The 54,378-nt window shown below is 60.5% G+C and carries 59 protein-coding genes and 2 pseudogenes (2 of these 61 running past the window's edge); 29 read left to right on the plus strand and 32 right to left on the minus strand.

The features are described from left to right. From FDW84_RS00280 to FDW84_RS00300, 5 genes are all read right to left on the minus strand, one after another. On the minus strand, nt 1–406 hold the 5' portion of the coding sequence (locus FDW84_RS00280; RefSeq protein ID WP_138605430.1) for a hypothetical protein. It extends 17 nt beyond the left edge of the window; only the first 406 of its 423 coding nucleotides appear in the window; it begins with the start codon at nt 404–406; its stop codon lies off the left edge, out of view. 641 nt (nt 407–1,047) lie between these two features. Then, nucleotides 1,048–2,547, minus strand: a complete 1,500-nt coding sequence (locus FDW84_RS00285) for a tyrosine-type recombinase/integrase (protein ID WP_171046577.1) — start codon at nt 2,545–2,547, stop codon at nt 1,048–1,050. A 246-nt stretch (nt 2,548–2,793) separates the two neighbouring features. Further along, nucleotides 2,794–3,288 (minus strand): hypothetical protein, encoded by a 495-nt coding sequence (locus FDW84_RS00290; protein ID WP_138605434.1) that lies wholly within the window; start codon nt 3,286–3,288, stop codon nt 2,794–2,796. A gap of 71 nt (nt 3,289–3,359) precedes the next feature. After that, entirely contained in the window at nt 3,360–4,577 is a 1,218-nt protein-coding gene (locus tag FDW84_RS00295) for a tyrosine-type recombinase/integrase (RefSeq protein ID WP_138605436.1), read from the minus strand. 145 nt (nt 4,578–4,722) lie between these two features. After that, nucleotides 4,723–6,045 (minus strand): ParB/RepB/Spo0J family partition protein, encoded by a 1,323-nt coding sequence (locus FDW84_RS00300; protein ID WP_138605438.1) that lies wholly within the window; start codon nt 6,043–6,045, stop codon nt 4,723–4,725. Between the two features lie 864 nt (nt 6,046–6,909). Between FDW84_RS00300 and FDW84_RS00305 the strand changes: the two genes are divergently transcribed. Then, nucleotides 6,910–7,122: a hypothetical protein gene (locus FDW84_RS00305; RefSeq protein WP_205754706.1), complete on the plus strand. Its 213-nt coding sequence runs from the start codon at nt 6,910–6,912 to the stop codon at nt 7,120–7,122. A 264-nt stretch (nt 7,123–7,386) separates the two neighbouring features. Here the strand turns inward: FDW84_RS00305 and FDW84_RS19120 are convergent, their stop codons facing one another. The 4 genes from FDW84_RS19120 to FDW84_RS00320 form a co-directional block, all read right to left on the minus strand. Continuing rightward, nucleotides 7,387–7,539, minus strand: coding sequence for a hypothetical protein (locus FDW84_RS19120; RefSeq protein ID WP_171046578.1), 153 nt, complete (start codon nt 7,537–7,539; stop codon nt 7,387–7,389). Between the two features lie 166 nt (nt 7,540–7,705). Next, on the minus strand, nt 7,706–8,731 hold the full coding sequence (locus FDW84_RS00310) for a DUF4192 domain-containing protein (RefSeq protein WP_138605441.1): 1,026 nt from the start codon (nt 8,729–8,731) through the stop codon (nt 7,706–7,708). 558 nt (nt 8,732–9,289) lie between these two features. After that, the gene (gene dprA / locus FDW84_RS00315; RefSeq protein WP_138605443.1) at nt 9,290–10,198 is read right to left on the minus strand and encodes a DNA-processing protein DprA; all 909 of its coding nucleotides are present in this window, start codon (nt 10,196–10,198) and stop codon (nt 9,290–9,292) included. A 379-nt stretch (nt 10,199–10,577) separates the two neighbouring features. Beyond that, a complete protein-coding gene (locus FDW84_RS00320) occupies nt 10,578–11,174 on the minus strand; it encodes a recombinase family protein (RefSeq protein WP_138605445.1) in 597 nt (198 codons plus the stop codon). Nucleotides 11,175–11,660: 486 nt separating this feature from the next. On the opposite strand from FDW84_RS00320, the gene FDW84_RS00325 reads away from it, so the two are divergent. Together FDW84_RS00325 and FDW84_RS00330 are read left to right on the plus strand one after the other, a co-directional pair. Then, nucleotides 11,661–12,065, plus strand: a complete 405-nt coding sequence (locus FDW84_RS00325) for a DUF6228 family protein (protein WP_138605448.1) — start codon at nt 11,661–11,663, stop codon at nt 12,063–12,065. Nucleotides 12,066–12,847: 782 nt separating this feature from the next. Further along, entirely contained in the window at nt 12,848–13,339 is a 492-nt protein-coding gene (locus tag FDW84_RS00330; protein ID WP_138605450.1) for a hypothetical protein, read from the plus strand. Nucleotides 13,340–13,471: 132 nt separating this feature from the next. Here the strand turns inward: FDW84_RS00330 and FDW84_RS00335 are convergent, their stop codons facing one another. Continuing rightward, nucleotides 13,472–13,870 (minus strand): winged helix-turn-helix transcriptional regulator, encoded by a 399-nt coding sequence (locus FDW84_RS00335; RefSeq protein WP_138605452.1) that lies wholly within the window; start codon nt 13,868–13,870, stop codon nt 13,472–13,474. 85 nt (nt 13,871–13,955) lie between these two features. Between FDW84_RS00335 and FDW84_RS00340 the strand changes: the two genes are divergently transcribed. The 3 genes from FDW84_RS00340 (at nt 13,956) to FDW84_RS00350 (ending at nt 16,049) form a co-directional block, all read left to right on the plus strand. Beyond that, nucleotides 13,956–14,771 (plus strand): NAD(P)H-binding protein, encoded by an 816-nt coding sequence (locus tag FDW84_RS00340; protein WP_240721310.1) that lies wholly within the window; start codon nt 13,956–13,958, stop codon nt 14,769–14,771. 48 nt (nt 14,772–14,819) lie between these two features. Further along, nucleotides 14,820–15,200: a RidA family protein gene (locus FDW84_RS00345; protein WP_138605454.1), complete on the plus strand. Its 381-nt coding sequence runs from the start codon at nt 14,820–14,822 to the stop codon at nt 15,198–15,200. A gap of 501 nt (nt 15,201–15,701) precedes the next feature. Next, entirely contained in the window at nt 15,702–16,049 is a 348-nt protein-coding gene (locus FDW84_RS00350) for a hypothetical protein (protein ID WP_138605456.1), read from the plus strand. Between the two features lie 145 nt (nt 16,050–16,194). On the opposite strand, the gene FDW84_RS00355 is transcribed toward FDW84_RS00350, so the two are convergent. The 3 genes from FDW84_RS00355 to FDW84_RS00365 are packed head-to-tail and all read right to left on the minus strand — an operon-like array spanning nt 16,195 to nt 18,109. Continuing rightward, complete coding sequence (locus FDW84_RS00355; RefSeq protein ID WP_138605458.1) at nt 16,195–16,809, minus strand: hypothetical protein; 615 nt, start codon at nt 16,807–16,809, stop codon at nt 16,195–16,197. 32 nt (nt 16,810–16,841) lie between these two features. Next, nucleotides 16,842–17,507: a hypothetical protein gene (locus tag FDW84_RS00360; RefSeq protein WP_138605460.1), complete on the minus strand. Its 666-nt coding sequence runs from the start codon at nt 17,505–17,507 to the stop codon at nt 16,842–16,844. Beyond that, on the minus strand, nt 17,504–18,109 hold the full coding sequence (locus FDW84_RS00365; RefSeq protein WP_171046579.1) for an RNA polymerase sigma factor: 606 nt from the start codon (nt 18,107–18,109) through the stop codon (nt 17,504–17,506). Before FDW84_RS00365 ends, FDW84_RS00360 begins: the two co-directional genes overlap by 4 nt. 153 nt (nt 18,110–18,262) lie before the next feature. Between FDW84_RS00365 and FDW84_RS00370 the strand changes: the two genes are divergently transcribed. After that, nucleotides 18,263–18,730, plus strand: coding sequence for a hypothetical protein (locus FDW84_RS00370; RefSeq protein WP_138605464.1), 468 nt, complete (start codon nt 18,263–18,265; stop codon nt 18,728–18,730). A 133-nt stretch (nt 18,731–18,863) separates the two neighbouring features. Here the strand turns inward: FDW84_RS00370 and FDW84_RS00375 are convergent, their stop codons facing one another. From FDW84_RS00375 to FDW84_RS19865, 4 genes are all read right to left on the minus strand, one after another. After that, on the minus strand, nt 18,864–19,142 hold the full coding sequence (locus FDW84_RS00375) for a DUF6881 domain-containing protein (RefSeq protein WP_138605466.1): 279 nt from the start codon (nt 19,140–19,142) through the stop codon (nt 18,864–18,866). Nucleotides 19,143–20,332: 1,190 nt separating this feature from the next. After that, nucleotides 20,333–20,872 carry a hypothetical protein gene (locus FDW84_RS00380; RefSeq protein WP_138605468.1) on the minus strand — a complete coding sequence of 180 codons (540 nt, stop codon included), beginning with the start codon at nt 20,870–20,872 and terminating at the stop codon, nt 20,333–20,335. Beyond that, entirely contained in the window at nt 20,869–21,480 is a 612-nt protein-coding gene (locus FDW84_RS00385; protein WP_171046580.1) for an RNA polymerase sigma factor, read from the minus strand. The genes FDW84_RS00380 and FDW84_RS00385 overlap by 4 nt, the downstream gene beginning before the upstream one ends. Nucleotides 21,481–21,628: 148 nt before the next feature. Further along, the gene (locus tag FDW84_RS19865; RefSeq protein ID WP_256371710.1) at nt 21,629–21,760 is read right to left on the minus strand and encodes a hypothetical protein; all 132 of its coding nucleotides are present in this window, start codon (nt 21,758–21,760) and stop codon (nt 21,629–21,631) included. A gap of 900 nt (nt 21,761–22,660) precedes the next feature. Here FDW84_RS19865 and FDW84_RS00390 point away from each other — a divergent pair. Continuing rightward, on the plus strand, nt 22,661–23,035 hold the full coding sequence (locus FDW84_RS00390; RefSeq protein WP_138605473.1) for a hypothetical protein: 375 nt from the start codon (nt 22,661–22,663) through the stop codon (nt 23,033–23,035). A gap of 321 nt (nt 23,036–23,356) precedes the next feature. After that, entirely contained in the window at nt 23,357–23,842 is a 486-nt protein-coding gene (locus FDW84_RS00395) for a hypothetical protein (protein WP_138605475.1), read from the plus strand. Between the two features lie 329 nt (nt 23,843–24,171). On the opposite strand, the gene FDW84_RS00400 is transcribed toward FDW84_RS00395, so the two are convergent. Then, nucleotides 24,172–25,407 carry a hypothetical protein gene (locus FDW84_RS00400; RefSeq protein ID WP_138605477.1) on the minus strand — a complete coding sequence of 412 codons (1,236 nt, stop codon included), beginning with the start codon at nt 25,405–25,407 and terminating at the stop codon, nt 24,172–24,174. A gap of 337 nt (nt 25,408–25,744) precedes the next feature. Between FDW84_RS00400 and FDW84_RS00405 the strand changes: the two genes are divergently transcribed. The 3 genes from FDW84_RS00405 to FDW84_RS00420 all read left to right on the plus strand — a co-directional run bounded on the left by FDW84_RS00405 (nt 25,745) and on the right by FDW84_RS00420 (nt 28,184). Beyond that, entirely contained in the window at nt 25,745–26,149 is a 405-nt protein-coding gene (locus tag FDW84_RS00405; RefSeq protein ID WP_171046581.1) for an SHOCT domain-containing protein, read from the plus strand. Nucleotides 26,150–27,063: 914 nt separating this feature from the next. Further along, entirely contained in the window at nt 27,064–27,678 is a 615-nt protein-coding gene (locus tag FDW84_RS00415) for a T6SS immunity protein Tdi1 domain-containing protein (RefSeq protein ID WP_138605482.1), read from the plus strand. A gap of 146 nt (nt 27,679–27,824) precedes the next feature. Continuing rightward, nucleotides 27,825–28,184 (plus strand): DUF2750 domain-containing protein, encoded by a 360-nt coding sequence (locus FDW84_RS00420; protein WP_138605484.1) that lies wholly within the window; start codon nt 27,825–27,827, stop codon nt 28,182–28,184. A gap of 160 nt (nt 28,185–28,344) precedes the next feature. Here the strand turns inward: FDW84_RS00420 and FDW84_RS00425 are convergent, their stop codons facing one another. Further along, nucleotides 28,345–28,758: a DUF6924 domain-containing protein gene (locus tag FDW84_RS00425; protein ID WP_138605486.1), complete on the minus strand. Its 414-nt coding sequence runs from the start codon at nt 28,756–28,758 to the stop codon at nt 28,345–28,347. A 492-nt stretch (nt 28,759–29,250) separates the two neighbouring features. Here FDW84_RS00425 and FDW84_RS00435 point away from each other — a divergent pair, with 492 nt between their 5' ends. Further along, nucleotides 29,251–29,715 carry a DUF6278 family protein gene (locus FDW84_RS00435; RefSeq protein WP_138605490.1) on the plus strand — a complete coding sequence of 155 codons (465 nt, stop codon included), beginning with the start codon at nt 29,251–29,253 and terminating at the stop codon, nt 29,713–29,715. A gap of 161 nt (nt 29,716–29,876) precedes the next feature. On the opposite strand, the gene FDW84_RS19125 is transcribed toward FDW84_RS00435, so the two are convergent. Both FDW84_RS19125 and FDW84_RS00440 read right to left on the minus strand, forming a co-directional pair. After that, the gene (locus FDW84_RS19125; protein WP_171046566.1) at nt 29,877–30,038 is read right to left on the minus strand and encodes a hypothetical protein; all 162 of its coding nucleotides are present in this window, start codon (nt 30,036–30,038) and stop codon (nt 29,877–29,879) included. Nucleotides 30,039–30,253: 215 nt separating this feature from the next. Beyond that, the gene (locus FDW84_RS00440; protein WP_138605737.1) at nt 30,254–31,324 is read right to left on the minus strand and encodes an IS110 family RNA-guided transposase; all 1,071 of its coding nucleotides are present in this window, start codon (nt 31,322–31,324) and stop codon (nt 30,254–30,256) included. Nucleotides 31,325–31,988: 664 nt separating this feature from the next. On the opposite strand from FDW84_RS00440, the gene FDW84_RS00445 reads away from it, so the two are divergent. After that, nucleotides 31,989–32,606, plus strand: a complete 618-nt coding sequence (locus FDW84_RS00445) for a hypothetical protein (protein ID WP_138605492.1) — start codon at nt 31,989–31,991, stop codon at nt 32,604–32,606. 12 nt (nt 32,607–32,618) lie between these two features. Here the strand turns inward: FDW84_RS00445 and FDW84_RS00450 are convergent. Then, a pseudogene (locus tag FDW84_RS00450) lies at nt 32,619–33,820 on the minus strand (IS110 family transposase). Nucleotides 33,821–34,385: 565 nt separating this feature from the next. On the opposite strand from FDW84_RS00450, the gene FDW84_RS00455 reads away from it, so the two are divergent. After that, complete coding sequence (locus tag FDW84_RS00455; RefSeq protein ID WP_138605494.1) at nt 34,386–34,745, plus strand: hypothetical protein; 360 nt, start codon at nt 34,386–34,388, stop codon at nt 34,743–34,745. Nucleotides 34,746–34,790: 45 nt separating this feature from the next. Continuing rightward, a complete protein-coding gene (locus FDW84_RS00460) occupies nt 34,791–35,243 on the plus strand; it encodes a hypothetical protein (RefSeq protein WP_138605496.1) in 453 nt (150 codons plus the stop codon). A gap of 124 nt (nt 35,244–35,367) precedes the next feature. On the opposite strand, the gene FDW84_RS19870 is transcribed toward FDW84_RS00460, so the two are convergent. Next, the gene (locus tag FDW84_RS19870) at nt 35,368–35,844 is read right to left on the minus strand and encodes an IS30 family transposase (protein WP_171046582.1); all 477 of its coding nucleotides are present in this window, start codon (nt 35,842–35,844) and stop codon (nt 35,368–35,370) included. After that, nucleotides 35,831–36,730, minus strand: coding sequence for an IS30 family transposase (locus FDW84_RS19875; protein WP_138605500.1), 900 nt, complete (start codon nt 36,728–36,730; stop codon nt 35,831–35,833). The genes FDW84_RS19870 and FDW84_RS19875 overlap by 14 nt, the downstream gene beginning before the upstream one ends. 176 nt (nt 36,731–36,906) lie before the next feature. On the opposite strand from FDW84_RS19875, the gene FDW84_RS00475 reads away from it, so the two are divergent. The 5 genes from FDW84_RS00475 to FDW84_RS00495 all read left to right on the plus strand — a co-directional run bounded on the left by FDW84_RS00475 (nt 36,907) and on the right by FDW84_RS00495 (nt 39,209). Further along, the gene (locus FDW84_RS00475; protein WP_138605502.1) at nt 36,907–37,239 is read left to right on the plus strand and encodes a hypothetical protein; all 333 of its coding nucleotides are present in this window, start codon (nt 36,907–36,909) and stop codon (nt 37,237–37,239) included. Then, nucleotides 37,220–37,546, plus strand: coding sequence for a hypothetical protein (locus FDW84_RS00480; protein WP_240721311.1), 327 nt, complete (start codon nt 37,220–37,222; stop codon nt 37,544–37,546). Before FDW84_RS00475 ends, FDW84_RS00480 begins: the two co-directional genes overlap by 20 nt. Nucleotides 37,547–37,579: 33 nt before the next feature. Continuing rightward, nucleotides 37,580–37,780, plus strand: coding sequence for a hypothetical protein (locus FDW84_RS00485; protein WP_205754707.1), 201 nt, complete (start codon nt 37,580–37,582; stop codon nt 37,778–37,780). A gap of 80 nt (nt 37,781–37,860) precedes the next feature. Then, complete coding sequence (locus FDW84_RS00490; protein ID WP_138605504.1) at nt 37,861–38,694, plus strand: hypothetical protein; 834 nt, start codon at nt 37,861–37,863, stop codon at nt 38,692–38,694. Nucleotides 38,695–38,825: 131 nt separating this feature from the next. After that, the gene (locus FDW84_RS00495) at nt 38,826–39,209 is read left to right on the plus strand and encodes a hypothetical protein (RefSeq protein WP_138605506.1); all 384 of its coding nucleotides are present in this window, start codon (nt 38,826–38,828) and stop codon (nt 39,207–39,209) included. A gap of 23 nt (nt 39,210–39,232) precedes the next feature. Here FDW84_RS00495 and FDW84_RS00500 read toward each other — a convergent pair whose 3' ends face one another. The 3 genes from FDW84_RS00500 to FDW84_RS00510 all read right to left on the minus strand — a co-directional run bounded on the left by FDW84_RS00500 (nt 39,233) and on the right by FDW84_RS00510 (nt 42,280). Next, complete coding sequence (locus FDW84_RS00500) at nt 39,233–39,541, minus strand: hypothetical protein (RefSeq protein ID WP_138605508.1); 309 nt, start codon at nt 39,539–39,541, stop codon at nt 39,233–39,235. Nucleotides 39,542–39,853: 312 nt separating this feature from the next. Continuing rightward, nucleotides 39,854–40,900: a LysM peptidoglycan-binding domain-containing protein gene (locus FDW84_RS00505; protein ID WP_171046584.1), complete on the minus strand. Its 1,047-nt coding sequence runs from the start codon at nt 40,898–40,900 to the stop codon at nt 39,854–39,856. A gap of 126 nt (nt 40,901–41,026) precedes the next feature. Continuing rightward, nucleotides 41,027–42,280 carry a tyrosine-type recombinase/integrase gene (locus FDW84_RS00510; RefSeq protein WP_138605512.1) on the minus strand — a complete coding sequence of 418 codons (1,254 nt, stop codon included), beginning with the start codon at nt 42,278–42,280 and terminating at the stop codon, nt 41,027–41,029. A gap of 490 nt (nt 42,281–42,770) precedes the next feature. Here FDW84_RS00510 and FDW84_RS00520 point away from each other — a divergent pair, with 490 nt between their 5' ends. After that, complete coding sequence (locus FDW84_RS00520; protein ID WP_171046585.1) at nt 42,771–43,352, plus strand: IS30 family transposase; 582 nt, start codon at nt 42,771–42,773, stop codon at nt 43,350–43,352. Nucleotides 43,353–43,436: 84 nt separating this feature from the next. On the opposite strand, the gene FDW84_RS00525 is transcribed toward FDW84_RS00520, so the two are convergent. The 3 genes from FDW84_RS00525 to FDW84_RS00535 all read right to left on the minus strand — a co-directional run bounded on the left by FDW84_RS00525 (nt 43,437) and on the right by FDW84_RS00535 (nt 45,435). Continuing rightward, on the minus strand, nt 43,437–43,559 hold the full coding sequence (locus tag FDW84_RS00525) for a ribosomal protein bL36 (RefSeq protein ID WP_138605518.1): 123 nt from the start codon (nt 43,557–43,559) through the stop codon (nt 43,437–43,439). After that, nucleotides 43,556–44,683 carry a GTP-binding protein gene (locus tag FDW84_RS00530; protein ID WP_138605520.1) on the minus strand — a complete coding sequence of 376 codons (1,128 nt, stop codon included), beginning with the start codon at nt 44,681–44,683 and terminating at the stop codon, nt 43,556–43,558. Before FDW84_RS00530 ends, FDW84_RS00525 begins: the two co-directional genes overlap by 4 nt. A 110-nt stretch (nt 44,684–44,793) precedes the next feature. Continuing rightward, nucleotides 44,794–45,435: a metal ABC transporter ATP-binding protein gene (locus FDW84_RS00535; RefSeq protein ID WP_138605522.1), complete on the minus strand. Its 642-nt coding sequence runs from the start codon at nt 45,433–45,435 to the stop codon at nt 44,794–44,796. 55 nt (nt 45,436–45,490) lie between these two features. Between FDW84_RS00535 and aztB the strand changes: the two genes are divergently transcribed. The 4 genes from aztB to aztD are packed head-to-tail and all read left to right on the plus strand — an operon-like array spanning nt 45,491 to nt 49,810. After that, complete coding sequence (aztB, locus tag FDW84_RS00540; RefSeq protein ID WP_138605524.1) at nt 45,491–46,378, plus strand: zinc ABC transporter permease AztB; 888 nt, start codon at nt 45,491–45,493, stop codon at nt 46,376–46,378. 2 nt (nt 46,379–46,380) lie between these two features. Further along, nucleotides 46,381–47,628 (plus strand): ABC transporter, encoded by a 1,248-nt coding sequence (locus tag FDW84_RS00545; protein WP_138605527.1) that lies wholly within the window; start codon nt 46,381–46,383, stop codon nt 47,626–47,628. Next, nucleotides 47,625–48,536, plus strand: a complete 912-nt coding sequence (gene aztC / locus FDW84_RS00550) for a zinc ABC transporter substrate-binding protein AztC (protein WP_138605529.1) — start codon at nt 47,625–47,627, stop codon at nt 48,534–48,536. Before FDW84_RS00545 ends, aztC begins: the two co-directional genes overlap by 4 nt. A gap of 38 nt (nt 48,537–48,574) precedes the next feature. Further along, nucleotides 48,575–49,810 (plus strand): zinc metallochaperone AztD, encoded by a 1,236-nt coding sequence (aztD, locus tag FDW84_RS00555; RefSeq protein ID WP_138605531.1) that lies wholly within the window; start codon nt 48,575–48,577, stop codon nt 49,808–49,810. A 244-nt stretch (nt 49,811–50,054) separates the two neighbouring features. Here the strand turns inward: aztD and FDW84_RS19555 are convergent. Continuing rightward, nucleotides 50,055–50,953, minus strand: a pseudogene (locus tag FDW84_RS19555) (transposase family protein); the annotation flags it as partial. A 416-nt stretch (nt 50,954–51,369) separates the two neighbouring features. On the opposite strand from FDW84_RS19555, the gene FDW84_RS00570 reads away from it, so the two are divergent. The 3 genes from FDW84_RS00570 (at nt 51,370) to FDW84_RS00580 (ending at nt 53,821) form a co-directional block, all read left to right on the plus strand. After that, nucleotides 51,370–51,933, plus strand: a complete 564-nt coding sequence (locus tag FDW84_RS00570) for an RNA polymerase sigma factor (RefSeq protein WP_138605534.1) — start codon at nt 51,370–51,372, stop codon at nt 51,931–51,933. Beyond that, entirely contained in the window at nt 51,930–52,751 is an 822-nt protein-coding gene (locus FDW84_RS00575; protein WP_138605536.1) for a hypothetical protein, read from the plus strand. Before FDW84_RS00570 ends, FDW84_RS00575 begins: the two co-directional genes overlap by 4 nt. Nucleotides 52,752–52,903: 152 nt before the next feature. Beyond that, the gene (locus FDW84_RS00580) at nt 52,904–53,821 is read left to right on the plus strand and encodes an aminoglycoside phosphotransferase family protein (RefSeq protein WP_138605538.1); all 918 of its coding nucleotides are present in this window, start codon (nt 52,904–52,906) and stop codon (nt 53,819–53,821) included. Between the two features lie 28 nt (nt 53,822–53,849). On the opposite strand, the gene FDW84_RS00585 is transcribed toward FDW84_RS00580, so the two are convergent. Continuing rightward, a protein-coding gene (locus tag FDW84_RS00585) for a hypothetical protein (protein ID WP_240721312.1) crosses the window boundary here: on the minus strand, nt 53,850–54,378 show its 3' portion. 143 nt of this gene lie beyond the right edge of the window; 529 of the gene's 672 nt are visible here — the last part of the coding sequence; its start codon lies off the right edge, out of view; the stop codon is at nt 53,850–53,852.

Below are 54,378 nucleotides of genomic sequence, written 5' to 3' on the forward strand. Positions count from 1 at the left end.
CCTCTGATTCGTTACCCTCGCTTTTCTTGGAGCGATTGCCGCGAATTTCCGCGCTTTGTCCCTTGAGATCGATGCACAACATGCCGTCTTTCTCGTAGGGTACCCAGCGCCGACTAACAGTCGTGTCTATGTCGTAGTACTGAGTGAAGGCCGTCGCCGACAGGATTGCCTGGCCAGAGCTTCGTTGCGACTGAGGTCGAATGCTATAGGCATGTGGCGAAGGGCCATCAGCTGGCCGGATGGCGATGATCCGTTCTTCGCGGTCGTACAAAAGCTCGACCAATTCAGCAGAACCGATCATCTCGTGCGCAACCTTGTTGATGGACAGGATGCCCCGCTTTTGGATGGTGACACTTGGTGCTTTGGAGACTGGCACCAGTCGCTTGTCGAACAACTCGAAGCCCATCTAGCTCACCAACCCCTTCTGTTTCTCAGCCTGCATGACTTGAGCGTACACGATCTGAAGTGTCCTGTCATTGCTTCCATCGTTTTTGTGAACACGTACCCGAAGTCGGCGGCATCGTTTGGGTGAAAAGTGAACATTCACTTGTCATCGGGTGCTTGCAATACCTGCCAACCGGTGCCAAACGTTCCGTGTTGCACATGCGCAAGTCTGTGCATGAAAAAGCGCTCACGTTTCACGCGCGCGCACCAAAATGAGTGCGCCACTTGTCATTGGGTGCGTGTAGTACATGCCAAACGTTCCGTGTTGCACATGCGCAAGTCTGTGCATGAAAAAGCGCCCACGTTTCACGCGCGCGCACCAAAATGAGTGCGTCACTTGTCAGTGGGTGCGTGTATTACCTGCCAACCGGCGCCAAACGTTCCGTGTTGCACATTCGCAAGTCTGTGCCTGAAAAAGCGCTAACGTTTCACGCGCGCGCACCAAAACGAGTGCGTCACGTGTCAGCGGGTGTATGCAAACCGAGCTAACTTTCCTGCAGCTCATAAGCAGGCCCTACGCATGGATGAGCGCGCTCCTGCTTCACCCGCCAACACATGAGCGCGTCCCTATGCGGCCTGCTGCTGTCCCCCGATGGAGCATCCTCAAGACTTAAACACCTCGGGCATCCCCAGTGATACCGGCCGACCCATCTGAGTCAGCTTTTCCCTCGCTGCATTCAAACTAATTTCTATACCTTCGAGCTCACCGTGCCATCCCCGTTCTTCGGCCTCAACTTTGCGGCATTCAAGGGCTTCAACAAGTTCTTCAAGGCGTGGACGTTGTGTTGGATCAGGACGCAGCATTGGGCATCGGATGCACGCATGTTCATGCACGCATCGTGTTCCGTAAGCCCTCCCGCAGCTGCCGAGTTCGACCTTCCTCTTTTTGAAGTGTTCGTGGAACTCGCTTATTTCTGCGTCCGTCGGTTCGAGATAATCGTCGGTTGGACGAAGTGACCTGCGCCTATCAAGGAAGCTGCGGAAGTTACGGAGGGTTTCCTCGTCATGGATGGCTGCATATCCCTGAGTTGTGGAGATGTTCTGATGGCCCATGAGCTTGGCGAGGATGTGTATGGGCAGCCCTGCAGATAAGGCCGACGTGGCGAAGAGCCTTCGAAAGTCGTGTGGGGTGAATTTGTAGTCGTTCCCATTCTCGTCTTTGAGGCCGGCCCTGCTGATCGCGTCCTTGATGGTGATCCTGACCCAGGCGGGTGACATGGTTCGGCGTTCGCTTCCGGTGTGTAACTGGAATAGGTGCGGTAGGGGCGGGCTGTAGACGCGCTCGGCTTCGTCATAGCGGACGGCCGGGGGAACGCGTCCGTCGGCGGTGGTAATCCGCCTCTTCACGAGGGCGAAGACATGGGCGAGTTCGGGAGAGATGAGGAGTATTCGTTCCCTGTCGGTTTTTGACGGGACGATCTGAAGAAGGGGAAGCGCCTCCCCGGTCTCGGGCAGTCGGTAAATGGAGAACGCATGAGTGGTGATCTCGACCAGTTCCTCGATCCTTACTCCTGTCTCGCTCAGTGTATTAATCAGAGCCCAACTCCAGAAGCAGTTGTCCTCGAGTTGAGTCAGGTCAAAGCGGCGTTCATAGGGGCCACCAATGACCCAGACGCGGCCTGATCCTCGCGGCGCGTTGATCGTTCGCCGCCTCAGCTCGATGCGGCGGTAGGTGATTCCTTGATGTTCGAATTCCTCTCCTTGATCAACGGCTGTTCCTGCGGCTAATAGTGCTTGAGCATCCTTGAGTTCCTGGGCGGCGCTGGTCAGCAACTTCGGCAGAATCGGACTGAGGTCTCGGATTCTTTGATGGATTCGGGCTTGATTCCGACGCTTATGTTTGGTCGCCCCGGAGGTATCTTCCCGCGTCAGGAATGAAGGGGCGGCCCATTGGGCCCAGTAGGCGTCGTCGGTGGCCCAGGATGCGATGTCCAAGTAAAGGCCTCTAACGATAAACAGCGTGCGGTGCTTGGTCGAGATGGATCCGTGCGTGAATCGGCTGAGCCACGCTCGGCCTTCTTCGAAGCTGATACGCAGGCTGTTAGCTTGGGGGTTGTGAGCTTCAATATCGAGCCAGAAGTTCTTGACGAGTTCGTAGACCATCCAGCGAAGGGTGGAGTAGTCCACCGAGGGTTCTCGAATTTGGAGGTACCGCACCAGCATGTCCCTTACCTGTTGGTTTCGGATGCCGTAGGAGTCGACCATTTCGGACACGGAGGGCCGTCGGCCGGCGACTGCCTGCAATAGTCCTGGTGTGGTGGAGCCAAAGATCCCGAGATCTTTCAGCGCGGCCCAGGCATAGGTGAGCCCGTCCGGTGTCTTGCCCCGGCCGATCTGGTAATCCCGGAATCACAGCAGATGTTCCGGTCGTAGCTCCTGCAAGTGCGCGCCGGTGTGGGCCAGTACTTTCGTCATGACCGTGAGGCCGTTTTCGATGTTTGAAGGTCTCACCTGTAGCCCTAGCCCATGTTCAGTCATCTGAGTGAAGAAGTCCGGATGCCTGTTCAAGCGAATTCGGCGGAGCCTTGGTGATCCTTCTCGAAGCCAGGTGTAACTGGGGCGGATCGCATCCAGCGCTATGAGGTCTGCGATTCCGTTCGCGGATTCGAAGGCTGCCCGGTTAAGATAGATCCCTTTCCAGGGGCTGCCGAGCCGGTCTTTCCAGTCACGGCCAGGGTCTTGGCAGCCAGCGTTTTGCCACCGTTGCTGCCATGTTTGCCCCTCGAATTCACTCAACGCTTTCAGAATGACCCTGACGCCCCGGACAGTAACCGCATCGGCGCCAGTGAGGCTTTTGGCGCGTTCAATTAGCTCGTCCTGGGCTATCGAGGAGAGGCGTGGCATACAGTCTTGCGGCTCGACTTCCGGCGTTGGAGGAGCTGTGGGGACAGGCGATGAGGGGATGTAATCGCGAACTATTGCCACTGGCTGCCTCCAAAAAGTTCGGTCATGTCTGCAGCCGAGTACGGCGATGGACGATCAGGAGGGGTCACGGGACTCCGCTTCGCTGCCGCTCGCGAGATGAAATGCTGATTCACCCGTTCGATGACTTCGTCCTCGCGGAGCCGTAAGTAGTTCTCAGTTGTGGTGATGTGGACGTGTCCGAGAACCGCCTGGATATCCGTAAGGGAGACGTTCGGATCTCGTGCCATGCGGATGGCAGCTGTGTGACGGAAGTCGTGGAGGGTCCAGTTAGCACCCAGAACAGTATTCACACGCCGAAGAATGCCTCTGGCGGCTTCGTAGTTCAGCGGCCGGTAGGGCTTTCGTAAAGTCCACCAGGCGGCGGACCCTGCCTGGATGAGATCTTCGGGCAGCGAGTCCTGGTAAAGCCGAAACCACGTGAAGGCCTCGTTAGACGCGGGGATCCGCTGGACCGCCCCGGAACCCTTGCGCACGACGGAGATGCATTGTTGCCCCACATCGACCATGCCGTTGGTTAGTCCGACAAGCTCCGAGGGTCTGGCGGCGCTGGAGACGTAAAAGGCGACCAAGGCTCTGTCCCTGTCCGTGCCGAGCCTGGTGAACAGGTCCTCGAAGGCCTGATCAGGAATGGAGCGGGGCGCCTGGACGGGAACTTTTTGGCGGTAGTCAGCTCGAGGTCCCTGTCGGTATTCCTCTTCTGGGTTGTGGTGCGCCCCAAAACGACCGTACTGTCCCGCCCGCTCCGGCACGGGATTCCGCAATGGCCCGGTCAATGCTCTTCGGTGGAAGTCATAGAACGCGAAGAGCACTGACAGGTTGTGATTGATAGTTCGTGGCGAGTATTGGGCGCTCAAATAGGGCTTGCCCGACACTTCGTTAACAGCCGGCACCGGCCGCCGTGGCCGCGCCGGCTTCTTCGTCGATGCCCGAAGCATTGCCACAAATTCCCGTATGTCATCGCGGGTCACGCGGTTCCATTCCTTGCCGGAACCCCATAAAAAGCGGAACCACCTTAAAAGGTCCCGCGCATAAGACTCCACACTCGACGAGCTCACCCCCCGTGCCCAGAAATCCTGCAAATACCGCTCCACACTGGGCACGCGCGCATCATCACGGTCCAACATTTTCCAATACGGAGACACTGGCAAGGCTCTAACCCTGCCATCGGATGGGAGGTCACCCACGATGCCCTGATTCTGAATACCCATACTGCAGCCTCCGTTGGCCCAGTCGTCCGAGGCCAGCAACCTCAGGGTCTGACAGATCCTTACTTCACGAGGATCATGCTGCCGCGGAGCACTGACATTTCATTACCTCCGGGCTGCAGTGTCTTAGTCCCCGTGATCCGTTTGCCTACGCCAGGGAGGAGACGCCTGCCTTAGTCCGGTCAACATATCCCCACGTGACCAGCTGGTTCAGGTAGTCCCGGTGCGTCCGGCTCGGTGACCGCCACGAGTCTTTGGCGATGGTCTTCTCATACCCTGCGCAGACCAGCGCGATCAGGGAGAACTCGGGCCGTGCTTCGGTTTTGGCGACGTGGTCACGCAGCGGGTTCCATCCCCACCGGTTGGCCTCTTCAACCTTGGCACCGACCATTTCAGCGGCGACTTTCCCGTCGTAGCCGCTGGCGGTTTCGGAGTGGTGGGTGATGGCGTGGACGGTGAAGTACTGCCAGCCCTTCGGTGCCTGCTTCCTGGCCAGCAGGGTCTTGACGAATTCGCGGCGGACCTTGGTCGCGGACTCCATGGCCTTGTTGTTGGCGATCAGGGTCTTCCGCTCGGCCTTCTGTTCCTCAGTCATGGGGCCTTTCTGGGCCTGCGTCCCGCCGTCGTAGCGTTCATACTTCGGGGTGAAGCCCAGTTCCTTCCAGTCGCTGATAACAGGTTCGGCCCTGTGCTCACCCCGGTAGTTGGTGCTGATTACGTAGGCGTTGGCGTCCTCGTCGGTTGCCGGTTCACCGTCTGCCCGCTTGGCCGCTGAGACGTACAGGTTCTCCTCGTCGGCGTAGTGCCCGGCGTCCTCGACGATGGCCTTGCCCTGGGCAATGAGTTTCTCGATCAGCGCGGCGAGCTGGGCCTTGGATTCGCGGTCGTCCCGGAGCTTTTGGGCAATGTGGTCAAAGTACTGTGGCTCGTCCCGGATGACTGATTCCAGTTCATCCACCGCGTCCTGGTCCCCTTCGAACTCAGCCATTACCAGCGCCATGTCGAGGGTGTAGCCGCTCTCGAGGGCCTTGGTTCCGGTGGTGGAGGCCTTGGCTTTGAGCGCGTTTTCGACCTTGTCCTTCGTCCGGCCCGTCTTCTTGGCGATCGCGGCCGCCGAGACGCCGATCAGGGACAGCTGGTGGTAGGCGTCGGCCTCGTCCGCTTCGGTCAGTTCGGCGCGCTGGATGTTCTCCACGACCTGCGTGACGATGCGCACGGCTTCCTCAGGCGAGTCGATGATCAGGACCGGGATGAGGGGCCGTTCGGCTTCGACGGCGGCGCGGGTGCGGCGCTGGCCCATCAGGACGTGCACGGTGCCGTCGTCCTTACGGTGTGCGATCACTGGTTCCATCACGCCGTGTTCTTTGATGCTGGCGATGAAGTCAGCAGTCAGGGCGGCGTCCTTTCGGACATTGACGTCCACGGTCAGGGTTGCCGGATCGAGCATTTCAAGCGTGGGTGTTGCGTTCATGGTGTTGTTCCTTCTTGCCGAGAAGTTGGGTGGGTGGGGCGACCAAGGGTGACCGGCCAGCTTCCCCTCTCCCCGACGCTTCTATGTCTGTCAAGCGGGCGGAAAGCGGGTGCGGGCACGGACTAAGTTGTCGCCTGGGGCGGCTATGGTGACCGGCCAGCGTCCCCTCTCCCCCGTTGTTTTGGCTGCTGGCGAAGCTTGCGGAGCTGTGGCCGAGGAGGCCTGTCTACCCGTAAGGGCAAGGGGCGGGAAATTCCCGGAGGAAATCAGCGACGAAGGAGCGCCGCAGGGAAATTCCCGTCACGCAGGCCCCGACGAAGGAGGGGCTAGACGGGCCGGAGCGGACACGTACAATCCGTCAGGACAGCAGCCAAAACGTCGTAGACAGAATAGGGCCAGGGACGGCGGAGCCCTGCGGAGCCGGCACTGGACCCCACAGCCGGCCGCGCCAGCGGACGCCCATCACCTGGTTTGAAGCGCAGCGCAAACCAGGGCGAGGCCCGACGAGCCTGCATCAACTCAGCCCGTGGTTCACCGTGCGAGGATGATGTCGTGCCAGCCAGTGACCCTATCCCTTACGCCTTCCGAGCCACCGCTTACTTTCGTACCTCAAGGTGGTTACGCCGCCAGGTCCGGGCCTTCCGCTATGACGTTCTGTGGCCGGATGGCCATGTCGAACGGGACGTCGACCTGGTCAAGGTGATGTATAGGCGAGCTCCAGGAGACTATGAAGTGACAAAGCGAGTCATGATGGCTGAGACCCCGGAGGTAGGCACCGGTCCGTGGATTGCGTACGCCTACGGGAGCCCGGTTGAGGGACCTGCCTGAAGCGCGTCCTGTCCTTGTTGTTGAGTAGGGTGAGGGATGAGTGATCCGGTCCCGCGTCCCGGCCGTCCTCCCCGCGTACTGCGGATCCTGACTGTGGTGTTCACGGTTGCCGCGGTCGGATCGCTGGTATTAGTGGCCCTGGACCTGATCGTCGGCCGCCCAGCTGCGGGCGATGCATTTATCGCGTTCCTCAACAGTCTTGCGGCCGCAGCGTTATGGCGGCTTGGTTCTGCAACGCGGCGGACGTGACGCACCGCAGGCCCCGACGAAGGAGGGGCTGGACGGGCCGAAGCGGAACGTACAATCCGTCAGGACAGCAGCCAAAAAACGTCGTAGACAACCAGGTTCAGGGGGTCCTGAGTTCTGCGACGGCGCACCCTGGACCCAACAGCCGACCGCGCCAGCGGACGCCCTTTCAGCGGTTAAAGGGTTGAGGCCGGCCCGTTGGGGCCGGCCTCAGTTTTTCCCTCAGCAAAAGGAAAACCAGTGCTGCAGCGTCATCGCTGCATCAAGTTATAGGTCCAGTGGGGATTTCTCCCAGGAGATGTCGACGATGGGGGCGCCTGGCTGGGGCATGGTCAGCATCGAGAGCTCGAGGATGTCCTGGGCCTGGGTGGCGTCGACTGGTGCGGCGTCGTCGGCGGTCAGGATGTACTCGTGGCTCATGTGCTGCCCCTCGTCTTCCTTTTCCACTGTAGCCCGGCGTCCGGCCGTTTCCCGTTTGTGGTGCTGCGCCCGCGGCAGCGTGATCGGCGGCCGGAGGAGCGCATGCGGGGGAGGCCGCCCCGCACCCAAGGGGGCGGACCGTAGTCCCGGCCCGGCCCCCACCCTTCTAGCGGTGCCGTTTGTAGGCGGTGTCCTGGTTCTTGGCAACGGGGGCGATGGTTCCCCGGCTCACCAGCTGGTCCATCAGTTCCGCGAGCCTATAGCCAGGTGTATCAGCCAAAGCAAGCTGGAAGTGGTCCGCAGCTACTGACGACTGGCCTTTGAGGTACGCCAGCCACCCGATCAGGGTCAGCAGGGGCGCCCGGTAGCCTTCCGGCGCGGCGTCGATGAGGTCCCGGGCGGTGTCCTGCGCCCGGTCCACGCGGTCCCAGTCCGGGCTAATCCCCTCCCCCATGAGCAGGTTTCCGCTTTCCTCGGCGTTCGGCAGGTCCGGGTCGATCACGTTGCAGAACAATGTGTCGCGCAGGTCCGGGCGCTGGAAGCACGCGAGCAGCTCCACGGCCGTTGCGTGGTCCATCCATCCGTCCCGGGTCAGGGCCTCGGCCAACAGTTCCCGGCCCGGGGCCAGCTCTGCGCCGAGCACTCCCGGGAGCGCGTTACGGATTTCCTCCTCCCTGTCTGCAGGGCCTGCGAACGGCGCGTAGTTGGTGCCGGGTGTCTTTTGGTAGCTGCTGCCGCGGAACACCAGCTCGGCGTTCAGTTGCCCGTCGGTGATGGATTCCAGTGATTCGGGCGGGCAGCACCCGGCGTCGCTATCGCACAGCAAGTTTTGCCAGTGCGACGGGGTGACCAGCCACGCGTCCTGCAGCGGCGTACCTGCGCTGTCCAGCGCGTCGATGACGGCCTCGACGTGGTCGTGGAAGGGGCGCGGCTGCCCGAGCGCCGGGGTGCTGGCCGTATAAATGGCCAGCAGTACCGCGGTGGCCTGGGTGTCCAGTGCGAGGTATTCCCGCATGGAGCGGGCGAAACCGGTGGGTTCGGCGGCTGCGGGGGCGTCGACGCGCAGTGTCGCGCCCAGCGTCTTGCCCCGCATGGTCAGGAACACAAAGGATTCACGCGGGACGAACCCGAGGGAGTGCGGGATGAAACCGAGGATGTCGGCGGGGCTGGAGATGCGGATTGCGTCGTTCATGTTGAAAGTCCTTTGCTGAGGATGAGGGTGGGTGGGGCGGCTATGGTGACCGGCCAGCGTCCCCTCTCCCCCGTTGTTTTGGCTGCTGGCGAAGCTTGCGGAGCTGTGGCCGAGGAGGCCTGTCTACCCGTAAGGGCAAGGGGCGGGAAATTCCCGGAGGAAATCAGCGACGAAGGAGCGCCGCAGGGAAATTCCCGTCACGCAGGCCCCGACGAAGGAGGGGCTAGACGGGCCGGAGCGGACACGTACAATCCGTCAGGACAGCAGCCAAAACGTCGTAGACAGAATAGGGCCAGGGACGGCGGAGCCCTGCGGAGCCGGCACTGGACCCCACAGCCGGCCGCGCCAGCGGACGCCCTTCCCGGTGAGCTCTGCGAACCATCCATCAGCACCCCGGCTCCGCCTTCGGCATCGCTGACTCCGGCGGGCCGCGCTCCCCCGGTTTCCGGCACTGCGCGTGCCGATGGCGGTCCGCCGCTCCGAACCACGACGGGAGCCGCCACGACGGCGGACCGCCCGCGGTGACCGCCCCCGCAACGGGACGGCCACCTGAAGAGCCTAGGCTGCGAGGAGTTCGGCCAGTTCGGCCGCATCGGACACCAACACCGCCCCGCCTTCCTTCAGTAGCCGGTGACATCCTGTGGAGTTGGCGCTGTGCACGCTTCCCGGGACCGCCGCGACGTGCCGGGCAATGGTTTCCGCGTGATGAGCGGTGTTCAACGCCCCTGAGCGCCAGCGGGCTTCAACGACACAAGTGACCCCTGCGAGGGCGGCAATGATGCGGTTCCTCTGCAGGAACCTGTACCGGGTCGGGGCGGAGCCGGGCGGGAGCTCTGAGAGCATCAAGCCGTTACCGCGGATCGCGGCCGCGAGGTCAGCGTTGCCGGACGGGTAGTCGCGGTCCAGTCCTCCGGCGAGGACGGCGATGGTGGCCAGGCCGTGGCCGGCGCTTCCGGCCAGTGCTGCGCGGTGGGCGTGGGCGTCGATGCCGTAGGCGAATCCGGCAATGACGCAGATGCCGCGCTGGGCAAGGCTGTAGGCGAGGTCCCCTGTGACTGCGGCGCCGTAGCTCGTGCAGTCCCGTGATCCTGCCAGTGCCGCGCAGCTGGAGGGATCGGGGATTCCGTTGCCGATGTTGCCCCGGTACCAGAGGCCCAGGGGTGCGTCCGGGAGGTCGTCCAGGCCGGTGGGCCAGTGCTCATCGCCGGGGATCAGGAAGCCGCCGCCCAGGCGTTCGATGGTGGCCAGATCCTTCTCCGGGGCCAGGTCCGGCACGCGGGGTGCCCAGCGTTTCAGTGCGGCCGCCAGTTCCTCGGGCGTCACGTCCGGGAGGGTGTGAGCGGGTTGGGCTCCGGTGGCGAGCCGCAGCGTGGCGTACGCGCCGAGCCTGCCCACAAGGGTTCGGCCAACCGTGTCGTTAGGTTCAAACAGGCGGGTCAGGGCTGCGCGTGCAATGCGATCATTCATGGTTTCTCTCATCCTTTGCTGAGGATCCGGTGAGTGGGGCGGCCTTTGTGACCAACCAGCTTCCCCTCTCCCCCGGGCGTTTTTTGCCTGCTGGCGGAGCATCGCGGAGCTGTGCCCGACGGAGCCGGGGCAACCCGAAGGGCAAGCAGCGGATGGGTTGTGGGAGGAAATAAGCGAAGCGCCGACACAAGGCATCGGCTGCGCAGCCGTCCGCAGGACGGTTGAGCCGGTGGAGCGGGCACGTACGATCCGCAGGACAGCAGCAAAAAACAGAAAAACGCTTCTACAGTCCGAGCGAAGCGAGGTCCGTGCGGTAGACCTGGGGGCTGGGTAAGCGAGGCCGGAAACCGAAGTCCGAAGAAGCGCGTCGTTTCCGGGGCTAGTTTGTGGTGCTATCGCGGGCGGCGCGGGCTTGCTGGTGGCGGTAAAGCGTTGCGCGGCTCCAGCCAACGAGACGGGCAGCGTCCTCGGCGGTGCGGCCCTTGGCGCGGGCATCCTGGGCGATCGCAAGTTTGTCAGCGATGACGGCGGGGTCGGACAGCGGCCGGCCGAACCGTGTGCCGTTTTGTCGTGCTGCCGCAATGCCGGCATTGACCCGCTCAAGGATGAGCTCGCGCTCATACTCGGCAAGGGTTGCAAGCATGTTCAACATCAACCGGCCAGTCGAGGTTGCAGGATCGATGCCATCGGAGATGGATCGGACGTGAACGCCGCGGCCGCGCAGCAGGGCCACCGTGTTCAGCACATCGATCAGCGACCGGCCAAGCCGGTCGACCCGCCACACAACAACGGTGTCCCCCGCCTCCGCGTACTCGAGGAGCTTTTTCATTCCAGGACGCTCGATCGCCGTCTTGCTTCCGGAAGTCACATCCGCGAAGACATCGCGTTTCTGCATACCAGCAGCAACCAGCGCATCCAGCTGCAGCTGAGCGTCCTGGCTGGAAGTACTGACCCGGGTGTAACCCAGCAGCCTCACGAGACAATTCTGACTCGAAAACCCCCTGATGAACCCGCGGCGAGACAATTTACTGCGAGACGCCTTTCCGAGACGTCGAGCACCAGCCATTTCCACCCGCTCGCGCGGCCACCGACTGGCCTCCCGAAGACCGGGATCAGTGTCTTGAAAAGCTGTTGTTTTTCAAGACACTAGCCAACGTCAAAAGGTATTGTCCAGGACTCTGCAGGAGATCTGTGTCTGTGCAGGTCACTCGACTATTCGCTCGTCGAGACGTCTCGTTCCCAAGGGCTTCGAGGCAAATTCGCGTGTAGCGTTTAGGGCACCTTCACCGGGCATTTTTGCGGGCGGGGTATACGGGACACCCTCAACATCGGCTTTGCGAAGCCGCAGGTCAGCACCGGGTTGTCCCGATAGAGGACCGGCTTACGGGCACCTTGAAGGAGCCTCGACGCAGTTGCGCGCCTAAGATCCTTTTATGACGATTCCGGACCATTTCTGCAGCTCATGAGGGAAATAGCCATCGGTCACAAGGGAACGCTCCTCCTCCGTATCGACCAGGGAGAGCGCAATCCTGACGGGACATCCGATTACCTCATGATCACAGCCAAACTAGACGGGCTTCGCGCCGTCAAAAGGGTCTATGACTTCGACCGGTGGTCTCGTCTTCTTTCCTTTTTCGAGGAACTCGAAGCTGATTGGCGGGGCTGGGATGGCCACCGACGATTTGACTCCCTGGAGGGAGATTTCCGGCTCGCCGCCCAGCACGATGGGCACATTCGTTTCTTCGTCGAACTGGACGCCTTCGAACTGTTGGAGCCTTGGTCCGCCAAGGGTGAGTTCGTTCTGGATCCCGGTGAAGAGCTGGCAGCTACGGTGGAGGCGCTTAGGGCCCTACTGGCAGTGCGGTAGAGGATCCGCTTACTGACAGCTAGCGGCGCCACATAGTGCCGTGCAAACCCCGCCATATATCGCGAGAGCTACAGCTAAAGTCCCGCAGATTTCCCGAAGCGCCTAGCGTCGTACTGTTCTAAGCTGACGTCAGCACCAGGAAATGATTTCCCATTATCCTAGCTAGGGGCTGGTATGCAGAAGTTAGCTGAGATGTCATGGCCTCAGGCCGTGCTTCTTTTGGTTATCGCTGGAACGATCCTCTTTGTACCGGAACCGGGGCCGTTGAGAATTGCACTTGGTCTTGTTCTCGTCGCCTTCGTCGGGGTCGCTTCGTTGGCTAAATTCCACGCTCGCGGCCGGACAACAATGAGAAATCGTGGAAACGGCGCGGACAACCCCTAACTGAGCCCGCTGGCTGCGCGGCGTCCGGTGAGGGATCCCCTTACGGGACAGCTAAAGCCCTGCCCTACTCTTCACCAGATGTGTCTCCAAACCTCTGTGCCTCAAACGCTAGCGTTTCAACACAGGCCCCTCATGGTCCGGCTCAAATCAGTGTTCGTCTCCGTGCTCCTTTGAGGCCGGTAGAGTGCGTCCATGACATTGGGGGATGCCACGCCGAACACTGACCGCCGTCCGTGGACTTTCGCCGCGGTCTGCGTCATGGTCCCCGCACTGACTCTGATGGTGTTCAACCTGGCCGATCCAGTGATCCAGCTGCTGCCCTGGTACGCGGGCACCTACCTGCTGATTGCAGCCTGCATCTTTGCCCGACAAGAAGGCTCCCGTCGCGGCGGCAGGCCGTGGCGTTCCTGCTTCCCGGCGCCCTGCTCGTGCCGCTGGCGCTCACGAACGTTGGCTGGTGGTGCGGTGGCTGGCTGCTCGGGCTCCCGGCCTGGGGCCTGCTGCTGAGTCGGTGGACACAGGAGAACCCGCTGCCGGCAGTGCAGGTGCTGAAATTCCTGGGGCTGTTGCTGCTGGGCATGACGATTTACACGCTGAACATCATCTACCCGATCCCCAGCTTGGGCCTGTTCCTGCTCCCAATCATTCCCCTGGCCCGGCTGGCCTACCCCGAGTACCGGGCCAGACCGCAGCAGGCGGCCGTGGAGGTCGTTCTGGCCATGGCTGCCGTCGTGGTTGCCTTTGCTATTCCCACCCCCGAAGGTTCATGGTCCTCGCCCTGGACCTACGCGGGTGGGGCCGCGACAGCTGGACTTATGATCGCCTATTGGGCCTGGAGACTCCCCCGCCGTTCGCGGCGTCGGCAGATCAATAACGGAGCCATCGTTTAGCCCCTTCTTAAAGGGAATCGTCGAGGCTCTGTCTCATTACATGTGTCTCGAATCCCTAGGGATTCGAGGCACTCATCTCTTATAGGTAGCCGAAGCTTCGACGCATCAAGTAACAAACATAGGACCGTAGGGTCAGCGAATCTGCTGGTCTGGGTTTTGGCGATCGTAGAGCTCCCGCGACGCGCCAATAGCGTCTTTGTGCTCCAGGGACCAGTCCGCGAGTTGTTTTACCAGCACGGTGAGGCTGTCTCCGCGTTCAGTGAGTTCGTAGGTGACTTGGGCAGGGACCGTTGGATAGACCGTGCGGGTAACCAGCCCGTCGCGTTCAAGGCGCCTCACGGTGAGCGTCAGCATGCGCTGTGAAATGCCATCGATAGCCCGCTGAAGCTCCCGGAAACGTCTTACGCCGGAGGCCAGCTCCACGATGACCAGCACCGACCACTTGTCACCGATTCGGTCGAGGACATCCCGGATCCCGCAGTCCGGATGACTGGCGTCGCCGCACGGTTCCAGCACCGGGGTTACTTCCATGTGCCTGCCTGACACCAAAGTGCCTCCTTGTGGGTCTGTGACGGGTTACCGAGGATTAGTCCAGTTACCGAAAAGTACCAGTGAAATGAGCCTGACCTTGATTCTTGTTACCGGAGCCTCCGGCCGCCTCGCCACAGCAATCCTTGAACACCTCGCAAAGGCCGGCGCCGCTGCAACCGGCGCAACCCGCAATCCCAACAGCCAGAGCCAACACCGCCACCTGGACTTCGATGCTCCCGAAACAATCTCCTTCGAAGGCGTGGAGACACTGGTCCTGGTGTCCGCCGGGACTGAAGAAGACGACGTGGTGATCACCAGGCATAACAACGCCATCACCGCCGCCGAACGCGACGGCGTCAGGCACATCATCTACACGAGCCTCACCGACGCCGGAGACCACCTGGGCTTCGCACTGGCCCACCGCTGGACAGAGCGCCGCCTTCGCAGCGGAACAACACAGTGGACGATCCTAAGGAACGGTCTCTACGCCGAGCTGATCGGCCAGCTCCTGACCCCGCAGGAAGGCGTTATCTCAGCCCCATTCGGGCAGGGCGGCGTCGCCGCGGTCGCCCGGGACGACCTGGCAGAAGCAGCGGCAATCATTGCGCGGAGCCCCGAAAAGCACCAGAGCAAGACTTACGACCTCGTCGGAAACACCGTCATCACGGCCCAGGACCTCGCCGACAGGCTGGGTGCAGAGTACCGGCCGGGAAAGCTCACCGAACTGCGGCAAGCGCTCAACTCCGCGGACCTGCTGCCCTTCCAGCCAGCGATGCTGGTCTCAATCCACTCCGCCACAAATCACGGCTTCCTCGAGGAGACAGGCACTGACATTGCCGCCATCCTTGGACGGAAGCCCGTGAACGCCCTGGAAATCGCAGTTGCTGCAGCGACCGCTTGACGAGTTGGTAGGTCCTCGAACCAAGAGCGCGATTGACGGAAGGAAACCATGACCCGCCACTACTTCAGCCCTCGGCTCCACCAGTCTGCAGCCCCGTTCTCCCATTACGTTGAACACGGAAACATCGGGTACACCGCTGGCATCATTGGCCAACGCCCTGATACCGGCGATTTGGTTTCTGACAATGTCTCCCAGCAGTGCGATGCGATGCTGACCAATTTGCAGATCCTGCTCGACGAGCAGGGTCTGACATTGAGAGATTTGTTGCGTACCACTGTTTATCTGACCGACTACCGGGACTTCGCGGCCATCAACGAGGTATATGCGGGGCGCCTGCATGAACCGTATCCGGCCCGCACCACGGTTCAGGTGGCGGCCCTCCCACTCGGCGCCAAAGTGCAGATTGAAGCAGTAGTGGCTGTTTCCTGAGCACGTCTAAGTCCCTCGCATCTTGAAGAGTCCGCAGAGGTTCCTTGTGACCTTGTCCAAATTGCTTCGATCTCTCGGTTCAGGTGAGCCGACCTGAGTCGCCGCTGATGAGTCTCAAAACCGCATGTGCCTCAAAACGCAAGGGTCTCGAGACATCCTAGGTGTGTAGCGTTTAGGGCACCTTCACCGGGCATTTTTGCGGGCAGGGTATACGGGACACTTCAAAGTGCACCTCTGCAAAGCAGCACGTCAAAGCCGGGTTGTCGCACTTAGGGACCGGCTAACGGGCGGACGCCCAGGATAAAGAAACCATGAATGAAAGCCTTATGATCCAGCTATAACCGTCACCGACCGTTCGTTCCTTCCGCCCGATCTTCAATACAAGGCACCGCGTTATCCGAACGGTGAAGTAAGTTGGTTGGCCAGGCCACCCGTTATGACAGGTGTGCCGGACTCCGACAAGTTGCGTCGAAGGCCGCTCATTTGGAAAGAAGAAGCTACATGGTGTCAAAAGCTGCTAGGCGGGAAGCCGTCTACGACCTCCTCCAGCTGCGGTGCCCGCTGAATGAGTCTTTGGCTCGTTTGGCCGCCTTTGACTGGCCTTATTCGGAGTACCTGGCGGTTGTCGAGGTCCGGGACATCAGTCATGCGCTGGACGAATTCGAGGCAGGGAGGATTGGTGCAGATGAGCTCTCAGCATGGGCAGAGGAAGTGCAGGGACGCGAAGATGTTGGCGTGGATTCTAATGGCCGCGATTTCATAGCCGATGCAATCTTTCAGCTTTCTACGCCTGAAATTTGCGGACCCGCGAACGAGGTAGCCCTTGCCCTCAGACAACGGATGACCTGAGGCCTGCCGGAAACCAGTGCGAAGCCCGTGGAGGATCCCTTATCGGTCATTCGGAAATGACGTCCGGTGAAGGATCCTCCCCGGACGCTTGAGACGTCCCCTGAGCCACCGGCTTACGGGCATGGACGGATTAGTGCCGAAGCGATTAGTTGAGAGACGGAACCGGAACACGGTCGGTGCCACAGGTCAGCAAAAGATCCGCCTCTCGGGCCGCAAGAGTGCAATTATCCGCGTCGAAGACGTCCGGTGCGGTCTGCCAACCAACACTTTTCTCCCATAAGAAGGATGATTTCTGGCGGAACACGCTGTATGCGCGGCGGTCGAAGCCTGAGTGCTCGATAATGACGCTTTCACCGCCTTCCGCCGACACTTTGCTATAGGTACCTTGAATCATGTTCAGTCCAAGGCCCACAAAAGAAACGAGCCACGGCAAAGATCCTGCAATCGCGGCCATCACCACCAGTACAGCAACTAACCGCCGAAGCCAGGTCCGGCGTATTCGCCGCAGGAGCGGAGGTAGCAACAGGGCCAGCCCAGTGACCGCCGCCGCGCCGCTGATGAGGTGCGCACCGAAGAACAACGTCCAACCCGGCAGCACGAAGAGCACCAACCAGTTCGGACCCACTTCAGGCGCCCAGGTGGCACAGACGTGAACGGCAACTCCCAGAAGCCCGGAAACAATGACAGCCGTGACGCCCCAGCCGAAGCGGCGCCGGCTCATCCGAAGAGGTTTCGAAAGGGCCGTTTCATCCAAGGTCATTGCACGTTGTCTCTTCTCACGAGGCCTTGTGTCTACTTTTCGAGGGCGGGAATGCCGAGCTGGGCGCATACTTCAGCGGGGCCCGGGATCACTGCAACGGTGTTGTCAACGACGCACTCGGTAAGGAATGGAATGTAGTTGCCGAATGTTCGTATCGCTGGATCCGGATAAAGAGGGTTGCCGTTTTGGTCTCGCATTGTCTCCGTCAAGGTTCGCTCGGCCGGAAGGCCCGGAGGAGGTGAAACGAAATCATCAGGGATGAGGTCATCGTCAAACCCTTCCAGATTCATGCTCCCCATATCCCAAGCCCGGCTGCATAGATTAATGGGGTCAGCGACCTGTTGCATGCCCGCGTTTAGGTCGTCCGGGTTGGGGTTGTTCTTCGCGTCGAATCCTGTGATGAAGACTCCTGTGGTGATATACGGTGGCCTTGTTTCATTTGGAGCGCCGGGAATCGGGTAAGCGGTGGTGAGGTCGGCTCGGTAGTAGCAGCGGATATCCCTCTTGTCATCCACGGGCGCCAAGGCGACGTAAACGCCGGCCGCAGTGGAGCCGGCAAGGGCCAGCCCGGCAAAGGTCAGAGCTGCCGGTTTGCGCCACCACGGCACTGTCTTAGGTCGACGGTGGGCTTCCTGAACGAGCAGGTTACGGACAGTTTGCTTGGTGTCGGCTGGATAGCGGACGTCTGAAAGGTTCATGACAGCCTCGATTCCAAAATTGTCTGGGACTCATCATTCCGGCCCACGAGTTGAGGGGCGGCCGAACGGAGTTTCTTCTTGGCCCGGTTCACACGGGAACGGACAGTCCCGATGGGGACGTCCAGGGCGGCCGCGGTGTCCTCGTAGCTGTAACCGTTCATCACGCACAGCAGCAGCACATCACGTTCACCGGGGCTAAGGCCCGCAGTCCTATCCAGCAGGTCCTTGACCTGCCGTTCCACGTCAATCCGTTCGTCGGCTGCAATTGCATGGTCCGGAGCGGCAGATGAATGCGGGAGTCGGCCCAGGAACTGCTCGTATCTGCGGGTGGAGCGGGCCATGTTTTTAGCCGCATTCGTCGCTACGCCCAGCAACCAAGGAAGCAAAGACTCCCGCTGCAGCGTCAAGCCCTTGCGGTGACGCCATGCCTCAAGGAATGTGACAGAGACAAGTTCTTCGGCGTCGTACCAGGAACCCGTGCGGCTGAGACAGTACCGGAACACGGCATCCGAATGCCTTTCGAAGAGTTTCCCGAGCGCTTCAGAGTCCCCGTTGACGCACCTCTCCCACAGCTGAGCATCCTGTTCCCCCATTTGGTTCATACCTAGTAGTGTCCGGCACCGGGAATTAAGTTCCCTCAAACTCCTCGTCTCAAGAGATAGGCGGACTTCGCCGCTGCGGCGCCCGGTAAAGGATCGTTTACTGGGCGGCCGTGACGTGCTCATATCGTGCGGCACCTATGTAAGGCTGATCAGATGAAGCTGCAGCCGACCCCTGCCCAGGCCATGGCCCTGTTAGCCTCCGGGATGTTAGACGTCGAGGCCTTTCCTGACATTGCTGCCCAGTGGCTGGCAGATGGCATGGATTCGGAGAACCTTCGCATGCTTGCCGGCGCCGACAACGAGGATCCTAACGACATCCGCGACTTATGGACATCAACCCTAAAAGATCTCGAACTCCAGCCCATACCACTTGAAGAGCGATGGCCGCTGATCTGGGCATACGAACTAGCCACATGGAAAGCCGGCGAGCGAACCAAGGGGCAAGTCCTCCGAGACGCCGTTAGATACCTTCGAGAAGTCGAATATGAAGACCGGGATGCGGACGAAGCATATGACCTATGGCAGCTTTGGGACGAGCTCAGCAGCAACTACTACCTTCCTTTAAGGACCGATGCTGAGATCTGGGCCGATGTGGAAAGGTACCTCCACAGCTTCGATTGACCTGCTTGGGGATCCCCCGACGCTGCGTATAGCCCGAGTCAAACGTGTCTCATAACCTCAGCGCCTCGGATCCCTAACGTTTCGAGGCGGGTGGGTTTCGAGACACCTCGAGTCGGATCGGGGACGGACTGAACTAGTGCATGTCCTGCCATGCCTGCTCGAACTCTGCCTTGGAAATAGCCCAAGGCTGCCAGTCTTCTAGCTGATCGAGTCGAGCCTGGGCCGATAGACCAAATACATCTTCCTCGTGCCCAGGGCCATAACGAAGAGTTGGGCCAGAGTCATAAATCTCGATCTGGCGAGTCGGCCAGCCGTCGTCACCGACTTCGAAGTAGTAAGTGGCGGGACCCCAAGAGGAGAACTCATCACCCCGGGATTCGGTCCAGCGCCTCCGGTAGTACTGAATTGCCATAAGAGCAGTGTGCCCGATTGTTCTTACTCTCCGTGAAGCGCGTTTTTCGAAGGTTCTGTACTTGGCGAGCCTAGCTAGACCAAAGGTCTGGCTTGCGATCGCTAGCCGCCCGATCAGGGATCCCCTGCAGGATGCTTCACTCGAAGTACAGGTTGCCAGCAGCGGTAGATTAAGTGCCCGGGATCCTGCTGGGAAAGGGTGGACGTGAATCTGTCCGAGTCAGTCAGAATTGAGCTCAGCGAAGACCAGGCACTGGTGCTGTTCGATTGGCTATGTCGCTTGAATGACAGTAGCGCTGCAGCCGTTGCTGATACCGCCGAGCAGCGCGTCCTCTGGGACATTCAAAGTGGCCTTGAGTCAGTGCTTGTTGCTCCCCTCCAGACGAATTACGAGTCCTTGCTTGCGCAGGCTCGAAAAAGGGTCAGGGATGGAGCTGAGGGTCCCCAGTAACGGATCCCTTTGGAGTGCAGTGCGGAGAGGGTCTACAACTCCCCGTTAGTGACTCTTTCGTTCATCTGCATCTATTGGCTTTCGGTATTGCTTGTCGCGGTACAGGAAAACCAACCGAAATGCCCAGACGACGAACAAGATCACGCCGGCAGATAGGAAGAAAATGTTCGGCCCCGGCCACCCCTCATCTCCGGCTCGCAAAAGAGGCGGAAGGGCAACGCAAACGCCCGTGAGGAGACCGCACCAAGCCATGAACCGATTGCCATAGCGTGCAGAAGGTGAAGGCTCACGTTCCGACCTCCTCTTGGGCGGGGCACTACCCGGAGTTTAGCCATCCTGAGCGGAGTTGGTAAGAAAGCTTTACGAGCGTCTGAAAGCCGGTCCCTTTGCCGGCCGCAACTAAGCTCCGCCCGCGCTCTCCAAGCTGCCCGCGGCGGGAAGCTCAGGGTCCCTTATGACACGCTCGCAAAACCTTCCGGTAAGGGTGCCTAAAACGCTACGTGCCGAACCATCACAAAACCCTAGCGTTTTGAGGCACACGGGTTTTGAGACACTTCGCCTCAGTTTGGGGCATGGTTCAGCTGCCCGTGAGGGACCCCTTTACCGGCGACTTTGAGTTGCTTATTCCTCCAAGGCTGGGATGCCGAGCTGGGCGCAGACTTCCGGTGGGCCGGGGATAACGGCCACCGTATCGTCGACTACACAGGCAGTTAGGAACGGTATGTAGTTCCCGAACGTCTTCAGGGAGGGGTCCGGGAAGAGGGGCTTGCCGTTTTGGTCTTTACCTCCCTCAACGGTGCCCGGAGCACCTGGGGGCGGGAAACGAAGCCCTCTGGGATGATGTCGTCGTTGATCCCGTTTGGGTTCATGTTTCCCAGGTCCCAGACGCGGCTGCATTGGTTGATGGGGTCGTTGACCTGTTGCATTCCGGCGTTTTTATCGGCGGGGTTTGGGTTGTTCTTGTCGTCTAACCCAGTGATGAACGTCCCCGTGGTGATGTACGGGGGCATTCTGTCCCCGGGCGCACCCGGAACCGGGTAAGTGGTGGTGAGGTCGGGGCGGAAGTAGCAGCGGATGTCCCGCTTGTCTTCGACCGGAGCCAAGGCGACGTACACGCCGGCGGCCGTGGTGCCAACCAGGGCGGTGCCGGCGACGGCTATCACGACCGGCAGGGTAAGCCATTTTCGGGCTGGTTTAGGGCGGCGGCGCGCTTCTTGCCCGAGCAGGTTCTGAACGCGGTTTTTCGTGTCTTTCGGGTAGGTCACTTCAGATAGGTTCATGACAGCCTCGCTTCAGCAATTGTGGTGTCGATTTGTTCGACGGATTTCAGGGGCCGGCTCGTGGCGGCCAGCTTGGTCCGTGCGCGGTGGAGCCTTGATTTCACTGTCCCGGCCCGTATGCCGAGCGTCTTGGCGGCTTCTTCCTGGGGTATTCCGTTCATGAGGCAGAGGATCACGACGTCCCGTTCGCCGTCGTTCAGTCCGGCAGTGGTTTCCAGAAGTTCGCGGACTGAGCGTTCTGCGTCCAGCCTGGAAGCAAGTGCTTCTGCGTGGTCCGCTTCATTTTCGCCGTGCCGCGGATCAGAATGTGGCAGCCGGGCAAGGAAGTCGGCATGCCGCCGGGAAGCCCTGGCCCTGTTGCGGTCTGTGTTCGTCGCTACCCCAAGCAACCACGGAAGGACACTATCTTTCTCCGGTCTTAGCCTGTTGCGCTGCCGCCATGCCTCAAGAAACGTGATCGAGACGAGCTCTTCCGCGTCATGCCAGGAACCGCAACGGGAAAGGCAATACCGGAAAACGGCATCAGCGTGCCTGGCGAATAGACCCTCAAAGGCATCCGCGTCACCCGCTACGCACTTGCGCCACAGGTCTTCGTCATTCTCCGCCATTAACCTCATACCTTGTAGTGTCCGCAGAAGCCGAAAAGGGTCCCGACCGCTGAAAAAAACTTTCCGGGCTACAAAAGAACTCCTGATATGAGGCCAGCCCAGCATCGAGAGGTGCAGTGCGCAGCCTACGTGGTTGCCTTAGCGCTGCTCAGGCTCCTGGCACTCGTCCCGAGGTCCCAGCGACAAGGATGTTCTCGTGGACAGCTGCGAAACCCTCGTTTTCGAGTAGTGAAGTGTCGTAGTTATCCGGGACCAGGACCAAAGAAACCACTCCGTTCATGGCGGTCCTTACTATTTCACTCCCTGAGTTGGACTCGTCGCTGCACCCGGTCACCCACAAGTCAGGCCTTTCATCAGGAAACGCCGTGATGCATGTGTAAGGAGCGTTCGTCGCCTGCGCGACGAAGTAGCGGATACCGTCCTTGGCGGCCAGAAGACGGGTAGTGTGTTCGCTCCGCATCATCGCCGGAACACGAGCAGGGAGGACATCGCGTCTGTCGCTTCACGGTCTAAAGCGCTGATTGTTGGGGACGCGGGTGTACAGGCAGCCAACAGGAGAGTGGCGCTCATGATGGTCCCGCCAGCAATCGCGCGACGGATTCGATTCAAGACTCTGCCCCCCTCAGGCTCGGTCCTACGACCTTACCGGACCGGCCTAGAGGGTTTACCTTACGACCCCGTGCGCCCGGTAGATCCTCCACCGCTCCGGGCCGGGCTATCTTGCATAGCCAAGCTTTCGAGGCACGTGGGCAAGCGGGGCAGTATTGTTACCGGCATGCTCCTACCCGCAAGATAGAAAAATGGCGAAGAACAGGACTGTTACCGGCAAATCCCTCATCTTCTCCCTTGCCCTTGCGATTGTCGTCGGTGTAGCAATCCGGCCTGCTCCAAGGATGGCAATACTCCTTGATTGGTCTTGGTGCCGGCCTCGGTCCCCTTATAGGCGCCTACTTCGGCAACAAAAAGGCCGCGCAGGTTGACGCATACCGGGAAGAATGGCTGGAGAAAGCGGAAGTCTCGGGGAACAAAGCGTCCTTGACCACGGGCCTAAAGCAGAAGTTGGTTGAGGAGCGACCAGGGAGAGTCCGGCATTAACCTGTCCCGCTAGAGGATCCCCTACCGGACACTCGAGCATTCGTGTCTCGTATAGAGCCGCGGGTCTCTTTAATGGGAGAGAGATATGGCCCAATATTCTGAATGCGCGAGCCTGGCCAGCGTTTATCTCGAAGACAGTTGGGTGCTGTCAGTGGACGCCATGCCGACGACGCTGGAACTGTTAGTCGATTTCGTTCTGAAGGAGAGTCACCCTGCCTATGCATCTCCGGCGCCCGGCGAACAATATTGCTACAAGAAAGGAAGACTGGTCTTTTCTTCGCTGGTAGAGCTCCACTGGGTAGACCAGGGCCGCAGGCCGGCAGTGGATGCAAGCGGAGAGCTTGACTACGGATCCTTCGACGTGGCCCAGTTCGAAGGCCAAGCTTGGACCCTTATAGGAGATTTTGGAAGAATTTCCTTCCTCTCCCAGGCACCTCCATCAATCGAGTGGCAATTCTGAGCGTATGTCTTGCCCGCTAACGAAGACGCCCGGCGACAAATTTGGTTGCCCATAAGAGATCCTCTTACGGGCACCCGAAGCTGCGCGTAGCCCGTCGCAACGTGTCTCGTAACCCGGGTGCCTCAAATCCCTAGCCATAGAAGACAGCGGATCGCGGGTGTGGCGACCGGTTGACGATCCTTTACCGCTTGTGTTCAGCAAGGCGGGCAGGGGCCGGAACGGCCCTGCGTCGAATTCATCGAGAGCGAACCGCGGAATAAGTGCGGCGTTCCAAGCGGAATCCTGATGCTATTTAAGCTGACCACGCTGTAGCGTGCTCCCGTGGGCTACTTCATACGAGCGTTTTGCACTTTGGGCGAACTCCCGCCTCTCCGTTCGGTTCTGGCGTCTGCTGCTGATCATGGCAGCAATCTTGCCCTCGATCCTGCACTCACCAGTCCACACACGATCGAAGACACTGGCTGGACGCGGGCGGGCATCGGGTACAAGAACAACAAAGCGCCTATTCTTCTCGAGGTAAACCGGGATATCGAAGAAGAGGATTCTTCGATGCGCGAAGAGGTAGAGGAGTTCCTGGAGTTCCTTGAAGATGCCCCGAGAAATAGACACAGAAGGCGTGTAGAAAAGCATCTAAAGAACACACGATTCATCGTTTCCGCCCAGTTGCCAACGAGCGACATTGACGAGGATGGCTTCGCGGCCTTGGGGCACGTCCTGGAGTACTTCATCGACAATAACGGAGCCATCATCCAAGCGGATGGTGAGGGATTTTACGAGGGCCGCAAACTCATTGTTGAGCTGGACTAACACGTCCTGAGCCCGCCCTACGTCCGTCCAGAAATCCCCACTAGGCGCCTAAAGCGTCCGACGGGCGACCAGTGAAAGGGCGCGTAAGGCTCATTGCTCATGAAACTGTTGTTCACTAGGGCACGGCAGAAACCTGAAGTTGCCGCACATGAAGGCCAGCCCTCGCTAAATGGGCGGATGTGGTTCCGTAAGGATCCGGTGACGGGCAGTGAACCCTGCCCCGAACTGAGGCGATGTGTCTCAAATCCCGTGTGCCTCAAAACGCTAAGGATGTGCGACGGGAGCTTCGTTGTGCCCGAACATCTTTTAGACCCTTTGATGTGGTGCATTCAGTGCTCGGCCGCCCCTGGATTTGTAGGGAGTTCACCAAAGCGAAAGGCTACGTGGTGCACCTTCTCAGGAGCAGGTGGTGCCGGCCACACTAAGAGTAGGTGTTCCTCTGTTGACTCCAGGGAAATGGTTTGGAACTCGGAAACTCGGCCGCGTGCCATACAGCGGATTCTGTACCAGCCGGGTCCGGCTGTACTGAGTTCCGGCAGCGATGGCGTGTCATTGAACCCACCCACGGCCAGCTGCCCTGTAGGGGAATGAATCGAGACATCGACGGCTTCCTCCCAGCCATCGAGGGAAAATTCTGGCTCGGAGTCCAGCAAGGATACACCGACGGTGATGAAGCCGGTATCGGTGCCGGTGATGACGACCGCCCCGGCCTCCAAGGGGCACACGAGACCGTTGCAGTCTTTCAGCTGCTGGGGGGAGGGAATCGCAGTAATGTGGTCATCAACCAGGGAGTAGAAGCGATAGCTGATGTCTACCCTGTCTCTGGTCACGGCCAGCCGGGCCGCGCCTCCCTTAGCTGATGTGGACAAAGAGCGGGACGCCGGCCGGGACCGGCTTGTGCTGGCAGGTGATCGCAGAGCAGTGCTTTTAAAGGCATGACGGGCTCGTTCACCAGCCTCAGCGCTGATAATGACCACTGGGGGCGGGGAATCTTGGGTTATCAGTTGTGGTCCTGCGTGCGCCGTGGCGGTTGGCGGCTCCTGGCCCTGCCACATTTTGATGAAACCCGGCAGGCTATTGCCTTGCTCTGATTTGGAGGACAGGACGGACACCGGTGAAGGAGGTTCCTTCCAGAACTGGACCAGATGCCGTTCGACGGGTGACTCCACAACCAGGTCAAAGGCTGTGTCCCGGCCGGTGGCGTGAAGCCGGGCACGGTAGCTTCCCCTGTCATTGCCCGTGATGGTGCCGATGTCCTTTATCTCCCAGCCTGTGGGCTCACTAAAGAAGGCCCGCCCCCCGGGGAGCATCAGGGACACCTCGTGGATGTCCTCCCAGTCCGGCGAACTGGTTTCCGGTCTGGCCTCGAGGACCTCCACCGTCAAGTCGATGGGCCCTGAGTGCACTCCCGTGGACACCAACGGAACTCTCAGCGGAGTCTCCTGCCTCTCGCCGCGCATCGACGCCTGCAGGGCAGTTACAGGGTCTGCCGGAGGAAAGGGCGCCACGACGAAATCCACGGCATGACCAGACGCCCTGATAACAAAAGCTGTCGATTCGATCACGGGCCCCTGCCTCTCAAGCAATAGCTATGGAAGGCCTTGGCCTCGATTACACGCATTGGAACATGATGACGACGGCAAGTACAGAGCCAGGTCCGCCCGTCTCAGGTTCCAAGAGATTGAGGCTGCCGGGGCAGGGTGATCGCGCTTGAGGCTGCGAAAATCGGATTGACGGGCCAGATCCCCCGTGTCCAAAGGCAAAAGACTCTGTCAATGCACTGCTGCCAAGCGCAGCAAAATGGCGGCGACCAGAACCGCCCGTTGAGCTTGCAGTTGCACGCAGGCCCTGACCACGATCCGCAGGATGTTCAAGAAGCGTTCCCAAGGCTATTCTCGGCAAATGAACGAACACTTGGTTTCGGCAGAGGCCGAGGGCTACACATTTACGTTCGGCATTAGCCGAATGACGCTTCGCATAGCTGGGCTATGTGCAGTCGTTGCCGGGACAATCCTTGCCGTCTTGATAAATGCCACGGAGCCGTTCCGCATCCCGTTGGGAATTGCCCTTGGAGTCCTCGCGATCACCCTGCTAGTTGCCTACGCCGTCAATAGCTCAGCACGCGAGCATGAGCCGAATCCGGGGCCTACTGAACACACCAGGGAGCGCGAAGTGACGTTCGGCAAGATGGCGCGTAAGAAGTCCCTGGCGGCGGAGCTTGCCCTCCTTGCAGAACTGCATAGAAGTGGCGCGCTTTCTGACGAGGAATTTAGCGCCGCCAAAGGCCGCATCCTCGGCGGAAGATAGCCCAGGAGTGCCACCCCTCCCGACTGAAGAGTTGCTCTAGAGGTTCCCTCTCGCGTGCCGAGCTTTGTCTTGGCCAGCGCGTGATTATCAGTGCCTCCACCGGCGTCGCACACGAGGCGAGCTCAAAGCTCTCAGCTCCTTCTGCCCGGTTGTTCCTGCCGGTGTCGTCGCACCAGTCAATATTGTGCGGCATTGCCGTGACGGTCGCCTCGCCAGCTGCTATTTCTGCAGGGACAGTAAAGGTATACGTAAATTCGCCAGCATCAGTCATTGGAGCCGTAGCGCTGATAACTTCCGTGCCGCTTTTATCTGTAACACTCACTTGAATCCTGGCATTGACCCCGTAGCGGGGATTGCAATCGGACGCAGGCGCAGCGACTGTCACCATCTCTCCTGGTTTGGCGGATGTTGGACTCACCGAATAAGAAGGCGGGAAGCAAGGCGGCTGGTCACCGCCGACTGGTTCATCACGCGGGGATGAGGAGCAAGCGCCTGCGGTGACCGTCAGAACAGCGCTAACAACCAGCGCCGCAAACCTCCCCAGAACCTTCATGTACCCATTCTTTGCCTACCTGCCACTTCACGCTTGAAACGCCCAGATTGTCCCCGAATCGTTGCCCTCCATTCAGTCTTACCAGCGTCTCTAACTCTTGCTCCGGAGAGTTCCGTCTACGGGAGGCCGGTGTCTCGAAACTGTTGTGCCTCGGAACGCAAGGGTTTTGAGACGGTCCGGCGCGTAACCCTCTAGGCACTTACCGAGAAGGTTTTTCGGACGCGTCACATGGGTGACCACCCCTTGAATTGCTTCGGGATCCTTGAACCTCAAAATGATGCTTCCCACACCTCCTCGTTTCCGCCCCGAAGATTAGACAGTAGAGTGCGAGGACCAGTAAGACGAGTGAGGCCAATCATCCATGTTTGATCGTTTTTCCGCGGATTTCACACCTACGGCGCGAGAACCCCGGAGGGTCGAAGAGGCAGCGTCTCCCGCTATCCTCTCCAAGCTGTTCGACAGCTATGGAGGAACTTCCTTCAATAATGGCATTTACCGGATCCACACCCCTGGCTCTTCCAAGGCAGCCTCCAAGGCCGCTGCCGAGGCTTATCCCGCACTGCGGATGCCTCTCGTGTGCTTTGGCTTCGACTGGTTGGGACGTCAGTTCGCGCTTGATCTGGACCGGGGAACACGTGAGGACCCGGAAGTAGTGCTGCTGGAACCTGGCACCGGTGAAGCCTTGGAAGTGCCTGTGTCGTTTTCCGAGTTTCATGATGTAGCACTTTTTCGCTACCGCGATTCCTGCCTCTTTCCGGACTGGTTCGCCGACTGGCTTGCCAGCGGAGGTGCTGCACCTGCCTTCACTGAATGTGTCGGATACAAACGGCCCCTTTTCCTGGGCGGCGAGGACGAGACCCCCAACCTCGAGTTGACGGACCTCGACGTCTACTGGTCCAGGATGGGGCAACTCCTGATCGCTACGCGCGACCTCCCTGATGGCAGCCCAGTTCCGCACCTGAAACTGTCTAACTAAGCCGTGTCGCTGGCCCTACAGCCTCGCTCGCCTTCGTGTCGGCACGTGTCCGAATGCTTCCTTACACTCTGATTGCGATTACCAGCGCGGTAACCTCAGACCGCCACGACGGGGATGGGCTGAGGGGAGTCTGAGACGATGCAGCAATGACTATTAGCAGCGCGCACGCAACTGCATTTTTCGAGGAAGTTGTCCGCGAACAGCAGGTCTGGACTATCAGGGACGTTCACGGCTTTCCAGCACCGCTTGGAAGCGATGGGTTTCGTAGCATGCCCTTCTGGTCCCTGAGCTCACGAGCGGAGCGCGTCATCTCCAATGTCCAGGATTATGCTGGCTTCGAAAAAGTCATGATCCCTCTCAGCGACTGGCGATCAAAGTGGCTGCCCGGTCTGGAACGAGATGGGCTACGTGTGGGGCTCAACTGGTCCGGTAGTCGGGCAACGGGCTATGACGTAGAACCAAGCGCGGCCCTGGCGTCCTTAACCACTCGCCAACCATCCGAATAGATGCTCAGTGGAGGTCCTCATGAAATAGCTGAACCTCTGTGTCTCGTAGCCCCTATAGCTCGAATCCCTAGGGTTTTTGAGCCGCAGAGGATTTAAAGACACCGACGCAGCAACCGAGCACTGTTTCAGCCAGATCACCACACAATGATTCTCGAAATGCTTAGGCGAAGCCCCTGAATATGCTGTCGGGGCCAACGTTTCCAGCAAAGTCTTCCCAGTCCATATTGGCTAAATTCAGGTTATTATCAATGCCCCAAAGCTCATGTGCCACACAGCGAAACGGTTGATGAGAGACCTCATCAAGATCCACAACCAGAATCGGGTAGTCCGGTTCCAGAGCATCGTGGTCCACAACGAAAAGGACGGCTGCCTGATTCTTGGCCGCTAGAGCAGCTTCACGAAGCCGCTCCAAGTCAGCGTTTTCCCACACGGGGTCGTCTACGACTTCCACATAGGCGCGAAAGCCGTCATCGTTTTCAGTCAGTACAACTGAGAGGGCATCAAGCCAACCCTTCTCATCCGCGAAGGTCGTGCGAACTAAGAGGGAATTTTCTGTCTCAGGAAGAGCCGTCATGAGGCCATCCAACCACGACGCATTTTCCACACCTCTCATCGAGGCTTGTGTCGCGGGATGTACTATTCGAAGCCGCCCTTTGACGGTCCCGTTTCCGGCCGCTGATTCAGCTCTCTCTGCTTCAGAGCCGCGGCCGGGTATGCCAGATCGCAGGGCGCAGGGCACCTGGGTGTGCATCGCGTCTGGACGAAACACAGGGATTCGGCAGGTGCAATTGCCCGTACGAGGATCCTCAGCGCGGCGTCCCTTAGTCGTCTTTTCTGAGGTTCCGCATGACTCTTCGGTAAGGGGGTCGGCCCGCCCGTCTGCACCGGCACGTCGCTTCTGGCTTGGCCGTCCTGGACGAAAGTAATGTGAAATTGCCTCCCCCGCTCAAGGACCGAGCCTGCAGATGGATCTTGGAAGGTCACCCAAAAAAATCCCCGGCCACGTTCTGTTGATCCCTCCTTAACTGGCAGTTCTGATCCAGGACCGCCGGGGTAGCATGACGGCATGCCTGAACGGGACGACACCGAAGAGCCGCTTCAATCCCTGCCTCCGGGGATGGCCAGGAGATATGCAGAGTACAAGCCCGCCGCCGACAAGCCCTCGCCTGCCGTGACCAACGTCGGGGGCTACGACGAGCTCCTCGACTACTGCCGCGAGATGCAAGTGGCCCTTCCCCGGTCGCGCGAGGGCCTTGCTGTAATTGACTCCTTAATTGACAACCCGGAAACCAAGAGGGGCATAAAGGGCCTCACTACCGCCATCGGCATGTTCTATGGAGACGTTCTCACTCACACCATCGCAGGCGCCCATTGGGAAGTCGTCGAATTCCCAATGGTCCAGATAAGCAGTAAAACAAGCATCCTGGTCATCCACGTAGCTCAACGACGGCTCGACGTGGGAATGCCGACCCTCGTGATGAACTATGACCACGCACTCCACCTCATTGACCAAGAAGGGCAAGGCACCTGAGAAGGAGGTCAGCCAGGACCCCACGGGGCTGCGCCGCATCCGTAGGGCGCCTGCACTCTCTTTTGGGGGCGATGTGTCTCGAAACCACTGCGCCTCAAAACACTAGAGATTCGAGGCAAGCTTGGGACGGCCATTTCTAACGAGCCTCCCGAACATGGAAGTTAATTATGTTCCGGGGATTCAGCGTGGGTGGCGCCATCTCTTTCGGCCTGTTTGGCTGCAATGATGCCGTCTCTGGTGGCCGCTCGGATTACTCCGTAGAGGATGTAAAAGAAGATGGCTCCGAAGACGACCATCAGCACGATGTCCAAGATTTCCCCCAAAATGGATTGCCACGAAGAACCTTGCCAGCCTACTTCACGCGTGTCTGGCCCCGCGGGGGATCCTCTCGGCCAGCTGACCCCGGTGTCTCATAACCTCAGCGCCTCGTATCCCTAGGGATTCGAGGCACTTAGTTGGCGTGATTGGTGCACTGCCATTGCATCCCGGGGATGATTGTCCGAGGCGCCCGCCGGCAGTTTCAACCTCTGCAGCGTGGTTACCCGGGTTCCGCAGTGGCGTAAAGAGCGTTGAGCTGGCGGTAGAGCGTTCGGGCGATGTAGCGCTTGAGGGACCTGCGTATTTCACGGTAACTACGACCTTCTTGGGTGCGTTTAGCGACATACTCCCGTGTTCCGGGGTCGTGGACCATCCGGGTCATGGTGATGGTGTGCAAGGCTCGGTTCAGGCGTCTATCACCGCCCCGGTTGAGCCTGTGCCGAACAGTGTTACCGCTTGAGGCTGGCAAGGGATTCACGCCTGCCAGTGAGGCGAAGGCGGCTTCGCTGCGGACCCTTCCCGGATGCGACCACGCTGTCAGGACAGTAGCCACCGTGACAGCCCCGGCGCCCACTATCTCCAAAAGCGGCGCCGCGGGGCTTTGTTGGATCAGCTCTGTCATGCGCTTCTGGTTCGCAGCCAGCTCAGCGGTCACTTCGAGCACGCGGCGAGCCAACCGAACTGCTTCCTCCCGGGCGATCGACAGTTCGATCGGTTCCTGTCGTTCCCGCCACCTGGTGATCGTGGAGATCTGGGCGGAAACCAATGACTGACGGGCATCGATTCCCAGGTCATGTGCCCGGAGCAAGGCGATGAGCGCGTTGACATTCATTGTGCGGTCCCGGGTCAGCTGATCCCGGGCTGCGCTGAGGATCCTGAGTGCGGCACGGGTTCCTTCATCCCGGCGCGGAGTGCGGAGTTGGGACTCCTCTAAGTTCAGGACAGCGGTTCCGATGGCGGCGGCGTCCAGAGGGTCGGATTTGCCGATCCCCCGGCGCGCTCGGGCGTTCATCCGTGGGGCCTCGGCGACGTCGTAGCCAGCGTCGGTTGCTGCCCGGGCCAGACGTGCCCCATAAGAACCGATACCCTCAATGGCCCATAGACACGCCATATCCCCGTCTGTCCGTCGGCCTACCCAACCAAGTGCGCGGGACATCCCCGCCGAGGTGGTCGGGAACTGCTCGCACGCGATTTGCCGCTTGGTGCTGGCCTCGATGATGGCGTATGTGTGAGTGCGGGCGTGACAGTCCACGCCAATGACGAACGGGCGGGTCTGCGCAACGAGAGTCAACGCGGCCACCCTCCTTCCTTTCGAACGGGCAAGACAGGTCGCATCACGACCGGCATTGAACCTGAGAGTGTCACTTCGAGGCAAAACTGTGATGAGCCACAACCGCAGGGGCCGGGCAAGCTTCTGATCAAGCCACCGTCGTGGGACAGGTCAACGCCGCCCGCTCCACCCAGCGCGGACAAATCGGGGGAAACGCACCCTCAAGGGGCAATTGTTTTTTCGAGTCACGCACCAGGCAGAACGACCGGCATCAACACTGCCAGCTAGTCCCAGACCAACCACTGCAAGACTCACAGTTGTTTTTTGGCTGCTGGCGGAGCTTGCGGAGCTGTGCCCGACGGAGGCCCGTCTACCCGAAGGGCAAAGGGCGGGAAATTCCTGGAGGAAATAAGCGACGCAGGAGCGCCGGAAGGAAATTCCTGGCCTGCAGGCCCCGACGAAGGAGGGGCTAGATGGGGTGGAGCGGGCACGTACGATCCGAAGGAATCTCAATAATGTTGTCAACGGATGGTGTGCCGCTTACGGGCCGACTTTTTCATCGTCGCGACAGTGCTGTGGTTTCGGTCGAATGACAGGTCAGGACATGCGTTGAGGCTTTCCCGCGATGGAACAGCCCTGTGGATACGGTGGATGGATGTTTTCGAAAAGTCAGAGGAGCGCTTGGATGCTCTGGTTCGTCGTGGGCGGGTTCTGCTTCGGCGCCCTGGTCGCGGGCCTCAACGCCGTCTCTCGGGCTCATCCCGCCTTGGTTGCTCTGTCCCAGGTCCTGGGGGTCGGCTGGTCCTGGGCCGGCCTTGGCGTTCTGGCCGGCGCCTATGCAGTGCGCCGGCCAGCAATGACTGCTATCGCCACGCTGCTGTTCGCCGTTGTCGGGTACTACCTGACCGATCTGTGGAACGGGGTTTACACCCACAACGATCCCGACGATCCGGTGTATTACGTTGATCCCACGCAGGCACGGGTCATCACGTCGTGGGACGGCCTAGTCGGCGACATATCTTTCTGGGGTGTAGCCGCCGTTGCTTTCGGGCTTATGCTCGGGCCGGTCGGAGCCGTGGCCGTCCGTTCCAACTGGTGGGGTCTGCTGTGCCGGCTGGTGGTTCCGATTGGAGCCACGGTAGAGATGTTCGTGCTTCGGTTGCCCCTCGAGCTGCAACTCCAGCCGCGTCCGGTGGTGGTGGCAACCATGGTGGTGGTGGGGCTGGCTGGTCTCATCGCGGCCGGGGCGATGTGCTTTCATCAACTCAAGGTGGGTCCTGCCACCACCGCTCAACCCTGCTGACTCGATAAGCCGTCATGCTGCCATAGGTCGTGCCCGCGGGACGGTGGTGTAGGTGGTGCCGTCGCGGAGCATGGCCCAAAGGACGTTAAGCCGACGCCGGGCAAGGGAGAGCATGGCCTGGATATGGGTTTTGCCCTCTAAGCGTTTTCGGTCGTAGTAGGTACGGGAGGCGGTGCAGGATTTCAGGGCCGAGAGGCCGGAGAGGTAGAAGACCCGGAGGAGCCGGCGGTCGTAGCGTCTGGGGCGGTGGTGGTTGCCGCTGATCCTTCCGGAGTCCCTGGGGGCTGGGGCGAGTCCGACGACGCCTGCGAACCGGTCCGCTGTTTGGAAGACGGCCAGGTCGCCGCCCGTGGCACCGAGGAACTCAGCGGCGAGGACAGGTCCGAAGCCGGGCATGCTCAACAGCACCTCGGTGTGCTGGTGCTCGGTGACTTTCTCGCTGATCAGCGCATCGAGTGTGGCCAGTTCCTCGTTCAAGGTGATGATTTCCTGTGCGAGGGCTGCAACAATCCTTTCCCCCACGTGCTGGGCCGCGACGGTGGTGTGCTGGGACTTGGCCGCTGCAACTGCTGCTGCGGCGACGGCAGCTGAGGAGCGGGTGCCGTGTTTCTTTAGCCAGGCGTGCAGCCTGGCCTGACCGGTGCGGCGGATCCCGTCCGGGGTCCGGTGTTTGGTCAGGAGCAGCAGCGCTCCTTTGGACCGGCTGTAGTCAAAGGCCCGCTCCAGGGCGGGAAAGTATTCGAGCAGTTGGGCCTGCAGCCGGTTGATCGCCCGGACCCGGTCAGCGGACTTGTCGGCCCGGCGGGCGGTAAGGATCCTGAGTCCGGTGCTGATCTCATCCCCGGCCCGCAGCGGCTGCAGATCCCGGCGCACCCTGGCCTGTCCGCGATCACTGCGGCGTCTTTCGCGTCCGTTTTGCCCTCACCGCGGTAGAGCTTGGAGGCGTGGTGGACGACCCGGCCGGGGATATAGAGGATGTTCTGGCCATGGGCGACGAGGATGGCGACCAGCAGCGCGGGTCCGCCGTGGTTCAGGTCCGTTGCCCAAGTGACCTCGTCCCCCTCCCCGAGTTTGAGGACGTTGGACAAGAGCTCGATCAGTGCCGGTTCGTCGTTGGGGATTTTTTGCGACAGCAGACGGTTTCCGTCGGCGTCGATCACGACGCAGTGATGATGGGCTTTGCCGGCGTCGATGCCGGCCCACAATTTCGCCAAAACAGCCTCCAGTCTGTCGGGTGGTGGATCCCAGCAGATAACCGCGCCGTCGTGTCCTTATCCGGCGATCATGTCGCGTCTCTCAATCAGCGGTCGGGTCATCGCGGAGAGTGCGGGCGGCCAATCCTTCGGAGCCGTCACGACGTGAATCGCCCGGCCACAGCAACAAAGCCATACCTGCCTCCCCTGGGTAGCCACGACCCTACAACGGCCGCGGAACCACCCGACAACAACATAAGGACAGCAGCCAAAAACGTCGTAGACACACCAGGGCCAGGGACGGCGGAGCCCTGCGGAGCCGGCACTGGACCCAACAGCCGGCCGCGCCAGCGGACGACCATAAGGGTGAAGCGCAGCGGAACCCAGGGCTTTGGCCCGGGCTATGCCCACTGTGGGCAGGTGGAGCCCTCCGCACAGCTCAAAGCTGGGCGGTTTCCAACGATCGTCGCAACAGGCTCTAGTCGAAGGTAACTGAATGCGCGTTCAGGGTCTGCACGCCTTACCGTGGCAGTTCGGCTTACGGAAAGGTCCGAACCGAGCCGAGGGTCTCGTGTTGGAATAACACATGGGTTTTTTCAACAGGCACCGGGACCGTCAATCGGATGCCGTCGGGCTTTTCTACTTCCACCTGGATGCACTCGAATCATCGGTCATTCATCCGAAGTTCATAGATCCTCGACTGGTGAACAGCTTGTGCCTTACTGACAGCGATGCCGATTATGCCTTCTCTGTGGTCGAGTTCATAGAATTCTGTTCCGGCGCTAATGGAGCACCAACAACGTCCAGCCAGAGAGCCACCATTCTGGCAACCCTCCAGACTCTCCGCAGAGACGTGCCATCATCGCAGTTTGACTACCGGTTCTGCCTCTATGAACTGAACGAACTCAAATCGATTCTGGGCAGGATGCGGAAAACCTGGTATTGAGCGTTCCTCTTTTAGACAGCGCAGGCGGTCGAGGATGATAGAGGCATGCCCATCAGGATTTCTGAGATATATGAGGAATGCGAGTACCTTCCGTTTCCTGAATGGACCACCGAGGAGGAAGACAAGCGCATCTTCTCAGGAGAATCATTCGGTCAAAGCGGTGATGCCTGGGCCACCGTTTTCGTGGCTCAACTGGTCACCGAGGATGTTATCTGGAGTACTGGGGCAACGCCTTGGCCGCTTCTTGACTCTCCTGTTATGACACCCATCGCTGAACAACTGTGGTTAAGGGTTTGTTCACCAACCTTCAGCGAGTCAGATCAACGCTTTAAGCTCGGAGACCGGCACCTAGCCTTCGTGCAAGACCGGTTCGATCGCGTTGCAGTCGAAGACTACTTCAGCCGGCGAGTAGCCGAGGTCTCCAATCGGAGGGTGCCAGCAGCATTTAACACACTCGAGCAGTACTTTCATGCGTCCGACCCCTTGGGGGATTACTAAATTGCGTTAGAGGATCCTGCCTGTGATTGACAGGTGATGTTGCTGGTCAACGAAATACTCTCGCTTGAGGGTTCCTCAAACGCGACTATGCCCCGCACCCAGTTCTGCTGTCCATGGTTGGGGGTCAATGAGGTTTATCCATGGCTGGAATTGGGAGCCGGTGGGGTAGCTCCTTGGTCACCGTAGCGGTGGATAACCCTATTGAATTGTCCCCGGTTGTGGGCAGTCGAGCCATTTTTCCAGTGCCACCTGAAACCCCCTTGGTCTGAAGTGCAGCAACGGTAAGGGAAGCAAAACGCGCTGCAGCGCTATCCCAGTTGAGGACGGCCCGTGGCCGTCTGTTGATCTCATCAGCGGCGAAGCTGACTTCAGCCTGTTCTACCGTGCTGAGGTCAGCACCCTTACGAAAGTACTGGCGGAGCAGTCCGTTGGCATTCTCGTTCGAAGCACGTTGCCAAGGGCTGGCCGGATCACAGAAGTAGACGAGAGTTCCCAACGCCGCGGTGACTTCGGCATGCTTAGCCATCTCGGAGCCACGGTCCCACGTCAAGGTCCTCCGCAATGTGGCCGGCAGGACCCCCAACGCCTCAATGATGGTCACGCATGTTATCGGACCTGTTTCCCGGACGGAGCGCGAAGGCGACGAGGAGCCGGGAAGAGCGTTCCACCAGCGTCACTATCGCTGATCTGTTCCCCTTCCCCATGATGAGATCACCTTCCCAATGGCCCGCTTCTTCCCTGGTAGCGATGTGGGCTGGGCGGTCACCGATCTTCAGAGCATCAGCCATGTAATGGCGGGGCTTCACCTTGGTCCTGGACCGCGGACGCCTGCTGAACTTACCCGATCGAAGTAACCGGGCAGACCCGGCTGGAACTGGGCGAATACTCAAATGGTAAAGCGCACGGTAAACCGTTTCATGCGCCAAATGTCGATGCTTTTCTCCTGGAAACCGTGCCTTCAAGGCCCGGCAGACCTGCTGAGGGCTCCACCGCTGCGACAGGCACTCCACAACGTAATGCCGCAGCTCGTCATCACTTGCAAGCTTGGCCAGCCTTGGCCTCGGCCTTCTCTTCTGTGCCAGTTTCTGGGCGCGGAACGGGTGATAGCGACGCTTGTCGGGACGTTTCCGAGCCAACTCCCTGCTGATTGTGGACGGGGACCGCCCAAGATCACGAGCGATGGATCGAAGGCTCGCCCGGACCAGTAGCCGGTCGGCAATGAAGATGCGTTCGTCTTCTGATAAATAGCGGCTCGAAACAGCTGCAGGGACTGCCTTACGTAGCCGTGGATCCAAGCCTTGCTGCACCAAGCCCTCCACGCCGTTGCGTCCATGCAACCAGCGATGGCCGGTGTTTTGGTTGATCCCGAGAATCTTGCATGCTGCCCGGTTGGAGTGCCCTTCTTTCATGAGCTGAACATACAAGGGCCTCTTTTCAACCAAGCCCGGAGGCCCCATTTTCCTCGAGCGGCGCGTCGAACTGCGCATGAATCAACACCACTTTCACTCGGTGTTGCGACGATCGTTGGAAACCGCCCTGTCCATATTGGGTGTAACCCGGGGCTGTTTGTCGTACCCCTAGGTGAAGATGTGCAATGGCTGCCAAGCCCTTTGGCCGCCTTCCTTTGGCGTGTCTATTCGAATATGTGTTCTAAGGTTGTGGTATGTCCTCCGAGAGTTTTGCGGCCGCGCTACAGGCGCAGTACGCGCGGCGGGCAGGCCCAATCGGGTTGACCGCGGAAGAGCTCGATTTCGAGCACTTCCCGGTCAAGAACGGGTATCCGGGGATCCCGGTGAAGGCATGGATCCGGTTTCCGAACTGCGCCGAGCTGATGGACGGTGAGGTCTTCGCCTGGACAGCGAAAGCCGCCGAGGTCACGTGGAAGGACGGCCCGGTCACGTACCGGACTTGGGTGTGGAGTTCGGCGGTCACCCGTCGGGAGGAAATGATGAACAGGAATTTGGGAGAGCCGACCCGTGGCAAGAACAGCAACTGACAAACCCCTGGACGTGCCGGTGCAGGTGCGGTTCACCGCGAAAGGTGTTCCGCTGGCCGTCAGGTATGACGGCCGGATTTGGGCCGTGGCCGCCGAACCGGTGCACTGGTTTAGCCGCGCGGACTGGTGGAACACCGCCAAACGGGCCCCTGTCGGGTGCGGTGACCTGGTCAGCGTCGAACACTGGCAGGTCCAGATCCGGCTGACCTCGACCTCGGCGCTGCGAACCTTCGAGCTGCGCCGGGACCCGCTGTCCGAGCAGTGGCTGCTGGCCGGCATCACGGACGCGGGGGTGGCCGCCGCGTAACCCTCTAGGGCCGGCGGCGGTAGCGTGGCAGTCATGACTGAGGACGTACCGGCCTCGCTGCGGCCGCCCGTGCCGCTGGCACTGGCGAAAGCGGTTGAATCGGTGCCGGCTGAGGCGGCGCTCCCCGGCGGCAGCGTCTATGAACCGAAGTGGGACGGTTTTCTTCTCTGTACTTTGCAAGGGCGACATCTGGTGCGAGGAAAAACTGTCCGGTTCTGCCTACGAGCTGGGTAAGGCACGTCATGAGAACGTAGTGGTGCTGGAGACAGCCAATGACAAATCTATGTCTTGGACATTGCTAGACCGGGGAGAGCATGAGCTTTGACGGCGTTGAGATGCAGATCTTTGTCGACGAGTTCGAGAAAGAGCTCGAAGGGCAGAGTGACCGGGGGTTAGTTATCGTCGGAGCCGCTGGCTTGGACGTCGTTCTGGAAGGTCTTCTTAGCGCGTATCTCAACGAGGAGGTTCGGCGTGAAGAGATGTTCGGTCCGAACGGCCCCCTTGGTGAGTTTTCGTCCAGGATAGAGATGGCGGCAAGCCTGGGCCTGATTTCAAAGAGTGAACGGAGGGAACTTGAACTTGTGCGGCGCATCAGGAACAAGGCTGCCCACGAGGTGAATGCCACTCTTTCCACTGACTCGCTGCGTGACCTGTGCATGACTCTCGAGCTTGGCAGAAGACTCTATGCACCAAAGGTGATTCCAGCGGCGGAGTTCCCCGGAGGAACCAGGGGAATACCTGCTGACTTCGACGATCCACGAGTTGTCTTTCCTACGGTGGACCTAGCCCTGCCCGATGCCACGAATCCGAAAAGCGTCTTTGCCGCTTCAGTCCGAGTCCTGCTGAGGATTCTGGTGGCCCGAACAGCAGCCGTCCCCGCCAAAACGTGCCCTCCCCCCGATTTCGTGCATCCGGAAGAGCCTCTGGAAAAGTCCATGACGAAGGTTTCATCCCAGCTCGAAGAGGCAGAAACCGTACTGGAGGAGATGAAGCGCCTGCGAAATCAGCTCAAACAAAACGGTCGTTCAGTGGCGGAGCAAGAGGCTGAAATCGCCGATCTCGAAGCATCATCCCAACAGCTCAAAACGATGCTGCATGTCGCCGACTATTCAAATGAGGTAATCCGTCGTTCTCGGCTTTCCTCGTAGGGCGCTCCAATGATCGCCGCAACAGGGTCGATCTGCTGACAGCATTCCTGGGCAATCGCAGCAGGCCTCCTCCCTGCAGTTCATGGAACCTGGTTACTGCCCGGACTCGCTTCCGTGCTTATATGGCTCCCATGGGGGAGCGCTTGAACGGTGGCAAATGGTTGGGCTTGGGATTCGTTCTATTGTTCCTGACGGTCATCTCGACGTTCGTAGCCTTTGCTTCCGGATTCGACTGGGATCCCGACGAACACCCGGTTTCTTATTGGCAAGCAGAAATCTCTGAGCGGCAGTGGACTATGGCTTTCTCCTTGATCATTCCGGCGGCGTCCGCCGCGACTGCCGTGGCCTCGATGTTCGCCTTTCCCCGCCGGCCCATCCGGATCGTCGGCGCGTCGCTGGTGACAGTCCTGGCGCTTGCGGCTTTCTTTGCAAGCTGGTTTCTTGGGGTGGATGCCATCGACTCGGCGAAGTACTGGGCCGAGTATTCAGGGGTGCCTGGCCGTCTGTCGGACTGACCATTGGGCTAGTACCGAAGCGATTAGTTGTGAGACGGCACTTGAACGCTGTCGGTGCCACAGGTCAGCTGAAGATCTTCTTTTCGGGCCATGAGGGTGCAAGCATTCGGGTCGAAGACGTCCGGTGCGGTGTGCCAACCACCACTTCTCTCCCATAAGAAGGATGACTTCTGGCGGAACACGCTGTATGCGCGGCGGTCGAAGCCTGAGTGCTCGATAATGACGCTCTCACCGCCCTCCGCCGTGACCTTGCTATAGGTCCCTGAAATCGTGTTCAGTCCGAGGCCCACAAAATACACGAACCACGGCAAAGCTGCTGCGACCGCTGCCATCACCACCAGTCCAGTAACTAGCCGCCGTAGCCAGGTCCGGGATATTTGTCGCAGGAGCGGAGGTAGCAATAGGGCCAGGCCGGTGACCGCTGCCGTGCCGCTGATGAGGTGGGCGCCGAATAGGAGACTCCACTCCGGCAGGACGAAGAGCACTTACCAGTTCGGACCCGCTTCCAGCGCACAGGTGGCACATACGTGGACGGCGACTCCCAGAAGCCCGGAAACCATGGCAGCAGTGATACCCCAGCCGAAGCGGCGCCGGCTCATCTGAAGAGGTTTCGAAAGGGCTGTTTCAACTACGGTCATTGCAGCTTAGAGGCCTGGTTTGTTGATGGGCTTGTCCAGCGCGAGGCTTATGGTCTGTCCGGGTGCTAATTCGCCGGTTGGCAGGTCAACAGCTTCGTACCAGGTTCCGCCCGTGCCGGTGGTCGGGCGATTCGCTGCTCTCAGATCGGTGATGCTGAATCGGAATGAGATCTGGCGCTCGGTGTCACCGGGGGCGGTGATGTAGGTGAGTGGAATACCTTCAGCGTCGGAAGTGAACGTGCCCTGTGCACCTTCGATCTTGAGTTCGCCGGGGATCAGCCGCAGTTTGCTTCCCGCCGGGATAGGCTCGTTTGCCGCGAGTGAAGGGTTGTAAAGCAGGATCTGTTCGGTCGTGGAGCGGAATTGGTATCCGAGGCTATCGAACGAGTCACCATCCACGGTGGTGTAATAGACGGCTTGGCCGAACGAGTTGGTGACTGTTTTTCCCTTGCCCGATCGGCTGTCCACCGGGTTCTTTTGAAGCTGGATCGTTTGCCCGGCTTGGATGAAGTAGGTACCGCCCTTTTCGTAGGTGAAGGGGACTTTGTTTGCCTCTGCCAGCTGCTCTTTTGTGAGGTTGAATCGGTAGGTGATACCGCCGAGGGTGTCCTCAGGTGTGACTACATAACTCGTGGGGATCCCATTTGTGTCGGTTGTTGCGGTACCCTTGGCGCCATTCATGGGCCCGTCCGGAATTAGCCGCAGCTTTGTGCCCGGCGTTAACGTCGTCCCTGGCTGCAGTCCGTTGAATTCGGCAACCTTCGCTTCGGAAAGTTTGTATGTGGCAGCTATTTTGGCAAGAGTGTCGCCCGAGACTGTGGTGTAGAAGTCGACGTTCCCGAAAGAATCGGCGTGGATTTCTCCGCCCAGAGAAGACCGTGAATCAGCCGCGCCTACCGACGAAACCGGCGCGGCAGTCGATGCCGCTGCGGAAGAGGGCTCAGCCGAGTAGGTGCATGACGTGAGTCCCACCGGCAGGACTAAAAGGCATGCGGCGATCGACCATGCGGTCGATTCCTTACGCGACTTTGAAGCACCAACAAATTTCGGCACGAGCATTCCCCCAGAAAGTCCCGCTCAAAACGGGAAGTAGAGTCCAACAGACCAGATAGAGCCTAGTTGATCGTTTTGGCATTCACGGAGGTTCCGGAGCGGGAGCCCATTGAGGTCGGGCTTCCCTCAAGCCTGGCCGCCGTTGACACGGACTGGTCCGGGTGATCCGGTCATTTCGTCGCGTCGGCGACGAAGGTGCACCAAGTTCTCCTCGAGGGCTTTGACCTCGCCCAGCCACTGGTGCTGCCTGGCTTCGTCCAGGCGGGCTTCGGCGTTCGCGGTCATGTCCTCGACTCGTCCTGCTTGTGCGGGATCGACCTGCAGGAACCGGCACTTGACACAGGCGTGCTCGTGCACGCAGGGGGTGGCGTAGGGCCGGTGACAGGTCCCCAGAGCGACCCGGCGCAGGAGGAAGTGTTGCTCGAACTCTTGCCATTCATCCGATGATGCCGCGCGCAGTTCATGGCCGGGACGGCTTTGTCTGCGGCGTTCAATAAAGGCATGGTGGGCCTGGATGACGTGCTCGGGGAACACCGCCGTGTAGCCGCGGGTGGTTTCCAGGTCCAGGTGCCCAAGGAGGGTGGAGACGATATGCAGCGGTAGGTTCGAGCCTACGAGCTCGGTAACGAAGAGCCTTCGAAAATCGTGGGGTGTGAAAGTCACGGGCATGCCGCCATCGCTGAGCCCCGCGTGGGAGGCGATGCCGATGAGTAGCTTCCGAACGTAGTGGTTGGACAGAACGTTTTGTGTGGGCCCGACCAGCCGGGCGAACAGGTGAGGCAGGCGTTCGCTAAAGGTTTTGTCGTTGGGATCAAATCGAGTGGAGAGCGGAACGGATTGGCCGATGCCGCGGGCCCGGCGCTGCACCTCGACGAGGATTTTGACCAGTTCAGGGGACATTGGGATCAGTCGTTCCTGGTCAGTCTTGGATGGCACGATGTGCAGAAGCGGCACGATGGTGTTGGTTGTGGGAGCCACATAGTGGCGGAGCGACAGTTGGGTCAGCTCCAGCAGTTCTTCGATCCGAACGCCGGTTTCCTTGAGGGTTGATGCCACCGCCCAGCCCCAAAAACTGTCAGCCTCGACAGAGGTGACGTCGGCCCGTTTTCCCACCGGAACAGGCGGTCTGGAACCTGTCTCGGCGTCTACCACCTCTGCCCAAATCCTGGCGCGAGTGTTCGATTTTTTGTGCACGGGCGGGTCGTGGCGCCGATATGTCACCCCGTCGACGGTGTACGTCTCCGAAATGGGCGGCGGCCAGGTGCGTTCGAGCAGGCGATTTCCTTTTTCCTTCAGGTCTTCAGCGGAGCTCAAGAACGCCGGCACAGTCCACCCCAATGACGTTGGGCGGTTCTGCGCAACAAGAGGCAACGCGGCCACCCTCCTTCCTTATCCAACGGTCAAAGACGGGTCGCATCACGACCGGTGCTGGTTCCTGGGAAGAGTCACTTCGAGGCAAAACTGTGATGAGCCACAACCTGCAGAGGCTGGGCAAGCTTCTAATCAAGCCACCGACGTGGGACAGGCCAACGCCGGCCGCTCCACCCTGCGCGGACAAATCGGGGGAAACGCACCCTAAGGGGCAATTGTTTTTTCGAGTCACGCAGCAAGCAGAACAACCGGCACCAACACTGCCAGTCAGTCCCAGACCAACCACTGAAAGACTCACAGTTGTTTTTTTGGCTGCTGGCGGAGCTGTGCCCGACGGAGGCCCGTCTACCCGCAAGGGCGAAGGGCGGGAAATTCCTGGAGGGGAATTTCCTTCCGGCGCTCCTGCGTCGTGTCTACGACGTTCTTTGGCTGCTGTTCTTCGGATCGTACGTGCCCGCTCCACCCCATCTAGCCCCTCCTTCGGCGGGGCCTGCAGACCGTGGTTGATGCTTTGAAGATTGGTGACCGCCCGGCCCACATCGCTACCAGGGAAGAAGCGGGCCATTGGGAAGGTGATCTCGTCATGGGGAAGGGAAACAAATCAGCGATAGTGACGCTGGTGGAACGCTCTTCGAGGCTCCTCGTTGCCTTTGCGCTCCGCCCTGGAAACAGATCCGATAATATGCATGACCAGCTCATTGAGGCCATGGGGGTCCTGCCGGCCACGCTGAGAAGGACGTTGACGTGGGACCGGGGCTCCGAGATGGCCAAGCATGCCGAAGTCACCGCCGCGCTGGGAACGCTCGTCTACTTCTATGATCCGGCCAGCCCCTGGCAACGTGCTTCGAACGAGAACGCCAATGGACTGCTCCGCCAGTACTTCCGGAAGGGAGATGATCTGAGCGCAGTTGAACCGGCTCATGTCCTGTTCGCAGCTGAGAAGATCAACAGCCGACCAAGGGCAGTCCTGAATTGGTCCAGCGCATCCGCCAGGTTCGCGGTGTATGCGGCTGCTGCTAAGTCCGCAGACGCAATCGACGCTCCACTTCAGGACCACAGTCTCGGAAGGCAAGTGTCTTGAGGTGGAAAGGGCTTGAGACACCTGATCAAATAATGAGTCCGGGACGGGAGGTAAGCGGCTACCCCTGGCCCTGCTGGTGTTCGTTTAGCCCTGCCGGGCCTTCATGCCGGGGTTCTTCTTATTGATGACGAAGGTGCGCCCGCGGCGGCGGACGATCTGGGCGCCAGCTATCTTCTTCAGTGCCCGCAATGAGTTTCGTACTTTCATAAATTGCTCCTCAGGTGTGTTTCGGTTTCATGGTTGAGTTCAAAGGGATCATCAAACGAAGTGGCAGTTGCGGACATCTCTGCGTCGCTCAGTTCGCACTCCTTGAGGAGTGCGGCGATTTCAGCGGCATCGACGTCTTCGCCGGTGACGGCTAGAACGGTTCCCCGGTCGCCGTGTTCGGGATGCCAGTCCAGCACGATGTCGGGTCCGCCTGGAGGGACGGTAAGCAGGGGTTTTCGGTCAGCCTGCCAGGGCCCGGTGTTTTCCAGCCAGACCCGTGTGCCGATGCCCTGGATTGCAATCTTGCACGCAGGCGCTGACGCTACCCAAAGCCGGCCCCGCAACCAGCAGGAGCCTTCTGCAAGGGCAGCGAGTGCATGGCGGAAGCGGCCCGGGTGCAGGGGCCGCTCAACACGTTGCACCACCGTGGAAAAAGGAGATGAAGATTTGGCAGGGACCCTCACTGATCCGGGCAGGGTCCGGGCTGTCGATTCTGCCAGGTTGTGCCGGCCCAGCCAGATAGGCCCTTCGCTGTCTGCGACGACCGCATGTGGGGCGAGCTCTTTGATCAGCTGGGTACCGCGGGTTCGTGCTGCTGGGTCCACCGGAACCAGTGCCGGCTCTGCCAGCATCACGGTGTCGGTGAATGACAGCTCACCCATCAGGAATTCCCCTGGCGTTCGGTCATCCGCCGGCACAGGAGTGAAGCCAGACTCGAAAAGGGTGTGACGATCCCAGATCTGGTCCTCCAGTGCGTCAGGGGCGCAGGCCAGAACGACCGAATCGAGGGTCAAGGAATGCCCAAGGCCCTTTAGGAGCGCGTGCATCGCCATCGATGACGCCACGGCGGGCGGAAGGCCCAGGATGATGTGCGACCCCGATGTCCCCAGCCGCGTCACAGCAGGTATGACATCAAGCCGTACCGTGCAGCTCAGGCAGCCGTGTTCCAGGACTGACTCCTCACGCTCAACGCAGCGGCCGTCCTTGAAGACCCGACGGATCACAACACCGTTCTCGAGCAGATCATGAAAGACAACTAGCGCACCCGGGGACTCCGCAGCCAGAACGGCGCAGGCCTTTTGCCGGGAAAAAACATCCAACGAACTCACAACAGTGACAAGCATGACTACAACCCTACATGAGAACGTTTCTCATGTAGACGCGAGAGCATCCCAGCTCCCAGCAAAGTTGGGAAATGTAGTTGGCGGGCGGCCCTAACCGGACAGCAGATGACTCAGGAGAGTCGCCTACCGGCATCCAGAGTGACGACGTAGTCCGCAGCAGCAATGGAATCCTGATCGTGACTGACGCAGGCGACGGCCACGCCGCGGCGTGCTTCCTCGGCGAGCATGGCTCGGGTGCGTTTTCGGCTTTCGGCATCCAGCCCGGCCGCGGGCTCATCAAGAAGAAAGATCCTCGCATGGCGGGCAATACCCTGCGCAAGCAACGCCCGCTGGCGCTGGCCCCCGGAAAGGCTACCGAAGGGCGCGTCCGCAAGACTGGCGAGCTGGACCCGGTCCAGAGCTTCTGCAACCCGATCCTTGCGCTCCGTGGCACCGATCCTGGAGGAAGGGCGAGACGACGCACCCCAGGTGCCCATCAGCACGACGTCATGGACGGTGAGGGGCAGCGCGTCAGGAGTTGCCACCCGCTGGACCACCAACGCGACCTCGTCTGCGCGCATCACGGTCCCCGCCTGCGGGGCGCGGACGCCTGCGAGGATTTCGATCAGCGTGGACTTTCCGGCACCGTTAGGCCCGGCAATGGCGGTCACGGTACCCCACCGCAGGTCCAGATCGACACCTTGAAGAACAGGAAGGTCGCCGAAGCTGTAGGACACGTCCTGCGCACGAAGAGCATAGTCAGAATTAAGCACGTTCCACTCTAAAGCCTTTTTGATAATAAGTCTCAATAACATCTACAGTGATCAGGTGCACTGGCTTACTTACCCATTCACCACTGATTTCTTCCTTCGGGCGCTGCTCGGCGGTTCCCTCGTAGCCGTCATCTGCGGGGTGGTAGGAACCTGGGTTGTTATCAGGGGCATGGCTTTCCTCGGTGAAGCAATTGGCCATGGAATGCTCCCGGGCGTGGCCGTTGCAACGATTGCCGGGGCTCCAGCCGTCGTGGGTGGTGCGGCAAGTGCCATCGTCATGACTGCGCTGATCAGCGCTCTGCAGCGGCGGGGCCGCCTGTCCTATGACACGAGCATTGGCATGCTTTTCGTCGCGATGCTCTCCCTCGGGGTCATTATCGTGTCCCACTCGCGGTCCTTCGCCACCGACGCAACGGCCATGCTGTTTGGAGACATCCTTGCAATGAACGACGGTGACCTGATCGGCCTGCTTAGCGCCGCGGCAGTGACAGTGCTGATCGCGGCAGCCCTGCACCGCAGCTTCGTGGCTGCTGCCTTCGATGCCCGCATTGCCCAGACCTTGGGGCTCCGACCCCACACAGCTCAGCTGGCACTGGTTGGCCTGGTCACCCTCGCCGTCGTCTCTTCCTATCAGGCTGTCGGATCTCTGTTGGTGGTCGGCCTGCTCCTGGCCCCAGCCGTCGCAGCCGCCCCCTGGACGTTCAGGATCCCCGCCCGCATGATCACCGCCTCCGCTTTCGGCGTACTCGCCGTAGGCCTGGGCCTTCTCTGTTCCTGGTACGCCGGTACCGCTGCTGGAGCTTCCATCGCCGCTGCCGCCATCGCCCTCGCTGTCATCTCAACGCTGACGTCACATCTCATCGTGTGGATGCGGCGGCGGGCGGCAACACCAGCCCTGGACCTGGCCCCCCTTCCCGTTTCCGCGTCTCCCTCTGGAAAGTAGCAATGAAACTCCGAACACCCCCGGTGGCACTGGCCGCCCTTGTTTTAGTTGCCCTGGCAGGGTGCAGCAACGCGCACGCCCCGCAGGCACTACCACCTGAGACGACTGGATCCGCCTCCGCCGATGACGGACACGGCGCGATCCCCGGCGTGGCCGAGGTAGCCGAACCCCAGCTGCACCTGGTCGCCATCGACTCCAACGGTGAGGCCTCCATGCTGGACCTCCTGAACGGCGCAGAGTCCCGGCTCGGCCAGATAGCGGCACCGGTCACCGTCACCACCGATGGACGTTACGTATTTGCAGCCAACAGCACCGGGGTGGACATCATCGACAGTGGCGTATGGACCTGGGATCACAAGGACCACTTCCACTACTACCGGGCCGAAGCCAAGACGATCGGCACGATTTCCGGCGGGGGGACTGCAACCATCGCCACGGGGATGCTTTCTACGGCGGGCACCACGGGCATGTTCTTCCCGTCCTCCGGGACCGCCGTCCTGGTCGATAACACGGCACTGTCGGACGGGACCATCGCCGAGACTCTCCGCCTGGACACCGTCCCGCATGTGGGCATCATAGCCCCGTTCGGTGAGGGTGCAATCGTTACCGAACCGGACGACAGCGGCACGGCCGCGCGGCTGCGCGCTATTGATGTCGACGGCAAGGAACTTGCCACCACTGGGTGCCCCGCGGCTGCGGGGACCATCACCACCCGGGTCGGCCTTGTCATCGGTTGCGCGGATGGGGCGGTGATAGCTACGACGGACGGCGGGAAGCCTGTGCTTGAGCACGTTCCTTACCCTGCCGGTGCCGCAGCACCCGCAACAGCCTTTGACGGGCGCAAGGGCCGGCCCACCGTGGCCGGCACCGGGACGGGTGTCGGGGTGTGGCTGCTCAACACCCGCCAGCGGACGTGGGACTGGGTGCCAACCGCTACTCCTGTGCTCGCTGCGGCCGCGGTGGACGATGCTGACGGGCACGTGGTCGTCGTTGGAACGGACGGCACAGTCCAGGTGTATGACGAGAACACAAAAGAGCGGATCGCCGCGACAGAACCGCTGATGCCGGCGACGCTGACTGACCCGGCACTGGCCGGGAAAGTCGAGCTCACTGTTGACGGCCAGCGCGCCTACGTCAGCGCACCTGCGGAAGGCTTGGTCTATGAAATCGATTACGCCGATGGTGCCCGGGTTGCCCGGACCCTCAAGCTGCCAACCCAGCCGGTACACCTGGCGGAGACCGGACGATGAGGCGCGCAGTGCTGCTCGCCGTAGCCGCAGCGATAGCGCTGATCGTGCCAGGGTGCGCGCAACCGGGAACATCCCAGGAACCACAGATCGTAGTCACTACCAACATCCTGGGTGACGTCACACGTCAGGTCCTTGGCGACCAGGCAACAGTGACCACGCTCATGCAGCCCGACGCCGACCCGCACTCCTTCGAAATTTCTGCCCAGGAAGCCGCCCTCATGGGCAGCGCGGACCTGGTGGTGTCCAACGGACTCGGCCTGGAAGAAGGGCTCCAGCAGCATCTGGACCGGGCTTCCGCAGCCGGTGCCCCCATGCTGGTCGCCGGCGAGGTCATCGACGCCGTCCCTTACAGCTCAGGGGACGCAGAAGGCGCAGCGGACCCGCACTTTTGGACCGACCCGGCCGCGATGCTTGACGTCGTCAATGCCCTCGAAGCCGCTGCACGCGACATCGAGGGAATTGAACAGGGGACGCTGGCCGCCAGCGCAGCCGCCTACCGGGACCAGCTAACAGAACTCGACTCCGAGATGACAGCTGCCTTTGCTGCGCTGCCCAAGGAGCGCCGGGCCCTGGTCACCAACCACCACGTCTTCGGCTACCTTGCAGAACGGTTCGATTTCCGGGTCATTGGTGCTGTCATTCCCGGGGGAACAACACTCGCTGCCCCCAGCGCCGCTGACCTGCGTCAACTGAGTCAAGCGATCAACACCGCGGCAGTGCCCACCATTTTTACAGATTCGTCCCAGCCCGACCGTCTGGTCCAGGTCCTCGCCAGCGAGGCAGGCGTGAACGTGCAGGTCCGTGAACTGTTCACTGAATCACTGACCCGCCCCGGCGGCGGAGCACCAACTTACCTGGACATGATGCGCGCCAACACCGACCGCATCGTCCAAGGGCTCGCACCCTGATATCCCGCACCACATTGCACCTGTAACCCAACCAGAAAATGAGGAACCACCACATGCTCAAACAACGAAAAACCCGACTGGGAGGCATCGCCGCGATCGCCGGGATCACACTCCTGGTCTCAGCCTGCGGCAACGGCTCCAGCACACCAGCCAGCACGGCCGAGACTCCCAGCTCCTCCTCCACAACCTCGGCTGACCCGCACGGCCGCGTCGCCATTTCCTACCCGGGAGGCATCAGCGTTCTGGACGGGAAGACCCTCGACGTCGTAGAAAAGTTCGATTCCGAAGAGTTCACCCGGCTCAACGCCGCAGGCGATGGCCGGCACGTCTTCGTCACCACTAAAGCCGGCTTCCAACTGCTGGACACGGTCGAACCTAAACTCACCGACCTTGTCGTCGACGCGACCGCTGCAGGGCACGTAGTCCGGCACGCCGGCAACACGGTCCTGTTCGATGATGGAACGGGCACCACCACCATCCTCAAAACCGAGGACCTCGCGAACATCAACGGGTCCCTGCCCGAGGTGGAAATCCACACGGCCGACGCGGCGCACCATGGAGTCTCCATCGTGCTGGAGGACGGAAAACTGCTCACCACAATCGGTGACAAGACCTCCCGTGCCGGAGCGGTTGCCCTTGAAGCCCACGATGGTCACTGGGACAAAGTCGCCGAGAGCAAGGAATGCCCCGGCATCCACGGCGAAGGCACCGCCGCAGATGAAGCCGTGATCTTCGGCTGTGAGGACGGCGCACTGCTGTTCCACCACGGCAAGTTCGAAAAGTTCACCGCCCCGGACAAGTACGGCCGGATGGGTAACGCCTTCGTCTCCGAAACCAGCCCCATCGTGGTCGGTGACTACAAGAACGATCCCGACGCCGAAGGCTACCTCCTGAACTCCGTGGCCCTCATCGACACCGAGAAGCACACCTACAACGTGGTCAAGCTCCCCGACACCGTCCAGTACACCTTCCGGGACATCGCCCGGGGCCCCGGCGACCTGGCCTACATTCTCTCCACGGACGGATCCATCCACGTACTGGACCCCAAGGACGGAAAGATCGTCAATGAATTCCCCGTGATCGGCGCCTGGGAAGGTCCCGCCGAGTGGCAGGACGCCCACCCCGCCATCGTCGTCAACGGCAATACCGCCTACGTCACCGAACCCGCGGCCAATAGCGTGCACTCTGTTGACCTCACCACCGGCAAGGTCACCGGGTCCGCCGAACTGGATGTCGTCCCCAACGAAATCGCCATCACCCTCGGAGCGCACTAACCACAACTGCTGCTCGCAAACAGAAGGCGCCGCACCCCAAAGGGTGCGGCGCCTTCTGTCATCTCACCCGGCGGCCCCGTTGCATCGGAAGCCCCAGCCTCACAGGCCTACATGGACCAGCGCCTAGTGTTCGTCGTAGTGATCGCCGTGTTCAGCGTGCCGGTGCCCATCATGGATGTAATCGACATGGTCACCATGCTCGACGGCCTCGTGGGAACAATCAGCGGAACCATGAGCGTGCTGAGCCGCAGTAATGAGGACGGCCCATCGGACGGTAGGCCAGCTCGATACCGTGCTGGTCGCATCCTCGCCGAAGCCCTTCGCTCTTGAATTCGCTGGCATTATCCAGGTAAAGCAGTCTCGGCTTCCCGCTCATGGGCCACCGCGCCTCAATACCCAGCCCTTCAAGCCATGGTCTTTTGTCAGTCCCGGCATACGCCAGGCATAGCCCGACCGACACTGCCGAAGGCGCCTCCAGGGTCACAACCATGCCGATGATGCACCGACTGTAAACATCGATCGCGACAGTCAAATACGGCCGACCAATCGGTCGCCGCTCCCGCTCGTCCACGACGATCATGTCGATGACGGTGTGGTCGATCTGCACCCGCTCCAAAATGGTGCCGACCGACGGCACCTCGTCGCCGGCCGACTGCAACGGCCGCACCGCATCGGCCCTCCCCTGCGCCGGCCTACCTCAACTGGATTCAACGCCCGGATGCGCCGCTCCACCGTGTTACGGGCCGGGACAGGAAGCTGTCGTGCGCGGCACGCAGCAGCAATATCCCGATACACCGCCGCCAAAGTCCGCTTCTGCCGAGTCAGGAACTGCTTCCGCACCATCACCCGGACAAGTTCCTCGACCTCCTCTGACAGCCGTGCGGTTCCCTTCCCTCCGGAGGAACGTCCAGGAGCCAGCTCCGTCAGCAACCCAGAACCATCGCGATAGCGTCTGATCAGAACGTACACCTGGCGTCGCGATACGCCCAACGCCGCGGCGGCAGCATCAACCGCTGCCCTCCCAATAACCATGCGCGCAGCCAAGGGCCCGATCACCACCGAAACCGACTTCGTCCGATCCCAGAGAACATCCGGCATCGTCAACGTGCCCCGCTCACGAATGGGCGCCGATTCCGCATCCACTCCGACACCTCCCTCGGCGTGCAGAGGAGTAGTAAGCAACAACGACCCTAGTGCAGGCGAGTACGGAAAAACCAGTGCTCAACACCTGCCTGCACAACCGCGAAGACAGACGGCCTCGACGTGCAGGCAAGTGTGGAAAATGACATTTGCGGAGGCATGCCGAGGTAGGTCGCAAACGGTCGTTATTGGCTGTAGCGTTTAGGGCCCCATCACCGGGCAGTTTTTCGGGCGGGTCTTACGGGAATCCAGGACCCCCGAAACGGTGGCGACATTTGATGAGCGCTGTATGGGACTGCGGGGTGGCTAGTGGAGGACCCCTCAACGGACATCAAAAGAGAAGCGCTCTAGGCTTCTGGTGGAGCAGCCACCTTGCAAAACCGTGACACACTTCGCGGGATGGCGGACAGGTACAGTGCATGAGTCGATTTTCAAGCGTTCTCGACCGGGAGCAGGCCTTCCAATCCTTGTACGGGGCGGTTTACCCGGACCTCATCAGGTTTGTTCAAAGGCGCGGGTACGCCGATCAGGCCGAAGACATTGCTGCTGATGCCTTCCTGGTTGTCTGGCGGCGATTGGAAGACGTGCCACAGGCTGCTGGCGATGCGCGAGCTTGGATCTTCGGAATCACGCGAAACATCCTGCTGAACAATCAGCGCGGCGAGCAGCGGCGCCAGGCTCTGGGCGTGCGGCTGGGCGAGGTGGTTTCCGGTTCACAGGCAGATGCAGCCGCGGACCTGGCAGCGAGCCGGGCGGATCTGAGCAGAGCCTGGAGACTACTGTCCGAAGTCCACCAGGAAGCCCTCGGTCTTGCGGTTTTCGAGGACCTCACTGCCTCTGAAGCAGCATCGGTGCTCGGCATTTCACCCGTGGCATATCGGCTCAGGCTCAGTCGCGCGCGCCGGACACTCCGGCTCTTTCTTGAACACCTGCCCGAACAGGCTGCGGAGCCTGCCGTCGTATATGGAAGGACCATGTCATGACCAGAAACCACTCCACCGATACTCTGCTTCGATCCCTCGACGCCGCTGACCACTCGGTTTCAGCCGGAACCCAGCGGGCCCGCACCGACCTCCAGCGCATTCTCTCCACTGACCCGGCTCCTGTATTCGAGAAAAGCCCAACGGCCGCTCAGGAGTATTCGGCTCGCCGCAAGTCCCCTGCCGGCCGTCGGGTTGTCTTTATCGGGGCAGTTGCAGTCGTCGCCGCAGGCCTGGTGGTCCTGCCCTCGTTCAGTGGCGGTGATCCGGCTTTTGCGACTTGGACGGCCGTGCCCTCGGGAATGACTGAACAAGATCGTGCCAAGGCAGTCGAAGGATGCCGAGAAAGCCAAAAACGCGGGGCGAACGGGATGTACGCACACGACGTCGAAAAGGCCGAACCGGCGATCGCGGAGCGGCGAGGCGCTTGGACGACGGTTATCCTCGCTACTTCGGACGGATTCTCGGGCATGTGCATCACCGATGACTCCGCCAACCTGTTCGAACGAGGCATGATCGGCTCAGCAGGGAAGTCAACTGCCTACTCAAATCCTGGCCCCAGGGAGCTGAGGGCCACGGATCTGGGGACGGGCACGGTAGATGCCAACAGCATCTCCCTAGCCGCAGGCTTCGCCGGGTCCGACGTCACAGCTGTGAGCTACCAGAGTCCCTCTCGGGGAGAAGTGACGGCCACCCTGTCCATGGGACACTTCGCCCTATGGCTCCCAGGGGATGATCTGCAGAATGCCGCAAGCGACGGTGTAGAGGTGGAAGTGACTTACCATGACGGCACCGTGGGGACATCCACACTCAGTTTCTAAACGCTTGAGTGATCCCGCGCCTCAAGCAGTAACACGATGGAAGGTTGGACTTTTGCTGGTCCGGCGGCCGGCCAAGGGCCTGTCACCTCGAGCCAGTGCAGCCCTAACTTCCTTGACCGCTCGGGATTTATCCAAATAGCGCCCGGTGAAGGATGCACGACGACGAGCTCGATATCAGCGTGGAAATTGTGCAGCAGCTGATCTTGGACCAGTTTCCGGAGTGGAGCCACGAGGTCGTTGAGCAGATCAAATCGGATGGTACGGTCAACGCAATTTACCGGATCGGAACTTCTCAGGCGGCGCGGTTTCCGCTTCGAGCGTCCGACCCAAGTCTCGTGGCTGCAGAGTTGCAGCGAGAAGCGTCGGCGATGCGAGAGTTGTTGGCCGTCTGTCCGTTCCCGGCCCCAGTACCCATCGCGATGGGTCGCCCAGGTCACCACTACCCGTTGCCGTGGACGGTTCAGTCATGGCTAGCCGGCGAAGTTGCGACACCAGACGGCTGTGCTCATTCGGAAGAATTCGCGAAGGATGTTGGCGAACTTATTCGAGCGCTCCGCTCGGCACCTACCCGGGGCCGTTGTTTCACTGGCACTGGGCGTGGCGGACGCCTTACTGACTCCGACAATTGGTTGGACACGTGTTTCCGGGAGAGTCGAGAAATACTCGATGTGCGCAGCCTGAGAGCTTTGTGGGCACAATTCCGGGCCCTGCCGCGGACCCAAGCCGACGTCATGACACACAGTGATTTGATTCCAGCGAACCTTCTCGTGCGCGACGGCCGCCTTTCGGGCGTACTCGACACCGGCGGCTTCTCACCCAGCGATCCCGCTCTTGACCTAATCGCTGCGTGGCATCTGTTCGACGTTGAAGCGCGATCAATTTTCCGCGACGCACTCGGGACTGGACTCCCCGAGTGGCAACGCGGGGCTGCATGGGCGTTCGAGCAAGCTATGGGTTTGGTCTGGTACTACGAGACGTCCAATCCTGGGATGGCTCAGCTCGGCCGAAGCACCCTCGCCCGCATCGCGGACGATGCTGAGCTTTCGCGCACTCTTCCCACCATTCGGTGAGAAATCAGCTTCAAATATGGAACCTTGATCAGAACTGGTAGTCCCGATAGGAGCTCCGCACATTGAAACGCCGGCCCTGCTTCCTGCGTTCCAGGAATCCGACTATCGTCTCGATGTCATTCGGCCGCATCTTTAGTTCGCGACACTTGCTGGTGACCTGCTCGACCGTGACGGACATCCACCGCTCGGGGCGGTTCATCATGTCGGCCTTTAGCTTGTCTTCTTCATTCCACTTGAGTCCGGTGTCGTATCCGGCCGCCCACTGCGCAACGCTTTCGAGGATCCGGATCACGTCTTCCCGTAGGAGCTCGCCGACGGGCTTGGGTACTGCCTGCGCTCCAGCATTGGGCTGCAGGGTCTGTCCCGGGACAAGTCGCAGCGGTTGTGCATCTTCTACCCACGTGGCTGTTTCAGCAGTTCCCCACTCGATGACGACGATTGCGTCAGCGTGGACGCCCCACAGAGCATTGAGATGCTGCCGGTCGGGCCATGCGTAGACCACACGTCGGCGGCTAAGGGACTCGGCGGAAAATCCGCGCCAAGTGAGGTGCACCGTA

The sequence above is a fragment of the Pseudarthrobacter sp. NamE5 genome (assembly GCF_005796225.1).
GTDB lineage: Bacteria > Actinomycetota > Actinomycetes > Actinomycetales > Micrococcaceae > Arthrobacter.

Coding starts and splice junctions, on each gene's coding strand:
- FDW84_RS00285 (WP_171046577.1), bottom strand. CDS start 2,547: ATGGTCTACGAACTCGTCAAGAACTTCTGGCTCGATATTGAAGCTCAC.
- FDW84_RS00290 (WP_138605434.1), bottom strand. CDS start 3,288: ATGCCACGCCTCTCCTCGATAGCCCAGGACGAGCTAATTGAACGCGCC.
- FDW84_RS00295 (WP_138605436.1), bottom strand. CDS start 4,577: ATGGGTATTCAGAATCAGGGCATCGTGGGTGACCTCCCATCCGATGGC.
- FDW84_RS00300 (WP_138605438.1), bottom strand. CDS start 6,045: ATGAACGCAACACCCACGCTTGAAATGCTCGATCCGGCAACCCTGACC.
- FDW84_RS00305 (WP_205754706.1), top strand. CDS start 6,910: ATGAGTGATCCGGTCCCGCGTCCCGGCCGTCCTCCCCGCGTACTGCGG.
- FDW84_RS19120 (WP_171046578.1), bottom strand. CDS start 7,539: ATGAGCCACGAGTACATCCTGACCGCCGACGACGCCGCACCAGTCGAC.
- FDW84_RS00310 (WP_138605441.1), bottom strand. CDS start 8,731: ATGAACGACGCAATCCGCATCTCCAGCCCCGCCGACATCCTCGGTTTC.
- dprA (WP_138605443.1), bottom strand. CDS start 10,198: ATGAATGATCGCATTGCACGCGCAGCCCTGACCCGCCTGTTTGAACCT.
- FDW84_RS00325 (WP_138605448.1), top strand. CDS start 11,661: ATGAGGGAAATAGCCATCGGTCACAAGGGAACGCTCCTCCTCCGTATC.
- FDW84_RS00335 (WP_138605452.1), bottom strand. CDS start 13,870: ATGGAAGTAACCCCGGTGCTGGAACCGTGCGGCGACGCCAGTCATCCG.
- FDW84_RS00340 (WP_240721310.1), top strand. CDS start 13,956: ATGAGCCTGACCTTGATTCTTGTTACCGGAGCCTCCGGCCGCCTCGCC.
- FDW84_RS00345 (WP_138605454.1), top strand. CDS start 14,820: ATGACCCGCCACTACTTCAGCCCTCGGCTCCACCAGTCTGCAGCCCCG.
- FDW84_RS00350 (WP_138605456.1), top strand. CDS start 15,702: ATGGTGTCAAAAGCTGCTAGGCGGGAAGCCGTCTACGACCTCCTCCAG.
- FDW84_RS00355 (WP_138605458.1), bottom strand. CDS start 16,809: ATGACCTTGGATGAAACGGCCCTTTCGAAACCTCTTCGGATGAGCCGG.
- FDW84_RS00360 (WP_138605460.1), bottom strand. CDS start 17,507: ATGAACCTTTCAGACGTCCGCTATCCAGCCGACACCAAGCAAACTGTC.
- FDW84_RS00365 (WP_171046579.1), bottom strand. CDS start 18,109: ATGAACCAAATGGGGGAACAGGATGCTCAGCTGTGGGAGAGGTGCGTC.
- FDW84_RS00370 (WP_138605464.1), top strand. CDS start 18,263: ATGAAGCTGCAGCCGACCCCTGCCCAGGCCATGGCCCTGTTAGCCTCC.
- FDW84_RS00375 (WP_138605466.1), bottom strand. CDS start 19,142: ATGGCAATTCAGTACTACCGGAGGCGCTGGACCGAATCCCGGGGTGAT.
- FDW84_RS00380 (WP_138605468.1), bottom strand. CDS start 20,872: ATGAACCTATCTGAAGTGACCTACCCGAAAGACACGAAAAACCGCGTT.
- FDW84_RS00385 (WP_171046580.1), bottom strand. CDS start 21,480: ATGGCGGAGAATGACGAAGACCTGTGGCGCAAGTGCGTAGCGGGTGAC.
- FDW84_RS19865 (WP_256371710.1), bottom strand. CDS start 21,760: ATGAACGGAGTGGTTTCTTTGGTCCTGGTCCCGGATAACTACGACACT.
- FDW84_RS00390 (WP_138605473.1), top strand. CDS start 22,661: ATGGCCCAATATTCTGAATGCGCGAGCCTGGCCAGCGTTTATCTCGAA.
- FDW84_RS00405 (WP_171046581.1), top strand. CDS start 25,745: ATGAACGAACACTTGGTTTCGGCAGAGGCCGAGGGCTACACATTTACG.
- FDW84_RS00415 (WP_138605482.1), top strand. CDS start 27,064: ATGTTTGATCGTTTTTCCGCGGATTTCACACCTACGGCGCGAGAACCC.
- FDW84_RS00420 (WP_138605484.1), top strand. CDS start 27,825: ATGACTATTAGCAGCGCGCACGCAACTGCATTTTTCGAGGAAGTTGTC.
- FDW84_RS00425 (WP_138605486.1), bottom strand. CDS start 28,758: ATGACGGCTCTTCCTGAGACAGAAAATTCCCTCTTAGTTCGCACGACC.
- FDW84_RS00435 (WP_138605490.1), top strand. CDS start 29,251: ATGCCTGAACGGGACGACACCGAAGAGCCGCTTCAATCCCTGCCTCCG.
- FDW84_RS00445 (WP_138605492.1), top strand. CDS start 31,989: ATGCTCTGGTTCGTCGTGGGCGGGTTCTGCTTCGGCGCCCTGGTCGCG.
- FDW84_RS00455 (WP_138605494.1), top strand. CDS start 34,386: ATGGGTTTTTTCAACAGGCACCGGGACCGTCAATCGGATGCCGTCGGG.
- FDW84_RS00460 (WP_138605496.1), top strand. CDS start 34,791: ATGCCCATCAGGATTTCTGAGATATATGAGGAATGCGAGTACCTTCCG.
- FDW84_RS19875 (WP_138605500.1), bottom strand. CDS start 36,730: ATGCGCAGTTCGACGCGCCGCTCGAGGAAAATGGGGCCTCCGGGCTTG.
- FDW84_RS00475 (WP_138605502.1), top strand. CDS start 36,907: ATGTCCTCCGAGAGTTTTGCGGCCGCGCTACAGGCGCAGTACGCGCGG.
- FDW84_RS00485 (WP_205754707.1), top strand. CDS start 37,580: ATGACTGAGGACGTACCGGCCTCGCTGCGGCCGCCCGTGCCGCTGGCA.
- FDW84_RS00490 (WP_138605504.1), top strand. CDS start 37,861: ATGAGCTTTGACGGCGTTGAGATGCAGATCTTTGTCGACGAGTTCGAG.
- FDW84_RS00495 (WP_138605506.1), top strand. CDS start 38,826: ATGGGGGAGCGCTTGAACGGTGGCAAATGGTTGGGCTTGGGATTCGTT.
- FDW84_RS00500 (WP_138605508.1), bottom strand. CDS start 39,541: ATGGCAGCGGTCGCAGCAGCTTTGCCGTGGTTCGTGTATTTTGTGGGC.
- FDW84_RS00525 (WP_138605518.1), bottom strand. CDS start 43,559: ATGAAAGTACGAAACTCATTGCGGGCACTGAAGAAGATAGCTGGCGCC.
- FDW84_RS00530 (WP_138605520.1), bottom strand. CDS start 44,683: ATGCTTGTCACTGTTGTGAGTTCGTTGGATGTTTTTTCCCGGCAAAAG.
- FDW84_RS00545 (WP_138605527.1), top strand. CDS start 46,381: ATGAAACTCCGAACACCCCCGGTGGCACTGGCCGCCCTTGTTTTAGTT.
- aztC (WP_138605529.1), top strand. CDS start 47,625: ATGAGGCGCGCAGTGCTGCTCGCCGTAGCCGCAGCGATAGCGCTGATC.
- aztD (WP_138605531.1), top strand. CDS start 48,575: ATGAGGAACCACCACATGCTCAAACAACGAAAAACCCGACTGGGAGGC.
- FDW84_RS00570 (WP_138605534.1), top strand. CDS start 51,370: ATGAGTCGATTTTCAAGCGTTCTCGACCGGGAGCAGGCCTTCCAATCC.
- FDW84_RS00575 (WP_138605536.1), top strand. CDS start 51,930: ATGACCAGAAACCACTCCACCGATACTCTGCTTCGATCCCTCGACGCC.
- FDW84_RS00580 (WP_138605538.1), top strand. CDS start 52,904: ATGCACGACGACGAGCTCGATATCAGCGTGGAAATTGTGCAGCAGCTG.